The sequence below is a fragment of the Kineococcus sp. TRM81007 genome (assembly GCF_022669155.1).
Taxonomy (GTDB): Bacteria; Actinomycetota; Actinomycetes; order Actinomycetales; family Kineococcaceae; genus Kineococcus.
Genome location: NZ_JALBVB010000056.1, coordinates 469137 through 526651 on the forward strand (window position 1 = coordinate 469137; position 57515 = coordinate 526651).

Sequence of the window (57515 nt, forward strand, 5' to 3'; positions counted from 1 at the left end):
CCGGCCGTGCTCCGCGGGTCAGGCGCGGTGCGGAGCGGGCTCGTCCGTGCCCATGTCCTCCAGCTCGCGGCCCTTCGTCTCCGGCACCGCCTTGAGGACGAAGAAGAACGACAGCAGCGCGAACGCCGCGTAGACGCCGTACGAGAACGTCAGGCCGAGGTGCTCGGACATCGGCGGGAACGTCGTGGAGATCGTGAAGTTCGCCAGCCACTGCGCGGCGGCGGCCACCGCGAGGGCGGCGGCGCGGATGCGGTTGGGGAACATCTCGCCCAGCAGCACCCACACGATCGGGCCCCAGGTGGCGCCGAAGCCGATGACGAAGAGGTTGGCGGCGACGACGGCCACCGGGCCCCAGGCACCGGGCAGGCTGATGTCCTCGCCGGTGCCGACGGACTGCGAGAACGACACCGACATGACCGCGAGGGCGACGAACATGGTCGCGGAACCGGCGATGAGCAGCGGCTTGCGGCCGATCTTGTCGACGGTGGCGATGGCGATGAAGGTGACCACGACGTTGGTGACCGCGGTGATGGTGGAGGTCGTGAACGCGTCCTCGGACTCGAAGCCCACCGACCGCCACAGCGACGTGGAGTAGTAGAAGATCACGTTGATGCCGACCGCCTGCTGGAAGACGGAGAGCAGGATGCCGATCCACACGATGGGCTTCAGCCCGAGGCGCGGCCCGCGCAGGTCCCGCAGGCTGGGCTCGTCCTCGCGCTGCAGGCTGGTGCGGATCTCGCCCACCTTGCGCCGCACCGCTTCGGTGCTGCGCGTGCCGAGCACCTCGCGCAGCACCTCACCCGCCTTCTGGGTCTCGCCCTGGGCGACGAGGTAGCGCGGGGACTCGGGGATCTCCAGGGCGAGCAGGCCCCACACCAGCGCGGGCACGATCTCGACGAGGAACATCCAGCGCCAGGCCTCCCAGCCCAGCCAGGTGGTCTCCGCGGCGCCGCCTGCGGAGTTGGCGATGAACGCGTCGGTGAGCAGGGCGACGAAGATGCCCACCGTGATGGCCAGCTGCTGCAGCGAGCCGAGCCGGCCGCGGATGCGGGCGGGGGCGACCTCCGCGATGTAGGTGGGAGCGACGACCGAGGCCACGCCGACGCCGACGCCGCCGAGGGCGCGCCAGAGGATGAAGTCCCACACGCCGAAGGCGGAGGCGGAGCCGACGGCGCTGACGCCGAAGAGCACGGCGCCGATGATCATGACGATCTTGCGGCCGAACCGGTCGGCGAGGCCACCGGCGAACCAGGCGCCCAGGGCCGCGCCGAGCAGGGCGCAGGAGACCGCGAACCCGGACAGCGTCGCGCTGAGGCCGAACTGGCCCGTCACCGCGTCCACCGCCCCGTTGATGACGGCGGTGTCGAACCCGAACAGGAAGCCGCCGATGGCGGCCACCACCGAGATCAGCACCACCTTCGTCGTGGTGTTCGACTCCTCCTCGGCCTGCGGGTCTGGACCGGCGGTGGACATCCCGGTGCTCCTCGTGCTCGGTGGCGTCGCGGACGACGGGTGCTCCGGTCGCGGAGCCCGTGCCCGATGGTCCGCCCGTGATCCGTCCCGCGCACGCCGGGAGCCTGCCCGGGCCGCCCGCCGCGGCTCAGGCGTCCTCTCCGCGCGCGGTCGCCAGGTCGTGCGCTGCCATGTCGACGGCCTCCTCCGCGCGCCGGGCGGCGTCCACCAGCCCGGCCAGCGCCGAGCCGTCGGGCACGCCCGCCGAGCGTGAGGCGTACGCCTTCGACAGGGCCCGCGCCTCGGCGGCCAGCTCGGCCAGCACCGCCGCGGCCTCCTCGCGCGCGGAGCGCAGGACCTCCTCCTGCACCCGGGTGTCCTCTCGGTCCCTGCGCAGCGCCACGGCGCCCTCCCGTCGTCCTCGCGACCGGTGCCCCTCACCGGTGGGCCGCCATGGTGCCAGCCCCGGTCGGTAGGGTGCGGGCCGTGGCCACGCAGACCGACGTCCAGCGCACCCTCGTCCTCGTCAAGCCGGACGGTGTTCGACGCAACCTGACCGGGGAGGTGCTGCGCCGGATCGAGGCCAAGGGGTACTCGGTCGTGGCGCTGCAGATGCGCACCGCCGACCGCGAGCTGCTCGCCGGGCACTACGCCGAGCACGAGGGCAAGCCGTTCTACGAGCCGCTGGTGGAGTTCATGTCCTCAGGCCCGGTCGTGGCGGCCGTCGTCGAGGGGCACCGCGCCATCGAGGGCTTCCGCTCCCTGGCCGGCACCACCGACCCCACCACCGCCGCCCCCGGCACGATCCGCGGCGACCTGGGCCGCGACTGGGGCCTGAAGGTGCAGCAGAACCTCGTGCACGGCTCCGACTCGGAGGAGTCCGCCGCCCGCGAGATCGGGCTGTGGTTCCCCGGCGTGTGACGGGCCGGCACCGCCGGCGGCGGTGAGTTCCGCGGCGCGCGGCGGTCACCAGGAGCAGCAGGGCCCGCCGGGCCCGGACGACTGCGAAGGAGACCGACCGTGCGCATGATCTTCGTCAACCTCCCGGTGGGCGACCTGGGGGCCTCCGAGGCCTTCTTCGCCTCGCTCGGCTTCGCGAAGAACCCGGAGTTCAGCGACGACGGCACGAGCTGCGTCGTGATCGAGGAGAACGTCCTCGCCCTCCTGCACTCCCCGGAGAAGTGGAAGGGTTTCCTGCGCTCGGAGCCGGCGGCACCGGGCACCACCGAGGTGATGCTCGCGCTGTCGGCGTCCAACCGCGAGGAGTGCGACGACCTGCGCGCGAAGGCGCTGGCCAACGGCGGCTCCGAGTACGCGCCCGCGATGGACTTCGGCTGGATGTACGGGGTGAGCTTCCGCGACCCCGACGGGCACGTGTGGGAGCTGAGCTGGATGGACGTCGAGGCCGCCAAGCAGGCCGGCGCGGTCGGCGCCTGACCGTGAGCCCGCGGGCGGCCGGTCCCCGGCCGCCCGCGGGCTCACAGGAGCGCGCCGGCCAGCAGCACCAGCGGGATCGACCCGGCCCAGGCGGCCGTGGTCAGGCCCGACCAGCCCTTCAGCGCGGCGGTTCCCTCCAGGCCGGTGAACCGGGTCACCACCCAGAAGTACGAGTCGTTGAAGTAGCTGAACACCATCGACCCGGCGCAGCAGGCGATGGCCGCCGCCAGGGCGGACACCCCCAGGCCGCCGACGAGCGGTGCCGTCACGGACGCCGCCGTGATCATCGCGACCGTGCCCGACCCCTGCGCCAGGCGCACCAGCGTGGCCACGAGGAACGGCACCAGGACCCCCGGCAGCGCGAGGGACGCCACCGCGTCGGCCAGCGCCTGCCCGACGCCGGAGTCGCGCAGCACCTGGCCGAAACCCCCGCCGGCGCCGGTGATGAGGATGACCAGCCCGGCGGACGCGGCCGCGTCCGAGAGCCAGCCGGTGACCTGCCGGCGGCTCGTCCACCGCGGCAGCAGGCCGTACACGGCGATGACCAGGCCGACGATCAGCGCCACCACGGGGTGGCCGACGAACGAGAAGACCTGCGCGAGCGTCGACGGCTCGTACCCCTCGTCGCCCTGCAGGACCCCCTGCGCGTCGCGGTCCACCGCCGTGGTGACCGTGTTGGCCACGATGAGCACCAGCGGCACCAGCAGCGGCAGGGCACCGCGGAAGGCGCCCGGCCGGTGCGGGGTGGCGCCCGCCGGCGGATCGCCCAGCGCCGCGGCGGGGTCCGGTGCCTCCTCGCCCGGTCCGCCGGCCACCGCACCCGCCCCGGTCGCCGCACCCGCGCCGGCGTACACGGCCTCGCGCACCTGCGGTTGCACCTGGTCCTCCAGCTTCGGCCCCACCCACGCCGAGTACAGGACCACCACCGGCAGCAGCAGCACGGAGAGCACCAGGCCCGTCAGGATGAGCCCGCCGAGGTCGGCGCCCAGGATGCCCGCGACCCCGAGCGGGCCCGGGGTGGGCGGCACCAGGTGGTGCGTCAGCGTCATCCCGCAGCCCAGCGCCAGCGCCAGCGCCACGTACCCGCGGCGCTGGCGGCGCGCGATGGAGCGCGCCAGCGGGTTGAGGATGACGTACCCGGAGTCGCAGAACACCGGGATGGACACCACGGCCCCCGTGCCGCCGAGCGCCCACGCCTCCCGGTCCTTCCCCAGCGCGCGCACGAACGCGCGGGCCAGGGCGTCGGCCCCGCCGGAGACCTCCAGCACCTTGCCGACGGCCACGCCCAGACCGATGACGATCCCGATGGACGCCAGCGTGTTCCCGAAGCCGGTGACGAGGGAGTCCAGGGTGTCGCCGGGGGCCGACCCGGCGATGGAGCCGGTGACGAGGGCGGCGAGCAGCAGCGCGACGAAGGCGTCCAGCCGGGTGCGCAGGACGACGAGGACGATGACGGCGATGCCGGCGACGAGCGCGGCGAGCAGCTGGAGATCCACGGTGATCCTCCGGTGTCGGTGCGGGCGCGATCACCCGACGCGCACAGGGTGGCGCCGTCCGCCGCCCCTGTCGAGCGGTGCGGGCGCGGGCCCTCGCGTCTAGGGTTCCCGGCGTCGCCGTGACGACGCGGCGGCGCGCCGAGCGCCTGCGAGGAGAGCCCGATGGCCACCGAGTTCCCGACCGCCCGCACCGCCGTCGTGACCGGAGGGGGCTCGCCGCGCGGCATCGGGCGGGCCCTCGCGCACCGCCTGGCGCGCGGCGGCTGGTCCGTCGCCGTCCTCGACCTCGACGGCGCGGCCGCGCGCACCGTCGCCGCCGAGCTGGAGGGGACCGGGGTCGCAGCGCTCGGCGTGCAGGTCGACGTCGCCGACCCGGCGTCGGTGGAGGCGGCCGCCGCCGCGGTCGAGCGCGACCTGCCACCCGTGGTCGGGTTGGTGAACCTGGCGGGCATCAGCTCGCCGACACCGTTCCTGGACACCACGCCCGAGGAGTGGGACCGCGTCATGGCCGTCAACGCGCGCGGCACGTTCCTCGTCACGCAGCGGTTCGTGCGCGGGATGGTCGAGCGCGGCCTGGGGCGCGTGGTGAGCGCTTCGTCGGTCTCCGCGCAGCGCGGCGGCGGCACCTACTCCAAGGTCGCCTACAGCGCCTCGAAGGCGGCGATCATCGGCCTGACGCGGGCCCTGGCCCGGGAGGTGAGCCCGCTGGGCGTGACGGTGAACTGCGTCGCCCCGGGCCCGGTGGACACCGACATCATGGGCGGGCCGCTCACCGACGAGCGGCGGGCGGCGATGGCCGCCGACGGGATGGTGGGCCGGGTCGGGACCGTCGACGACGTCGCCGCGCTGGTGGAGTTCCTGCTCGGCCCGGACTCCGGGTACGTCACCGCCGCCACCTACGACGTCAACGGCGGCCTGCAGATCTCCTGAGGCGGGAGCGCGGCCCCGGCGCGCTCAAGCGCCGGCGCGGGAGGCGGTGTAGGCGGCCCAGGCGGTCTCGACGGCGGCCAGGGCCGTCTCGTCCTGCAGCGAGGTGACGTCCCCACCGCCCCGGCCGGCCGTCATGTCCGCCATCAGCCGGCGCATGATCTTCCCCGAGCGGGTCTTCGGCAGGTCCGGCACCACCACCACGTCGCGGGGCTTGGCGACCGGGCCGATCGCCGCCGCGACGTGCGCGCGCAGCTCCTCGGCCAGCGCCGCGTCGGACGCACCCGCCGCGTCGCCGCGGGTGATGACGAACGCGACGATCCGCTGCCCCGTCGTCCCGTCGGGTGCCCCGACCACCGCGGCCTCCGCCACCCGCGGGTGCGCGACGAGCGCGGACTCCAGCTCGATGCTGGACAGCCGGTGACCGGAGACGTTGAGGACGTCGTCGATGCGCCCGCCGATCCAGACGTAGCCGTCGGCGTCCTTCGTCGCGGCGTCACCGGCCAGGTACCAGCCCTGCTCGGCGTACGGCTCCCAGTAGGACTTCACGAACCGGTCGTGGTCGCGCCACACCGTGCGGGCCATGCCCGGCCAGGGGCGGGTGATGACGAGCACCCCCGTCTCGCCGGGCGCCGTCTCGCGGCCGGCGTCGTCGACGACGGTGGCGGCCAGCCCCGGCAGCGGCACCGTGCCCGAGCCGGGCTTCAGCGGCGTCACGCCCGGCAGGGGGGCGACGACCGCGGCACCGGTCTCCGACTGCCACCACGTGTCCACGATCGGGCAGCGCCCGCCGCCCACCTCGCGGTGCAGCCACAGCCACGCCTCGGGGTTGATCGCCTCGCCCACCGAGCCCAGCAGCCGCAGCGAGGACAGGTCGAAGCGCGCGGGCAGTTCCGGGCCGTGCTTCATGAACGTCCGCACCAGGGTGGGGGCGGTGTAGTAGGTCGTCACGCCGTACTTCTCGATGACCTCGAAGTGCCGGCCGGGGTGCGGCGTCAGCGGAGAACCCTCGTAGATCACCTGGGTGGTGCCGTTGGACAGCGGCCCGTACATCTCGTAGCTGTGCGCGGTCACCCACGCCAGGTCCGCCTGGCACCAGTAGACGTCGTCGTCCTTGACGTCGAACACCGCCCAGTGCGACCAGGAGGTGTGGGTGAGGTACCCGCCGCTGGTGTGCACCAAGCCCTTCGGCTTCCCGGTGGTGCCGGAGGTGTAGATGATGAACAGCGGGTTCTCGCTGTCGAAGCTCGGCGCGTCGTGCTCGGTGCTCTGCCGGTCCACGACGTCGTGCCACCACACGTCGCGGCCCGGCGTCCACGGCACGTCCGGCGTCAGGTCCCCGGTGCGACGCAGGACGAGCACGTGCTCGACGTGGTCCAGACCCTCGACGGCGGCGTCCGCGGCGCCCTTGACGGACACCGCCTGACCCCGGCGGAACTGCCCGTCGGTGCACACCAGCAGCTTCGCGCCGGTGTCCTCCACCCGGAACCTCAGCGCCTCGGCGGAGAAACCCCCGAACACCAGGCTGACGACGGCGCCGATGCGCGCGCACGCCATCGTCGTCACGATCGTCTCCGGCAGCACCGGCAGGTACAGGACGACCCGGTCGCCGTGGCCGACGCCCAGCTCCTGCAGCGCGTTCGCCGCCCGGCACACCTCGTCCTGCAGCTGCGCGTAGGTGATCGTGCGCGAATCGCCGGGCTCACCCTCCCAGTGCAGGGCGACCTTGTCCCCGCGCCCTGCGGCGACGTGCCGGTCCACGCAGTTCACCGCGACGTTCAGCTTCCCGCCGACGAACCACTGCGCGGTGGGAAGCGTGGAACCGTCGAACACGGTGTGCCACGGCTCGTCCCACTGCAGCCGCCCGGCCTGCTCGGCCCAGAACGCCTCCGGGTCCGCCGCGGCGCGCGCGTGCTCGTCCGCGCCCACGTTGGCCCGGGCGGCGAACTCGGGCGGCGGCGGGAAGACGAGGTCGTCTCCGGCGGTGGCGGGGACGGTGCTCATGCGGGCGGGTCCTCCCGGGGTCGTGGGTCCGGCCGTCAGCGTACCCAGCGGCCCGGGGACCCCCGCCCGCCCGCCGCGGGCCGCAGCCGCCGCCGGGGCTGTGGCGTAGGGTGCACCCACCATCCAGAGCGGCCGAGAGACCTGGCTCGACGACGCCGCAGCAACCCCCGCGTGGAGGGTGCTCACGCCAGGACCGATGGGGGAGGCACGGCATGAGCACCACCACGTCCGCCGCGGACGGCGGGGCGGCGTCCGAGGACGAACGCCGCGAGGCCGCCGCCTGGGCCACCTGGCAGGAGTCCCCGTGGGGGCGGCTGCGCTACCGGGTCCTGGCGGCGCTGCTGCGCGAGCGCTGCGCGCAGCTGGGCCCGGCGCCGCTGCGGGTGCTGGACGCGGGCGGCGGTGACGGGCGCGACGCGCTGCAGCTGGCCCTGGCCGGCCACGAGGTGACGGTGCTGGACACCTCCGCGGACGTGCTGGGGGCGGCGCGTGCCGCCGCGGTGGCCGCCGGGGTCGGCGACCGGGTGCGCACCGTGGCCGCGGGCCTGGAGGACCTCACCGCCCTGGCCGCGCTGACCCGGCACCGCGCCGGCGGTTCCGGGTCGTTCGACGTGGTGCTGTGCCACGACGTGCTGCAGCACCGCGGCAGCCTGGCGCAGGTGGGCGCCGACGTGGCGGTGCTGGTGTCCTCCCTGCGCCCCGGCGGGCTGCTCTCGCTGATGGCGCCGAACCCGGCGGCCGACGTCCTGGCCGCCGCGCTGCGCGACGGGCCGGCGCAGGCGTGGGTGCTGCTGGACGCCGAGCGCGGTGCGGACCCGGGCACCGGCCGCTCCGTGCTCCGCCTGGACCCCGCCGTCGTCGAGGCGGCCGTGGCGGACGCCGGCTGCGAGGTCGACGGGCGCGCCGGCCTGCTGACGGTGACGTCGCTGCTGGAGGAGGCGCAGCGCGCCGACGAGCGCGTCGTGGCGGACCTGGAGGAGCTGGAGGTGGAGCTCGGCCGCCGTGACGAGTTCCGCCGCACGGCGCGGTTCTGGCACCTGCTGGCCCGCCGGCGCTGACGGCCGCGGTCGGCAGCCCCGCGGTCGAGGGGTCAGGACGGGGTGGGGCGCTCGAACGGGTCGGCGCCCAGCTCGCCCTCCCACTCGTGGCGCAGCTCCCGGCCGCCGCTGCGCCAGCGGCGGGGCGTCGTCGTCGACAGCCAGTCCAGCGGCTCGATGCCGCCCGCCTCGCCGCCGTCCAGGGCCAGGCGCAGCGCGGCCGACAGGTCGGCGTCCACCGCGTCGCTGCGCGTGGCGGGGTCCACGGACACGAACAACGCCGTGCCCGAGCGGGCCACCAGGTCCAGGAAGCGCCGGTTGAGCGACCAGTCCGTGCCCGGTGTCGAGGGCACGCAGTCCGCGTCCAGCGCGAAGAAGGTCCCGTGCTGGGCGAGGCGGAACGCCAGGGTGTTCACCCCCACCCGGCGGGTGCGGTCCCAGTCCCTCCCCGAGGTGTCGTCCCCGGTGCGCTGGGCGTGCACCAGCCCGGCGGCCAGGTGCCCGACGGTGTTGCAGCCCAGCACGACCGCGCCACCGGCTGCTCCGCGCAGGCGCGCGCAGAAACCCGTGAGGGCCTCGGCCGTGGTGAGCGAGCCGTCGTGCAGCGACCAGCCGTCGGCGGCGGGCGAGGCGCCCATCGACGGCCCCCAGCGACCCAGCACGTCGTAGGTGGAGAAGTCGTGCTTGAGCAGCTCGAAGCCCCAGCCGGTCAGGCGGGCCGCGTCCTCGGCGACGAGGTCCAGCACCGCCGGGTGCGAGGGGTCCAGCGCCCGGCCGCCGTCGCGCGGGGCCAGCACCCCGGCGCCGGGTTCGTCGCGGCGCAGCAGGGGGCGGAACCAGATCCCCGGCCGCGCACCCTCCTCGCGCACCGCCGCGGCGAGTTCCGCCATCGCGGGGAACCCCGCGGGCCGCCCGGCGTCCCACGGGCCACCGGAGGCGGCCAGCCCGTCCGCGGTACCGCCGGGGCTCCAGCCGTCGTCGACCACCGCGTACGGGCGCACCGGGTGCTCGCCGGCCAGTTCGGCGACGGTCCGCGCGTCGCGCACCACGGCCGCGGCGTCGAACCCCCGGCCGTAGGCGTAGTACCAGTTGTTCGCACCCACCAGCGGTGCCGCGGGGAGCTCGGGGTCCGGGCACTGCAGCCGCGCCAGCGCGCGCTGCACCGCGAACGGGGGACCGCCGCGCACCGACCGCACGACCGCCGCGGTCAGCACGCGGTCCCCGGGCCGCACCGCTGAGCCGCCGCAGCGCAGGTCCAGCCACAGCCCGACCCCGGTGCCGTCCAGCGTCCAGGACGCGAACGCCGCGCCGCGCACCTGCACGCCCAGGCCGGTCGTGCCGCCCAGCCGGTCGTGCACGAGCACCGTCCACGGCAGCGGCCGCCCGGGTTCCAGCCCGCGCCACGCCAGGTCGCCGTAGGAGCGCTCCCACGCGTCGCCGAGCACGAGGGAACCCTCCGGGACCGTCCTGCGCCAGCGCAGCAGGACCCGGCTCACCCGCTCCGCGGCCACCTCGACCCGCAGCCCCGCCCCGTCGGGGACCGTGCGCACCCGCACGCCGGCGCGCTCCGGCGCGCACCAGCCGTCGGCCGGGTCCACCTGCGCGCGCACCAGGTCCGGTGGCGGGACCGCCTCCTCGGCGGGCTCGCCCGCCCCGGTCACCGGTGGTGCCCCAGGACGAACGTGCGGATCGCGGTGACCGCCGCGCCGCGCGCCCACTCGGGGAAACCCGTGTGCTGCACGTCGACGTCCAGCTCGGAGGCGTGCGGGTGGCGGTGCGCGCGGATCCCCGCCCGCAGCGCCTCGGCACCGACCTCCGCCAACCCGGCGTTCTCCCCGGAGACCAGCACCTTGCGCGGCATCGTCAGGTTCCCGATCGCCGCCAGCAGGACGCCCAGCGCGCGGGCGGAGTCGTCGACCACCCGCCGCGCCAGCGGCTCGCCGGCCGCGGCGAGGCCCAGGACCTCGTCGAACGCGACCGGGCGGCGCAGGGCCAGCCCGGCGCGGACCTCGACGGCCTCCCGGGTGAGCATCGCCTCCGCGCAGCCGGTGTGCCCGTCCGGGCAGAGGGGACCGGTGGGGTCCAGCGGGAAGTGCCCCAGCAGGCCCACCCCGGCGTCCGGGTGGTCCAGCACCTCGTCGTGCACGACGAGCCCGTACCCCACGCCCGTGCCGACCACCACGACCGCGAAGTGGTCGCAGCGCCGGGCCGTGCCGAACCACTGCTCCGCGCGGGTCAGCGAGAGCACGTCGTTGTCGACGACCACCGGCAGGCCCAGCTCCGCCTCCAGGGCCCGCCCGAACGGCACGGACTCCCACCCCAGGTACCGGGCCGAGAGCACCTCCCCGTCCCGGGCGACCCGCCCGCCCAGGCCGACGCCGACGGCACGCACCCCCGGGCGGCCGGGGCCGGCGCAGGCCGCCAGGGAACGCACCAGCTCACCGACGACGGCGACGCAGGCGGCGGGGGAGCGGTCCGGCAGCGGCGCCTGGAGCTCCGCCACGACGCGGGCCCGCAAGGTCGTCAGCACGGCGTAGGCGGTGTCGGCGGTGAGCTTGACCCCGACGAAGTGGTGGCCGTCCTCCTCCACGTCCAGCGGGCGGGTCGGCCGCCCGGAGACCGGGTCGCACACCCCGGTGGTCTCCACCAGCAGGCCGGAGTCCAGCAGGGGCCGGGACAGCCGGGTCAGGCTGCCGGGGGACAGCTCCAGACGGCGGGCCAGTTCGCTGCGCGGCAGCGGGCCGTCGAGCAGGACCTCCAGGGCGATGCTGTGGGCGGGCCCGGTCAGCGGGGTCCAGGCCGCACCCGGCCGGGCCGGGGCCGTCAGGCTCACGGGGCCTCCTCGGTGAGGGTCGTCCACCCGGTGACGGGTGCGGGCCTGCACGGTAGCCGAGTTCCGTCGCGAAACCCTGATTCTGCTCCCTCCGGTGATCCGCCGGTGCATTCTCGCTCCACGTCACCGTTGACGCTCGGGAGAGTTCTGCCGTACAACTCTTCCACCGCACGACCCCGACCACGACGACGTGATCCCCGGAGACGCCGTGACCCTGCTCCAGCGCGAGACCCCCACCCGCACCCGGCCCGCCGGCCCCGGGGAGGTGCTCCACCTGCGGGCGGCCGGAGTCAGCGCCGTCCTGTGCACCCACGCCGGCCAGCTCCCCTCGGTCGTGCACTGGGGTGCCGACCTCGGCGACCTCACCCCCTCCGGCCTCGCCGACCTCGCCGCCGCCGGGGCCACGGCCCGCGCCAACAACGCCGTCGACGACGAGCGCCCCCTGGCGCTGCTGCCCGAGCAGGCCCAGGGCTGGAGCGGCACCCCCGGCCTCGCCGGTCACCGCGACGGCACCGCGTGGACCACCCGGTTCGTCCCCACCGCGGTCGAGGTCACCGACGACGGACCGCGCGGCGGGCGCGTCGACGTGCGCGCCACCGACCCCGCCGCCGCGCTCGAGCTGCACCTGGAGCTCGAGCTGCTGCCCTCCGGACTGCTGCGCCACCGCGCGCACCTGACGAACACCGGTGAGGGCGCCTACGAGGTCGCCGCCCTCGCCCTCGCCCTGCCCGTGCCGCCCGTGGCGACCGAGCTGCTCGACATGGCGGGCCGCTGGGGCAAGGAACGGGTGCCGCAACGGCTCCCCCTCGTCGTCGGCACGCACGCCCGCGAGAACCGCCGCGGCCGCACCGGCCCCGACGCCCCCCTCGTCCTGGCGGCCGGCACGGCGGGGTTCGGCTTCCGCGCCGGCGAGGTGTGGGCCCAGCACGTCGCCTTCAGCGGCAACCACCGCGCTCTCGCCGAGCGCCAGCACACCGGCACCGCCGTACTGGCCGGCGGCGAACTGCTGCTGCCCGGCGAGGTGCGCCTGGCCACGGGGGAGGGGTACAGCACCCCGTGGGTGTACGCGGCCCACTCGGAGCACGGCCTGGACGGGGTCGCCGCCCGCTTCCACACCCACCTGCGCTCGCGGCCGCACCACCCCGCGAACCCGCGCCCGGTCATCGTCAACACCTGGGAGGCCGTCTACTTCGACCACGACCTCGGCCGGCTCACCGAACTGGCCCGCGCCGCCGCCGAGGTCGGCGCCGAGCGGTACGTGCTCGACGACGGCTGGTTCCGCCACCGCCGCGACGACACCGCCGGGCTGGGCGACTGGTACGTCGACGAGGACGTCTGGCCCGACGGGCTCACCCCGCTCATCGACGTCGTCACCGGTCTCGGCATGCAGTTCGGGCTGTGGGTGGAACCGGAGATGGTCAACCCCGACTCCGACCTGGCCCGCGCCCACCCGGACTGGATCCTGCGCCCCGGCGAGGACGTGCTGCCCCCGGCGTCGCGCCAGCAGCAGGTCCTGGACCTCGGCAATCCCGAGGCGTACGCGCACCTGCTGGGGCGCCTGGACGCCCTGCTCACCGAGAACGACATCGCGTACCTGAAGTGGGACCACAACCGCGACCTGCTGGAAGCCGGTTCCGGGCCCGGCCGCCGGCCCGGTGTGCACGCCCAGACCCTCGCCGCGTACCGGCTCATGGACGAGCTGCGCGAGCGCCACCCCGGCGTGGAGATCGAGTCCTGCTCCTCCGGCGGCCTGCGCGTGGACCTGGAGGTCCTGGAGCACACCGACCGCGTGTGGGGCAGCGACTGCATCGACCCCCTGGAGCGGCAGCAGATCCAGCGGTGGACCACCCAGCTGCTCGCGCCGGAGCTCGTCGGATCGCACGTGGGCGCGTCCCCCTCGCACACCACGCACCGCAGCAGCGACCTGTCCTTCCGCGCCGGCACCGCGCTGTTCGCGTCCTTCGGCATCGAGACCGACCTGACGCGGATGGACCCCGCCGAGCGCGCGGAGCTCACCCGGTGGGTCGCCCTCTACAAGGAGCTGCGCCCCCTGCTGCACAGCGGGACCGTCGTGCGCGCCGACCCGCACGACGAGTCGTCCGCCGTGCACGGCGTCGTGGCCGCCGACGGCGGCGACGGCCTGTTCGCGGTGGTGCAGCTGAGCACCCCCGACACCAGCGTGCCCGGGCGGGTCCGCCTGCCCGGCCTCGACCCGGACGCGACCTACCACGTCGCACCCCAGCCGCCGGGCGACACCCCGGCCGTGCAGGGCGGCGACGTCCTGCCGTGGACCGCGGGAGGCGGCGTGAGGATGAGCGGCCGGGCGCTGGCCGCCGTGGGTGTCACGACCTGCGCCCTGCAACCGCAGCAGCTCCTCCTCCTGCGCACCCGGAAGGTCTGACGCCATGGCGCTCACGAGCAGAGCCGCTCGTACCCGCAGCTCGATCCGGCCCAGCCTGCAGGTCCACGGCTACCGCCCGGACAGCAACGGGACCCGCCGGGAACGCCTCACGGCCCTGGCGTTCATCCTGCCGGCGCTGCTGGGGTTCAGCGTCTTCTACTTCTGGCCCACCCTGCGGGGCTTCTACTACAGCTTCACCGACTTCGACGTCTTCAACCGCCCCACCTGGGTGGGTCTGGACAACTACGCCGCGCTCCTGGACGACCCCACGTTCTGGAACGCGATGAAGGTGACGGTGCAGTACGTCGTCATCAACATCGGCACGCAGACCGTCCTGGCGCTGCTGCTGGCCGTCCTGCTGCACCGGCTGACCCGCTCGGTCCTCGTCCGCAGCGTCATCGTGCTGCCGTACCTCATCTCCAACGTCGTCGTCGCCCTGGTCTTCTACTGGATGCTGGACGCCCAGATCGGGATCACCAACCAGTTCCTCGGCTGGATCGGCCTGGACGCGATCCCGTTCTTCGGCAGCCAGGACTGGGCCATCCCGACGATCGCCCTGGTCAACACCTGGCGGCACCTGGGGTACACGGCGCTGCTGATCTTCGCCGGTCTGCTGATGATCCCGGACCACGTGTACGAGGCCGGACGGGTGGACGGCGCCTCGGAGTGGAAGATGTTCTGGCGCATCACGCTGCCGCTGCTGCGGCCGATCCTCGCCCTCGTGCTCGTCATCACGGTCGTCGGCTCGTTCCAAGCCTTCGACACCGTCGCCGTCACCACCGCCGGCGGCCCGGCCGACGCCACGAAGGTCATCCAGTACTACATCTTCGACCTGGCCTTCCAGCGCTACCAGTTCGGGTACGCCTCGGCCGTCTCGGTCGTCCTGTTCCTCATCCTCGCGTCCGTCGCCTTCGTCCAGCTGCGGCTGATGCGGGCGAACGAGTCCGACGTCGCCTGAGCGCGACCCGAAGCGGAAGACCCCCAGGAGGCGATGTGGCCACCGCAGTGACGACGTTCGACGAGGCCGCCGCGGCCTCCAGGTCCAGCAGAGCACGCCGGGGGCGGCCCGGAGCCGGGCGGGTCCTGGCCTGGACCGCCCTGGTCCTCATCGTGCTCGTGACCCTCTTCCCGTTCTACTGGATGCTGCGCACCGCGTTCTCCAACGGTGCGTACCTCGCCACCCAGCCGTCGAACCTGCTGCCCGTCGAGCCGACGCTCGGCGCCTTCGAGCGTGTCCTCGGGCTGGCGAGCACCGAGGAGGCCCAGGCCCAGGCCGGCTCCGGTGCCTCGGTGAACATCGGCCGCTACCTTCTGAACTCCGTGGTCGTGGCCACCCTGATCACCGCCGGGCAGGTGTTCTTCGGCGCGCTGGCGGCGTACGCCTTCTCCCGGCTGCGCTGGCCCGGCCGGGACGCGGTGTTCTTCGTCTTCCTCACCGCCCTGATGGTCCCGCCGATCTTCACGCAGCTGCCGAACTTCCTGCTCATGCGGGACCTCGGCATCCTCAACACCTACGCCGCGATCGTCCTGCCGTTCTTCTTCATGACGCCCTTCGCCGTCTTCTTCCTGCGGCAGTTCTTCCTCGGCATCCCGCACGAGGTGGAGGAGGCGGCACGGCTCGACGGCGCCGGTGCCGTGCGCAGGTTCTTCACCGTGATCCTGCCCATGGCGTCCGGGCCGCTGGTGACCTTGACGATCCTGCAGTACATCCAGGCGTGGGGCGAGTACTTCTGGCCGCTGCTCGTCGCCAGCGACCCCGACGTCCGCGTGCTCACCGTCGGTCTGGGTGTCTTCCGCGCCCAGACGCCGCAGGGATCGCCCGACTGGGCGGGGCTGATGGCCGCCACGCTGCTCGCGGCCCTGCCGATCATCGTCCTGTTCGCGATCTTCAGCCGGAAGGTCGTCAACTCCATCGGCTTCTCCGGCATCAAGTGAGGCACCCCGTGATGCACCTCGTGACGCACTCCGCCCCCCGCCGCCGTTCCCGTGCCCGTCGCGCCGTCGCGGCCGCGGGCGCCGCGCTGCTGCTGACCGCCTGCGGCTCCTACGGGGTCGACCCCGGCGCCGACGCCGACACCGGGACCGTCACCTACTGGCTGTGGGAGTCCGCGCAGCTGCCCGCCTACCAGCAGTGCGCCGACGACTTCGAGGCGCAGCACCCCGACATCGACATCCAGATCGAGCAGTTCGGGTGGGACGACTACTGGAACAAGCTGTTCACCGGCTTCGTCGCCAACTCCGCCCCGGACGTCTTCGCCAACCACACCTCCCGGTACGGCGAGTTCGCCGAGCGCGGGCTGATCGTCCCCATCGACGAGTACGTCGACCGGGACCGCATCGACCTGTCGAAGTACGTGACCGGCACCACCGACCTGTGGGTCGGCCCCGACGGGAAGCGCTACGGGCTGCCCAAGGACTTCGACACCATCGGGATCTTCTACAACGAGGGGATGACCGAGGAGGCGGGCGTCACGCGCGAGCAGATGGAGAACCTCACCTGGAACCCCCAGGACGGCGGTACCTACGAGGACGTCATCGCCCACCTCACCGTCGACGAGAACGGCGTGCGCGGCGACGAGCCCGGTTTCGACAAGGACAACGTGCGCACCTACGGGCTGGGTCTGGGCAGTGCGGGAGCTCCCTTCGGGCAGGTCGAGTGGTCCTACCTGGCCATGACCACCGGCTGGTGGTACATGGACGCCGAGGCGTGGGGCACGGAGTTCCACTACGACGACCCCCGGTTCCAGCAGACCTACGCGTGGTGGCGCGGCCTGATCGAGAAGGGGTACATGCCTCCGCTGGCCTTCACCGAGGGCGGTGCACCCGACCAGCAGGTGCAGGCGGGCCGGTACGCCATGGTCACCGAGGGGTCGTGGCAGACCGCCAACTTCGGCGCGCTGGAGGGCGTCGACCTGGCGCTGGCACCCACCCCCGTGGGGCCGGAGGGGCACCGTGCCGCCATGCAGAACTCCCTGGCCGACTCCATCTCCACCTCCTCGCAGGTCAAGGGGGCCGCCTGGGAGTGGGCCTCCTACCTGGGGTCGGTCCAGTGCCAGTCCGTCGTCGCCGAGGCCGGGGTCGTCATGCCGGCGATCGCCAGCACCGTCGACACCGCGAAGGAAGCCCTCGGGCGCACCGGGTTCGACATCAGCGCCTTCACCGACCAGATCGACGCCGGCACGACGTTCCCCTACCCGGCCGTCCTGAAGGCCGCCGAGGTCCAGAGCATCACGAGCTCGGTGATGGAGAACGTCATGGCCTTCAACGCCGAACCCGACGCGCTGACGCCCATGAACGAGCAGCTCAACGCCCTGTTCGAGTGAGGCCACCCCCCGGGGCCGTCCGTGCGGCGCGGTAGGCCCCGGGGGAGCACCCGCACGCGCGGGTGAAGCAGGCGTACAGGCTGCTCTGCGAACCGAAGCCGGCCGCGTGCGCGACCGCGGCCGTCGTCATCGAGGTCGTCACCAGCAGCCGCTGCGCCTCCGCCACCCGGTGCCGCGTCAGCTGCTCGCCCAGGGAGACCCCCACCGCGCGGCGGAACAGGGTGGTCGCGTAGTTCGGGTTCAGGTTCGCGGCCCGGGCCACGTGCGTGGCGGAGACCGGCTCCCGGAAGTGCTCGGCGATCCAGCTCGCCATCCGGGCGACCGGGCGCAGGTCCGCCCGCGGCAGCGCACCGGTCCCCGCCCCCGCGGCGCCACCCGCCGCTGCCACGATCCTCAGCACGAGCGCGTGCGCCTCCAGCAGCAGCGCCGCGGAGGTCGTCCCGCCGGGTGTCGCCAGGTCCCGTTCCCAGGTGCCGAACAGCCCCGGCACGTGCGCCCCGACCCGGTCGGTGGGGACCACCAGGGTGCGCTGCGCGAGCACCTCGGCGGTGAACGCCTCCGGCAGCGACCAGCTGAGCACCGTGGACAGCGGTACGTGGATCCACGCCACGTCGCTGGGGGGCAACGGGTCCCGCTCCAGCAGCCGGTGCGGCGCCGCGGCCCAGAACAGTGCCGTGCTGCCCGCCTCGACGACCGTGCGCCCCCCGCCGGACAGGTACTCCAGCCGTCCCTCGAGCACGACGTTGACCTCCACGTCGTCGTGCCGGTGGAACTCGCGCATGGGTGGCGCGGGCCCGCGGTGCACCCACAGCACGGACTCCTCGACCTTCGCCTCCGGGCGCACCCGGGCCAGCCTAGGTGCTGAGGATCCTGGAAGGTCAGGACGGCTCGCCGGAGGCGCCCGGCGGCGGCGCCCACCTAGCGTCGACGGCATGAGCCAGACGACGAGCCCGACGGCGAGCCCGGCGACGGTCCCCGCGCGCTCTCCCAAGATCACCATCATCGGCGCCGGGGGGCACGTCTTCCCCTTCCGGCTCGTCGGGGACGTCCTCAGCTTCCCCGCGCTGCGCTCGGCCCACCTGTGCCTGATGGACGTCGACCCCGCCAAGCTGGGTCCCGTCGCCGACGCCACCCGCAAGCTCGTCGCCCACCACGGCCTGGGTGCGCGGGTGGAGGAGACGACCGACCGGCGCGCCGCCCTGGCCGGCGCCGACGTCGTCATCATCACCTTCCAGGTCGGCGGGGTGGAGGCCTACCGCCACGACGTGGAGATCCCTCGGCGCTACGGCGTCGACCAGACGGTCGGCGACACCCTCGGCCCCGGCGGCGTCTTCCGCTTCCTGCGCTCGGTGCCGGCCTACGACGCCATCGCCGCCGACGCCCTCGAGGTCTGCCCGGACGCGGTCTTCGTCAACTACGCCAACCCCATGGCGATGGCGACGGCGTACCTGAACGCCAAGGGCCTGCGCACCGTCGGGCTGTGCCACAGCGTGCAGGGCACCACCCGCATGCTGGCCCGCACCCTGGGCGTGCCCTACGAGGAGGTCGACTACCTCTGCGCCGGCATCAACCACCAGGCGTGGGTCCTGCGCTTCCGCCGGCGCGGCGGGGAGGACCTCTACCCCCGGCTGCGCGAGGTCATGGCCGAGAAGCACGTCGTCGGGCGCGCCGCCGGCGGCCTGGCGGGCGACCGCGGCGACCACAGCGGTGCCGCCGACGACGCCAGCGTCTACGAGGGCGGCAACGAGCAGGTGCGCACCACGCTCATGAACGCCTTCGGGTACTTCGAGACGGAGTCCAGCCACCACGCCTCCGAGTACGTGCCGTACTTCCGCAAGGACCCGGCCGCCGTCGAGCGCTACGTGCCGCAGCGGTGGGACTACTACGAGATCTGCGCCGCCCACGACGACCGGGGCGACCTGGACGCGCAGCTGGCCCGCCTGCAGGAGGAGCTCACCCCCAGCGTCGAGTACGGCGCCAGCATCGTGAACTCCGTGGTCACCGGCGTGCCCTCCGTCGTCTACGGCAACGTCCCCAACGCCACCGGCCTGATCACCAACCTGCCGTCCGACGCGTGCGTGGAGGTCCCCTGCCTGGTCGACGCCGGCGGTGTCCAGCCCACGGCCGTCGGTGCCCTGCCCCCGCAGCTCGCCGCGCTAAACCGCACCAACGTCAACGTGCAGACCCTCGCCGTCCAGGCGGCCCTGACCGGCGAGCGCGAGCACGTCTTCCACGCCGTCGCGCTGGACCCCCTCACCGGTGCGCTCCTCACCCTGGAGCAGGTGCGGGCCATGACCGAGGAGCTCGTCGAGGCCCACCGCGACCTCCTGCCGCCGGCCCTGGTCGGGTGAGGAGCCGCGCGCCGGCGCCGCAGCGCGCCGGCGCGCTGCGACGCGGCTGACGGGGCCGGTCGGCGCGGCTGTGAGAGACTGCGGACGGTCGGACGTTCCCCACACCGGGCGATCGACCCGCTGACGAGACCGCCGCCCGGAGCGCGGCGTCCGGGCAGCGCCGCGGTCCAGTGGAAGGGCCCCGCAGGCGCCCCGGTGCCCGTTCCGGTCGGAGGACCGCCAGCGGCACGAGCGGATCGCCGCCCCCGAGCGCGGCCCCCGCCCGTGCACCGAGGACTTCCGCCGGGTGCGGGCCACCCCGCCCGGCGATCCCTTCGAGGACGCCCCGGGGCGGCCACGGGTTCACCGGTGAGTGGCCGCCGCGAGGCGGGCTGGAGAGCCCGTGACGACCACACCTGAAGAGAACGAGCAGCACGCGACGCAGCCGGCGTCGAACGGCGGCACCACCCGGCCCCGGCGCCGCAGGGCGGCCAGCCGCCCCGCCGGGCCCCCGGTCCGCGTCGAGCCCCCGGTGGAGGCCGCCACCGAGCAGCCGAGCGCCACCGAGCAGCCGAGCGGCGAGACCGCCGTCGACCGGGCCGCGCCGGCCTCGACCGCCCCCGAGGCGGTGGAGCCCGCGAGCAGGGTCGACGAGGCTCGTGGGGAGAGTGCCGAGGAGGCTCCCGCCACGGCCCCCCGGCGCCGAGCGCGCCGCGCCACGCGCCGCAGCGGCAGCCCGGTCGCCGAGCAGCCGGTGGGGGAGCCGGTCGAGCAGCCGGTCGAGCAGCCGGTGGGGGAGGTCGCCGGTGCGGCCGTCGAGCAGACCGTCGCCACGGCGCCGGGCGGCGCGGACCCGGACCCGGAGCCGGCGCCGACCCGGCGCCGCCGGGCCACCCGGGCCACCCGGTCCCGCGCGGCCGCGGCCGCCGAGCAGCCCGTCGAGCAGCCCGTCGAGCAGCCCGTCGAGCAGCCCGTCGAGCAGCCCGTCGAGCAGCCCGTCGAGCAGCCCGTCGAGCAGCCCGTCGAGCAGCCCGTCGAGCAGCCCGTCGTGGTGGTGACCGCTGAGCAGGAGGCCCAGCCCGACCCGCAGGACCTCATGGACGACCCCGTCCTGCTGCGTGCCGCCGGCCTGGCCCGCGCCCGCAGCGACGCCGAGCGCGCCGCCGACGCGGCCGCCCGTGCGACCGCCGTCTTCTTCCAGGCGCCCGCCGTCGAGGAGGCGCCCCGCCGCAGCCGCCGGGCGTCCGCGCCCGCAGGGCCCCCGCGCCCCGCTGACGACCGCGCAGCCGAGGACGAGGGTGCCCTCGAGCCCCCGACCACCGCCCCCGAGGCGGAGGAGGCCGAGGAGGCCGAGGAGGCCCAGCGTGCCGGGGACGTGGGCGACGTCGAGGACGCCCGTGGCGCCGAGGACGTGGACGACGCCGGCACGGACGACGAGGGCGCCGGTCGCAAGCGCCGTCGCCGTGGTGGCCGGGGTCGCCGCGGCCGCTCCCGCGAGGACGCCGAGCGTCCCGAGGGTGAGGACGAGGCCGTCGACGACGGCTCGGACGACCGCCCGGGCGACCGCTCCGGTGGCGCCCGTGACGACGCGGCGGAGGACAGCGGGGACGCGGAGGACTCCGAGGACGCCGACGAGGACGACGGCCGGGACACCGGCGCGGACGAGTCCTCCGGCTCCTCCCGCCGCCGCCGCCGTCGCCGTCGCCGCAGCAGCGGCGCCGAGGGCGACGAGCCGTCGGCGGACGACCCGCCGAACACCGTGGTGCGGGTGCGCGAGCCGAGGCGCGGCCGCGGCACCGGCACCGGCGAGGACGAGATCACCGCGCTGAAGGGCTCCACCCGCCTGGAGGCGAAGAAGCAGCGCCGCCGTGAGGGGCGCGAGCAGGGCCGCAAGCGCGCGATCCTCACCGAGGCGGAGTTCCTGGCCCGGCGCGAGAGCGTCGAGCGGGTCATGGTGGTGCGCGAGAAGGACGGCGTCACCCAGATCGGCGTGCTCGAGGACGGCATCCTCGTCGAGCACTACGGCGCCCGGAAGGCGCAGACCACGATGGTCGGCAACGTCTACCTCGGCCGCGTGCAGAACGTGCTGCCGAGCATGGAGGCGGCGTTCGTCGACGTCGGCAAGGGGCGCAACGCCGTCCTGTACGCCGGTGAGGTCAACTGGGACGCCGCGGGGCTCGAGGGCCAGCCGCGGCGCATCGAGGCCGCGCTGAAGTCCGGCGACCCCGTCCTCGCGCAGGTCACCAAGGACCCCGTCGGCCACAAGGGGGCCCGGCTCACCAGCCAGGTCTCCCTGCCCGGCCGCTACCTGGTCTACGTCCCGCGCGGCTCCATGACCGGCATCTCCCGCAAGCTGCCCGACACCGAGCGCTCGCGGCTGAAGAAGGTCCTCAAGAAGGTCGTGCCCGAGGGCGCCGGCGTCATCGTGCGGACGGCCGCCGAGGGCGTGGCCGAGGAGGAGCTGGCCGCGGACGTGCAGCGCCTGCAGGCCACGTGGGAGGCGATCCAGGCCAAGGCCTCCTCCAAGAACGCCCCCGTGCTGCTGCACGGCGAGCCGGACCTGACGGTGCGGGTCGTGCGGGACGTCTTCAACGAGGACTTCTCCAAGCTCGTCGTCTCCGGCGACGAGGCGTGGTCGACGGTGCACGGCTACGTCAGCGACGTCGCCCCCGACCTGGCCGGGCGGCTGGAGCGGTGGGAAGGCGAGGACGACGTCTTCGCCGCGCACCGCGTCGACGAGCAGCTGCAGAAGGCGCTCGGGCGCAAGGTGTGGCTCCCCTCGGGCGGCTCGCTGGTCATCGACCCCACCGAGGCCATGCACGTCATCGACGTCAACACCGGCAAGTTCACCGGCTCCGGCGGCACGCTGGAGGAGACGGTCACCCGCAACAACCTCGAGGCGGCCGAGGAGATCGTGCGCCAGCTGCGGCTGCGCGACATCGGCGGGATCATCGTCATCGACTTCATCGACATGGTCCTGGAGTCCAACCGGGACCTGGTGCTGCGCCGGCTGGTGGAGTGCCTGGGCCGCGACCGCACCAAGCACCAGGTCGCCGAGGTGACCTCGCTGGGCCTGGTCCAGATGACCCGCAAGCGCACCGGGCAGGGCCTGGCCGCCGTGCTGGAGGAGCTGGAGACCGCGACCGCCGACAGCGGCTCCGGCGGCGGGGGCTCGAACGGCTCCGGCGGCAACGGGCCGGACAACGGGTCCGGTGGGGGCAACGGCTCCGGCAACGGCTCCGGCGGCAGGTCCCGGGGCCGGCGGGGCCGCGGCGCCAAGGAGGGGCGCGCCGAGCAGGAGAGCCCCGCGCAGCCCGTCCCGGACGAGGAGCCGGGGCCCGCCAAGGACCCGGCCGTGCTCGCCGCCATCGCGGCGGTCGCGGCGGCCGGCCGCAGGGACGCGTCCGCCGTGGCCGTCGAGGCCGTCGAGGCTGCCCGCGAGGTCCTCGCCGACGCGCCCGGTGGCGTGGTGGACCCCTCCGAGGGAGGGGCCGAGCCGATCCCCGCGGAGGGGTGAGGCGAGTCGTTTTGACCCCCGGGGGCGGCGTTCCGTACGCTTGACCCTTGGTGCGCCATCGTGCGCGAGCCCTGGTCCGCCGTCCGGTGGGCCGGTGGCGTTCCAGTTCGTGACGAGAGAAACGGGTTCGTTGTGGTCTACGCCATCGTCCGCGCCGGCGGCCGGCAGGAGAAGGTCTCGGTCGGCGACGTGCTGACCATCGACCGGGTCGCCGTCCCCAGCGGTCAGACCCTGCAGCTGCAGCCGCTGCTCCTCGTCGACGGGGAGACCGTCACCCACGACGCCTCCGCGCTGTCGGGGGTCAAGGTCGTCGCCGAGGTGATCGAAGGGGCCCGCGGTCCCAAGATCACCATCCTGAAGTACAAGAACAAGACCGGGTACCGCAAGCGCCAGGGGCACCGCTCCAAGCTGACCCGTGTCAAGATCACCAGCATCGGGGAGTGACGTCAGCTCATGGCACACAAGAAGGGCGCGAGCTCCTCGCGCAACGGTCGTGACTCCGCAGCGCAGCGCCTCGGCGTGAAGCGCTTCGGCGGCCAGGTCGTCGGCGCCGGCGAGATCATCGTGCGTCAGCGCGGCACCCACTGGCACCCCGGTGCCGGCGTGGGCCGCGGTGGCGACGACACGCTGTTCGCGCTGGTCCCGGGCGCCGTCGAGTTCGGCACCCGCCGCGGCCGCAAGGTCGTCAACGTCGTCGCGGGCGAGTGACGACGCACCAGCAGTGACACGGAGGGGCGGGCCGGGCATCCGGTCCGCCCCTCCGTGCGTCGCACCCAACGGGCAGCGCACCTCGCGCCCCGCCCCGCCCCGCCCGCCGCACGGCCGCCGGGGTCCAGCAGTCCCCACAGAGCCGGAGAGCCACATGTCGTCCGCCACGTCCCCCACGTTCGTGGACCGGGTCGTCCTGCACGTCGCGGGCGGTGACGGCGGCAACGGCTGCGCGTCGGTGCACCGCGAGAAGTTCAAGCCCCTCGGCGGTCCCGACGGCGGCAACGGCGGCCGCGGCGGTGACGTCGTCCTCGAGGTCGACCCCCAGGTGACGACCCTGCTGGACCTGCACCGCCGCCCGCACCGCAGCGCCCCCGACGGCCGCTTCGGCATGGGCAGCAACCGCAGCGGGGCCGAGGGCGAGGACCTCGTCATCGGCGTGCCCGACGGCACGATCGTGCGCTCCGCGAAGGGCGAGCTGCTGGCCGACATGGTCGGCGTCGGCACCCGCTTCGTGGTCGCCGCCGGCGGCCGCGGCGGCCTGGGCAACGCGGCGCTGGCCTCCCCGCGCCGCAAGGCCCCCGGCTTCGCCCTGCTCGGCGAGCCCGGTGACTCCCGCGACGTCGTGCTGGAGCTGAAGACGCTCGCCGACATCGCGCTCGTCGGCTTCCCCAGCGCCGGCAAGTCCAGCCTCGTGGCGGCGCTGTCGGCGGCCCGCCCGAAGATCGCCGACTACCCGTTCACCACGCTCGTGCCGAACCTCGGCGTCGTGGAGGCCGGCGAGACCCGCTTCACCGTCGCCGACGTGCCCGGCCTCATCCCCGGCGCCAGCGAGGGCCGGGGCCTCGGCCTGGACTTCCTGCGCCACGTCGAGCGCTGCGTCGCGCTCGTGCACGTCCTCGACGGCGCGAACCTGGAGGCGGACCGCGACCCGGTCGGCGACCTGGAGGCCATCGAGAAGGAGCTGGCCGCCTACCGCGTCGACGACGGCACCGTGCCCCTGCAGGACCGGCCGCGGCTGATCGTGGTGAACAAGGCGGACGTGCCCGACGCGCGGGACATGGCCGAGATCGTGCGCGCCGACCTGGAGAGCCGCGGAGCCCCCGTCTTCGTCGTCTCCGCGGTCTCGCACGCCGGGCTGCGGGAGCTGAAGTTCGCCATGGCCCAGGTCGTCGAGGCCGCTCGCGCCGCCGCCCCGGCAGCGGTGCCCACCCGGGTCGTGATCACCCCGGCGGCCGTGGACGAGGCCGGCTTCACCGTCACCCGCGAGGAGTACGGCGACGAGGTCACCGGCGGCGTCCGCTACCGGGTCCGCGGCCAGAAGCCGCGCCGCTGGGTGCGCCAGACCGACTTCACCAACGACGAAGCCGTCGGTTACCTGGCCGACCGCCTCGCCCGCCTGGGCGTGGAGGACGAGCTGTTCAAGGCCGGTGCGGTCCCCGGCGCCGAGGTCGTCATCGGCGACGAGGACGACGCCGTCGTCTTCGACTGGGAACCCACGATGCTCTCCGGCGCCGAGGTCCTCGGCCAGCGCGGCAGCGACCTGCGCCTGGAGGACCACTCCCGCCCCACCCGCGCCGCCAAGCGCGAGCAGGAGCGCGAGCGCCGCGCCGCGAAGGCGGCCGCGCGCGGCGAGCTGGAGGCCGAGCGCCGCGCCGGCCACTGGACCGCCGACGACTCCACCGACGACTCCACCGACGTGGCTGCCGACGCGGCCGCCGACGTGGAGGGCGAGGACGACGCCTCGGACGGGGCAGCCCGCAGGTGAGCGACCACGACGGCGGCACGGGCGGGCGCGAGGCGTTGCGGCGCGCCCGCCGGGTCGTCGTCAAGGTCGGCTCCTCCTCGCTGACCACCGCGGCCGGCGGGCTGGACGCCGCGCGCCTGGACGCCCTCGTGGACGTGCTCGCGCAGCGCCGCACCGCCGGCGGCGAGGTCGTGCTCGTCTCCTCCGGCGCCATCGCCGCCGCCCTGGCCCCCCTGGGCATGCCCAAGCGGCCCCGCGACCTGGCCAGCCAGCAGGCCGCCGCCAGCGTCGGGCAGGGGCTGCTGCTGGCGGAGTACACGCGCGCCTTCGCGCACGCCGGTCTGACCGTCGGTCAGGTCCTGCTGACCGCCGAGGACGTGGCGGGGCGCACCCGCTACGGCAACGCCCAGCGGACCCTGGAGCGGCTGCTGGCCCTCGGGGTGGTGCCGGTCGTCAACGAGAACGACACCGTCGCCACCCACGAGATCCGCTTCGGCGACAACGACCGCCTCGCCGCGCTCGTCGCGCACCTCGTGCGCGCCGACGCCCTCGTCCTGCTCAGCGACGTCGACGCCCTGTACGACGCACCGCCGTCGCTGCCCGGGTCGCGCCGGCTCGGGCTGGTGCGCGGCCCGGAGGACCTCGCCGGGGTCACCGTCGGCTCCGCCGGGGCGGCTGGCGTGGGCACCGGCGGCATGGCCACGAAGGTCGAGGCGGCGAGCATCGCCGTGGCCGCGGGGGTGCCGGCGCTGGTGACCTCCGCGGCGCTGGCCCGCGAGGCGCTCGCCGGTGAGGACGTCGGCACCTGGTTCGCCGTCCCGCCCGCGCGCACGTCCCGCCGCGGCACCCGGCAGCTGTGGCTGGCCCACGCCGCCAGCCCCGCCGGACGCCTCGTCCTCGACGAGGGCGCGGTGCGCGCCGTGCGCGAGCGGCGCTCCTCGCTGCTGCCCGCCGGCGTGCTCGGCCTCAGCGGCCGCTTCCGCGCGGGTGATCCGGTGGACCTCGTCGACGGAAACGGCCGCGCGCTGGCGCGCGGGCTGGTGAACTACTCCTCGGAGGAGCTGCCGGACATGCTCGGCCGCTCGACGCGCGAGCTGGCCCGGCAGTGGGGGCCGGCGTACGAGCGCGAGGTGGTCCACCGCGACCACCTGGTGCTCCTGGGACGTCCGTGAGGTGCGCGCAGCGAGGAGCCGGAGTTGGGTGAGCCGCCGTTGTCGCTGTGGTCGGTGACGCTCACGCTGGCCGGGGCGCAGGTGGACGTCGGCGAGCTGCGCGCCGCCCTGGACCGCCTGGTGGGCCAGCACCCGTTCCTGTCGAGCATCCGCTACAGCGACAGCCGTGCCGAGGTGCGCTACTGGGACGAGGCCCGCGACGTCGACGACGCCGCCGCGATGGCCGTGCGGCTGTGGCCGGACCACCGCACCAGCGCCGGGTTGCCGGCCTGGGACGTGGTGGGCGTGGAGGTGGTGGACAAGGCCACCGTGGAGCACCGGGCGGCCCAGCGGCAGCGGGGCCTGCTGCGCGTGCCGCGCCGCTCGCGCCCGGCGCGCCCGGGACCGGAGCTGCTGGGGGACGTCGCCCCCTGGTGAGCGGCGGGCGCCTGCCGGCACCCGCCCCGCCGTAGGCTGGGGCCATGACCGCTCTGGCCGAGACCACCACCGGGAGCAGCGACGTCACCGAGGCGGTCCTGGGGACCTGCCGCCGGGCGAAGGTGGCCTCGCGGCCGCTGCGGCTGGCCACGCGCGCGGCCAAGGACGCCGCGCTGCTGGCCGTGGCCGACGCCCTGGAGGCCGCCACCGCCCGGATCGTGGCCGCGAACGCGGAGGACCTCGAGCGCGGGCGAGCGGCCGGCACCTCCGAGCACCTGCTGGACCGGCTGGCGCTGGACGCCGGCCGCGTCGCCGCCCTGGCCGCGGCGGTGCGCGAGGTCGCGGCCCTGCCGGACCCGGTGGGGGAGGTGGTGCGCGGTTCCACGCTGCCCAACGGGCTGCGTCTGCGCGAGCTGCGGGTGCCGATGGGCGTGCTGGGCGTGGTGTACGAGGCCCGCCCGAACGTCACCGTGGACGTGGCGGTGCTGGCGCTCAAGAGCGGCAACGCCGTGGTGCTGCGCGGCGGGTCGGCGGCGATCAGCACCAACACCGTCCTCGTGGACGTGGTGCGCGCCGCGCTGGAGGCCTCGGGCCTGCCGGCGGACGCGGTGCAGGGCATCGACGAGCACGGCCGCGACGGCGTGGGGGTGCTGCTGACGGCGCGCGGGCTGGTGGACCTGCTGGTGCCGCGCGGCGGCGCCGAGCTGATCCAGCGGGTGGTGCGCGAGGCCACCGTGCCGGTCATCGAGACGGGCGTGGGCAACTGCCACGTCTACGTGGACGCCTCCGCCGACCTCGCGCAGGCCGTCGAGGTCGTGCTGAACGCCAAGACGTCGCGCCCCAGCGTGTGCAACGCCGCCGAGACGGTGCTGGTGCACTCGGCGCTGGCGGCCGACTTCCTCCCGACGCTGCTGCGCGCGCTGACCGGCGCGGGCGTGCGGCTGCACGCCGACGAGCGCGCCCTGGCGGCTGCGCGGGCGGCCGGGGTGGCCGCCGAGCCGGTCACCGACACCGACTGGGCCGCGGAGTACCACGGCCTGGAGATCGCCGTGGGCGTCGTGGACTCGGTGGAGGCGGCGGTGGACCACATCGGCCGCTGGTCCTCCGCGCACACCGAGGCGGTCATGGCCACCGACGTGCGCGTGAGCGACTACTTCTGCGCCGCGGTGGACTCCGCGGTCGTGGCCGTCAACGCCTCCACCCGCTTCACCGACGGCGGGGAGTTCGGCCTGGGCGCCGAGGTCGGCATCTCCACCCAGAAGCTGCACGCCCGCGGACCCATGGGGCTGGCGGAGCTGACCACCACGACCTGGCAGGTGCTCGGCGACGGGCACGTGCGCGCCTGACGCTCAGCCGCCCGCCTCGTCGACGCCGTCCTCCAGCGTGTCGACGGCGACGAGGTAGGCCGGCCGGCCCTGCAGCTGCACGTACAGCCGGCCGACGTACTCGCCGAGCACGCCCAGGCACAGCAGCTGCAGCGTGCCCGCGCCCGCGACCACCACGAGGGTGGAGGTCCACCCCGGCACGGTGGAGCCCGCGGCGAAGGACACCAGCGCGTACACCAGCAGCAGCGAGGTGAGGGCGGCGCCGCCCAGCCCGAAGATGCTCGCCAGCCGCAGCGGGGCGGTCGAGGACCCGGTGATGGCGTCCAGCGACAGCCGCACCATGCGGCGCAGCGGGTACTTCGTGCGCCCGGCGCCGCGGGCGGCGCGCGCGTACGGCACGCTCGCGGCGCGGAAGCCCAGCTCCGGCACCACCAGGCGCAGGACGCGGTGCTGCTCGGGCAGCTGCAGCACGGTGTCGACGACGGTGCGGCTCGTGTAGCGGAAGTCGCCGGCCTGCGACGGGGCGGTGCCGCCCAGCGCCCGCACCAGCCGGTAGAACGCCGCCGCCGTCAGGCGCTTGAAGCGCCCGTCCACCGAGCGGTCGCTGCGCACCGCGTAGACGACCTCGACGGGACCCCCCGGGTCTGCCGGGTCCCCGGAGGCGGCGGCCAGGAGGTCCGGCAGCAGCTCCGGGGGGTCCTGCAGGTCGGCGTCCATGGTGACCACGCCGCGGCGGCCGCGGGCGCGGGCCAGCCCGGCCGACAGCGCCGCCTGGTGCCCGGAGCCGGCGCGCAGCCGCACGACGCGCAGCTGCGGCCACGCGCGCCGCGCCCGCGCCAGCACCACCGGCGTGGCGTCGGTGCTGCCGTCGTCGACGACGAGCACCTCGTACCCGGCGAGGCCGCCGGTCACGAGGCCGTCGAGCACGGGCCGCAGCCGCGCCACCAGCTCGGGCAGCACCTCGGCCTCGTCGCGCGCCGGCACGACGACGGTCAGGTCGGGGTCGGCGGCACGGGTGGGCGGGGCGGGCACGCCGCGATCCTGCCGCACCTCCGGGCGGCGGCGCCGGGACGGGGCGTGCGAGACTGGGCCCAGCACCGCACGGACTCCGGAGGACACCCCATGCTGAACGCCCTGGCCGCCGCCCAGACCGCCGAGGAGTCGCACGGCTGGGAGGGCCACCTGCCGATGGCGCCCATCGCCTTCGCGATCGTCGCGGCCTGCATCATGCTGGCGATGCTGCTGGTGGCGTGGGCCTTCCGCAGCGTGGGCACCCGCCACTGAGCGCCGGGCAGGAGCGCCGCCCGCGCCTGGGCGTGATGGGCGGCACCTTCGACCCGATCCACCACGGTCACCTGGTCGCCGCCAGCGAGGTCGCGGCCCGGTTCGACCTCGACGAGGTCGTCTTCGTGCCGACGGGCCGGCCGTGGCAGAAGTCGCGCGGGGACATCGCCCCGGCGGAGCACCGCTACCTGATGACGGTCATCGCCACGGCCTCGAACCCGCGGTTCACCGTCTCGCGCATCGACGTCGAGCGCGAGGGGTTCACGTACACGATCGACACGCTCCGCGAGCTGCACCAGCTGCGCCCGGACGCGGACCTGTTCTTCATCACGGGTGCCGACGCCCTGGCGCAGATCCTGCAGTGGAAGGACGTCGCCGAGCTGTGGTCGCTGGCCCACTTCGTGGGTGTCAGCAGGCCGGGCCACGCCCTCAGCGACGACGGCCTGCCGCTGGACGGGGTGAGCCTGCTGGAGGTGCCGGCCCTGTCCATCTCCTCCACGGACTGCCGCCGGCGCGTCGCCGAGGGGCTGCCGGTCTGGTACCTCGTGCCCGACGGCGTCGTGCAGCACATCACCAAGCACGGCCTGTACCGCGACGGCGGGGGAGACGTGCGCCCGGGCGTGGGACAATCGGGGGAGAAGACCTGATCGTCCCCGGGCCACCGGCCCGGACCACCCGAGGAGCCCCGTGCCCGCATCCGAGCGAGCCCTCGAGCTGGTGACGGCCGCCGCTGCTGCGGCCGTCGACAAGCTCGCCACCGACGTCACCGCCCTGGACGTGTCCGACCAGCTGTTCATCACCGACGCCTTCCTGCTGGCCTCGGCCCCGAACGAGCGGCAGGTGCGGGCGATCGCCGAGGCGGTCGAGGAGAAGCTGCTGCCGCTGCGCGCCAAGCCGGTGCGCCGCGAGGGTGAGCGCGAGGGCCGCTGGGTGCTGCTGGACTTCATCGACGTCGTCGTGCACGTCCAGCACGCCGAGGAGCGCGAGTACTACGCGCTGGAGCGGCTCTGGAAGGACTGCCCCGTCATCGAGGTGCCCACCGCGGCGGCCGTCCCCGGAGACGCGCAGGGGTGAGCGCCGCCACCGTCGTGCTGTGGCGGCACGGCCGCACCCGCTCCAACGCGGAGAACCGCTTCCAGGGGCAGCTCGACGTCCCGCTGGACGAGGTGGGGCGCGCCCAGGCCGCGGCCTCGGCCGCGCACCTGGCGCCGCTGGTGGCGGCCGGTGCGACGACCCTGGTGGCCTCCGACCTCAGCCGCGCGCTGGACACCGCCCGCGCGCTGAGCGCCCTGACGGGCCTGGAGCCGCGGCTGGACCCCGCGCTGCGGGAGGTGCACGCGGGGCGGTGGCAGGGGCTGCTGCACTCGGAGATCACCGCCTCGTGGCCGGAGGACTACGCCGTCTGGCGCGGCGGCGGGGGAGACGTGCGCGCCGGTGACGGGGAGAGCCGCGCCGAGGTCGCCGCGCGCACCGCGGGGGCCGTGGAGCGGCACGCGGCCGGCGTCCCCGACGGGGGCACCCTCGTCGTCGCCTCGCACGGCGCCGCGCTCAAGGGGGCCCTGCTGCGGCTGCTGGGCCTGGAGCTGTCCGCCTGGTCGGCGTTCGCGGGCTTCCGCAACGCGCACTGGGCGGTGCTGGCGCGCGGCCGGCACGGGTGGGTGCTCGGTGAGTACAACGCCGGCCCGCCCGGGGCGGGCGAGGGCGCCGAGGGCTGAGGCCTGCAGCCGCCCGGCAGGGTGTGGTCACGACCGCTCCCGAGGATGCGGTAGAGTTCTTCTCGTTGCCGCGGGGGAAACCCGGGGGAACGAGCAAGGGGCTGTGGCGCAGCTGGTAGCGCACCTCCATGGCATGGAGGGGGTCAGGGGTTCGAGTCCCCTCAGCTCCACAGGGTGAAGGCCCCGGACGAGAGTCCGGGGCCTTCGTCGTGTCCGGGCGGTCAGGCTCGCGTCCGGTCGGCCAGCGCGCGGACCACCGCGACCTCGGCGGCTCGCAGCGGGGAGCCGGTCACGCCCGGGCCGGTCCGCGCAGCTGGGCGACACCCGCGCCGGTCCCCGGAGTGCCCCTCAGGAGCGCGGAGGGGGAGACCACCCGAGCGCGGGGGCGACGTGGCGGACGACGGTCTCGAGCAGGTGCAGGTTGTACTCCACGCCCAGGGCGTTGGGGACGGTCAGCAGCAGGGTGTCCGCCTCCCGCACTGCCGCGTCCTTCGCGAGGTCCTCGGCGACGCGGTCCGGTTCGCCGACGTAGCTCTTGCCGAAGCGCGCCAGGCCCGGCTCGCCGAGGGAACCGACCTGGTCGGTGCTGCCGACCTCGCCGCCGAAGTACGCCCGGTCCTCGTCGGTGACCAGGGGCATCACGCTGCGGCTGACGGACACCCGCGGCTCACCCGGGTGGCCCGCCTGCGACCACGCCTGCCGGAAGAGCGCGATCTGCTCGGCCTGCAGCTCGTCGAACGGGACGCCGGTGTCCTCGGTGAGCAGGGTGGAGCTCATGAGGTTCATGCCCTGCTCACCGGCCCAGCGGGCGGTGGCACGGGTGCCCGAGCCCCACCAGACGCGCTGGGACAACCCCGGGGCCTGGGGCTGCACCGGCAGCGGCACGGAGCGTCCCGTCATCCGCGGGTCGGAGAGCGCCACGCCCTCGCCGGCGATCGCGCGGCGGAAGAGCGCGGTGTGCCGGCGGGCCATGTCCGCGCCGCTCTCGCCCTCGGCGGGCACGTGCCCGAACGCGGCCGGCCCGTCCAGGGCCGGTTCGGGTGAACCCCGGCTGACACCCAGCTGCAGGCGCCCGCCGGAGAGCAGGTCCACCTGCGCGGCCTCCTCGGCCATGTACAGGGGGTTCTCGTAGCGCATGTCGATCACGCCGGTGCCGAGCTCGATGCGGGACGTGCGCGCGGCCACCGCCGCCAGGACGGGGAACGGCGCCGCCTGCTGGCGGGCGAAGTGGTGCACCCGCACGTAGGCGCCGTCGACGCCGAGCTCCTCGGCGCCGACGGCCAGCTCGACGGTCTGCAGGAGGGCGTCGCGCGCCGTGCGGGCCCGCGAGCCGGCCACGGGCTGGTGGTGGCCGAAGGTGAGGAACCCGATGCGCTTCACGACACGTTGAACGCGCAACGACCACCGGGTGTTCCACCCCGCGCCGGGCAGGATGGGTGCGTGACAGAGCAGCGCCAGAGCCCGCCCCGCCCCGCCCTGTCCCTGGAGCTGCGCGAGCGCGTCTCCAAGGACACCCGCCTGTGCATCTCGCTGTCGGGCCGGCCCAGCGACCTCGGCACCCGCTTCCACAACTTCCTGTACGCCGAGCTGGGCCTGGACTTCGTGTACAAGGCGTCCACCACCGGCGACGTCGCCGCCGCGGTCGCCGGCATCCGCGCCCTGGGGATCCGCGGCTGCGGGGTGTCGATGCCCTTCAAGGAGGCCGTCATCCCCCTCGTCGACGAGCTGACGGCCTCCGCCGCCGCGATCGACTCGGTGAACACGATCGTCAACGACGACGGCCACCTCGTGGCGCACAACACCGACTACCTCGCCGTGGTGAACCTGCTCGCCGCCCACGGCGTGCGGCCGGACGGCCCGGCCGTGGTGCTCGGCAGCGGCGGCATGGCCAAGGCGTGCCTGGCGGCGCTGCGCGACGGCGGCTTCGCCGACCTGACCGTCGTGGCCCGCAACGAGCAGGCCGGCCCGGCCCTCGCCGGCGCCTACGGGGCCCGGTGGGTGCCGGAGGCGTCGGACCTGCGCCCGGCGCTGCTGGTCAACGCCACCCCCGTCGGCATGACCGGCGGCGAGGACGCCGACCGGCTGCCCGCCCCGCGCGAGGTGGTGGCCGCCGCGGCCGCCGTCGTGGAGGTCGTCGCGGTGCCCGCGGAGACGCCCCTGGTGCGCCTGGCCCGCGAGCTCGGCGCCGAGGTCGTCACCGGTACCGAGATCGCGGCGGTGCAGGCCGCCGAGCAGTTCGCCCTCTACACGGGGGTGCGGCCCACGGACGAGCAGGTGCGCCGGGCCGGGGAGTTCTCCCGCGCCCGCTGACCCCGTCCGCGCCCGGCATCACCCGCACGCCGCATCCAGTCCACGCCCGCGACGGCCGACACAGTCGCCGTGAGCGTCCAGCGACCGCGCCCCGCCGCGCCCCCGGTCCCGCCCGAGCGCCGTCGGCACCTGCTGGTGGCCGGTGTCCCGGCCGCGGGCGTCCTGGGCGTGGTCCTGGCCGGTCTGCTGCCGGTGCGGGTCGCGGCGGTCGCCGCGGGAGCCGTGGTCGCCGCGGTCTGCCTGCTGGTCCTGGCGCGGGCGCTGCTGGTGGCCCTGCGCTCGCGCGCGGAGTCGGAGGAGTCCCTGGTGCGCCTGCACGCCGAGCTGCACGCGGCGCGCGACGAGAGCGTCAAGGACCCCCTCACCGACCTGCTCAACCGCCGTGGGCTGCTGCTGCTCGGGCACCAGGTCATCGAGTCCGCGCGCCGCTCCGGCGGGGCGGTGCACGCCTGCGTCGTGGAGGTCACGCCCGCGGTGGTGCTGGGGGTGCCGGCCGGGCACCCGGGCCGGGCGGGTGAGCAGCGCGCCGACGACTGGCGCGCCGTCGCCGCGTCCCTGCGCGGGGCCACCCGCACCACCGACGTGGTCGCGCGGGAGGACGAGGGCCGCTTCCTGGTGCTGGGGCCGGGCGCCGGCCTGCACGCCCAGGAGCTGGAGCGCCGGGTGCGGGTGGGCCTGGCCCAGCAGCGGCTGGGCGGGGGCACCGGCGACGGGGAGGCCTCGCCGCGGCTGTCCGTCGAGGTGGGCGCCGCGGTCCTCGCGCCGTGGGACGACGGCGGGGTGGGTGACCTGCTGGTGCGTGCCGAGCAGTCCCTGGCGCAGCGGCGCGCCCTGCGCCGCAGCGTGCCGCAGCACGGCTGGGGCCGGCGGCGCGGGGACCGGCGCACCGGGGGCGGCACGGGCAGCGGCGCCCCGGGGGGCGGCGCCGGCGCCGGCGGCACCGAGCGCCCGGGGGGCTGAGGTCACGCGCTAGGCTGGTGGCGTGCGGACCCGCCGACTCCTCGCCGGACCGCGCTGAGCGGCTGCGGACGCAGCGCCGGCGCGGTGACCCCTCCTGAGCGAGGGGTTTTCCCATGTCGGGGGCGGGACCGGGCGCACGCGGCCCACCAGGAGGACGAGATGACGCAGACCGAGGCGGGGACCGGCGTCCCCGCGGCCCACGAGCCCGAACGGGACGGCGAGCGCTACGACGCGCACGCCCTGCAGGAGAAGTGGCTGCCGGTCTGGGACGAGCTCAAGCCCTTCCGCAGCGGCGAGCCGGGCGACACCCGGCCCAAGAAGTACGTGCTCGACATGTTCCCGTACCCCTCCGGCGACCTGCACATGGGTCACGCCGAGGCGTACGCGCTGGGCGACGTCATCGCGCGGTACTGGCTGCAGCGCGGCTTCGACGTCATGCACCCCATCGGCTGGGACGCCTTCGGCCTGCCGGCGGAGAACGCGGCCATCAAGCGCGGCCTGGACCCGCGGGCGTGGACGTACGACAACATCGCCCAGCAGCGGGCGTCGATGCGCCGCTACGCGTGCTCCTTCGACTGGGACCGCGTGCTGCACACCTCCGACCCCGAGTACTACAAGTGGAACCAGTGGCTGTTCCTGAAGCTGTACGAGCGGGGCCTGGCCTACCGCAAGGACTCCCTGGTCAACTGGGACCCGGTGGACCAGACGGTGCTGGCCAACGAGCAGGTGATGCCCGACGGCACGTCCGAGCGCTCCGGCGCCAAGGTCGTCAAGAAGAAGCTGACCCAGTGGTACTTCCGCATCACGGAGTACGCGGACCGCCTGCTGGACGACCTGGACACCCTCGAGGGCACGTGGCCCTCGAAGGTCATCAGCATGCAGCGCAACTGGATCGGCCGTTCCAGCGGCGCCGAGGTCGAGTTCGCCATCGAGGGCCGCGAGCAGCCGGTGACCGTGTACACCACGCGCCCGGACACGCTGCACGGCGCGACGTTCATGGTGGTCGCGGCCGACTCCGACCTGGCGGAGGAGCTGGCCGCCGACGCCGAGCCGGCCGTTCGCGCCGCGTTCGAGGAGTACCGCACGCAGGTGCAGGAGACCTCCGAGATCGACCGGCTGGCCACCGACCGGGAGAAGACCGGCGTGCCGCTGGGGCGGTTCGCGGTCAACCCCGTCAACGGTGAGCGGCTGCCGATCTGGGCCGCCGACTACGTGCTGGCCGACTACGGCACCGGCGCCATCATGGCCGTGCCCGCCCACGACCAGCGCGACCTGGACTTCGCCCGCGCCTTCGGCCTGCCGGTGCGCGTGGTCGTGGACGTGCGCGACGCCGAGGGGAACGCGCTGCCCGACCCCGCGGAGTCGGGCACCGCGACCGCCGGCGACGGCGTGCTGGTCAACTCCGGCGAGCTGGACGGCCTGGACAAGGCCGCCGGCGTCGCGAAGGCGATCGAGCTGCTCCAGGCGGCCGGCAAGGGCCGCGCCGCGAAGAACTACCGGCTGCGCGACTGGCTGATCTCCCGCCAGCGCTACTGGGGAACCCCCATCCCGATCGTCCACACGGACAGCGGCGAGGTCCCCGTCCCCGAGGACCAGCTGCCGGTGCTGCTGCCGCCGAGCGAGGGGCTGAACCTGACCCCGAAGGGCACCTCCCCGCTGGGGGCCGCCGAGGACTGGGTGAACGTGCCCAGCCCGGTCGACGGCACGCCCGCCCGGCGCGACCCGGACACGATGGACACGTTCGTCGACTCGTCCTGGTACTTCCTGCGGTTCGTCTCCCCGGAGGACGACACCCAGCCGTTCGACCGAGACCTCATCGCGCAGTGGGGCCCGATCGACCAGTACGTCGGCGGCGTGACCCACGCGATCCTGCACCTGCTGTACGCGCGGTTCATCACCAAGGTGCTGCACGACATGGGGTACCTGCCGTTCGACGAGCCGTTCGCCCGGCTGCTGAACCAGGGCATGGTCCTCATGGAGGGCTCGGCGATGAGCAAGTCCAAGGGCAACATCGTGCGCCTGTCCGACCAGCTGGACGAGCACGGCGTGGACGCGGTGCGCCTGACGATGTCGTTCGCGGGCCCGCCCGAGGACGACATCGACTGGGCCGACGTGTCCCCGTCGGGGTCGGCGAAGTTCCTGGGCCGCGCGTGGCGGCTGGCGCGCGACGTCACCTCCGAGCGCGGTGCCGACCCGACGGCCGGTGACGCGGCCCTGCGGGCGGTGACGCACCGCTCGGTGCACGAGATCACCCAGCACGTCGAGGCGTACCGGTTCAACGTGGCCGTCGCCCGTCTCATGGAGCTGGTCAACGCCACCCGCAAGGCGATCGACTCCGCCGACGTCGGCCCGGCCGACCCGGCGGTGCGCGAGGCGACCGAGGCGGTGGCGGTGGTCCTGAGCCTGTTCGCGCCGTACGCGGCGGAGGACATGTGGTCGCTGCTGGGGCACGAGCCGGCCGTGGCGCGCGCCGGCTGGCCGGTCGTCGACGAGTCGCTGCTGGTGCAGGAGACGGTGACGTGCGTGGTGCAGGTCAAGGGCAAGGTCCGTGACCGCCTGGAGGTCGCTCCCGACATCACCGAGGACGCGCTGCGCGAGCTGGCGCTGGCGAGCGAGAAGGTGCAGGCGGCGATCGGCGGCGCCGAGCTGCGCACCGTCGTGGTGCGCGCCCCGAAGCTGGTGAACATCGTCCCGGGGCCGGGCGTCAGGCCTGCGCGGCCTTCGCCTCCCAGCCGGGCAGGTCCTCCTCGGCGATCGGGTAGCCGGGGAACCGGGTCAGCCGCACCAGCGGGATCGCGCGCATCATCTGCCCGCTGTGCGGGTCGTCGAGCATCGCCGTCCACTGGCCCTCGCCCAGAGCCTCGCGGACCAGCGGGCCGGTGACGGGGTGCTGCAGCCACGCGTCGACGGGGGACTCGCCCGTCAGCGGGACCGTGACGTCGTCGCCGTCGAGGGTCACCACCTCGGTCAGGCGCACGTCGCGCGAGGACGCCCCGACGCGGACCTGGAACTCGCCGCCCTCGACGACCCAGCGGCCGGCGGCGGTGTGCCAGAACGCGAACGCGCGCCGGTCCAGCGCGATGGTGGCGGTGCCGCTCTCACCGGGGGCGAGGGTGAGGCGGGCGAACCCCTTCAGCTCCTGCTCGGGCCGGTACGCGCTGGTGACCGGGTCGCTGACGTAGACCTGGACGGTCTCGGTGCCCGCGACGTCGCCGGTGTTGGTGACGGTCACGGTGACCTCCGCGCCGTTCCCGTCCGGGCGCACCGACAGGTTCGAGTAGGCGAACGTCGTGTAGGACAGGCCGTGCCCGAACGGGTACGCGACCGGCAGGGCGTGCGCGTCGTACCAGCGGTAGCCGATGAGCAGGCCCTCGCCGTAGCGCACGTGGCCGTGCTCGCCGGGGAAGTTCCCGACGGTCGGGTTGTCGTGGTGGCTGACGGGGATCGTCTCGGCGAGGCGGCCGGAGGGGTTCACCGCACCCGTGAGCAGGTCGGCGACGGCCCCGCCGCCGGCCTGGCCCAGCAGCCAGGTCTCCAGCAGCGCCGGCACCTGCTGCTGCCACGGCTCGACCGTCACCGCGGAACCGTTGGAGAGCACGACGACGACCTTCGCGTTCGCCGCGGCGACGCGCCGCAGCAGTTCGACCTGGGCGGCGGGCAGGTCCATGTGATCGCGGTCGTAGCCCTCGGACTCGTAGCGCGGCGGCAGGCCGAGGAACACCACGGCGACCTCGGCGGCCGCCGCCGCGGCGACGGCCTCGTCGGCCAGCGCGGCGTCGAGGTCCTCGGAGTCCGGGTCGTAGCCGGCGGCGAAGACGACGTCGCGGGAACCCTCGAACACGGTCCGCAGGGCGGTGAGCGCGTCGTCGAGGCGGGTGGGGTTGACCTGCGAGGAACCGGCTCCCTGGTAGCGGGGGGTGCGGGCGAACTCGCCGATCACCGCGACGGTGCCCCCGGCCGGTGCCAACGGCAGCAGGGGAGCGCCGTCCACGGGCTCGTTCCGCAGCAGCACCGCGCTGGCGGTGGCGGCCTCGCGGGCCAGTGCGTGGTGCGCGTCGACGTCCACGGTGCCGGGCTCGGCCAGGGCCGGGGCCGCCTTCTCGAGCAGTTCCAGCACGCGGCGCGCGGCGAGGTCGACGTCGGCCTCGGACAGCGTGCCGGCGGCGACCGCGTCGAGGATCCGCCGCGTGCCGCTGCCGCCGGAGGACGGCATCTCCAGGTCCAGGCCGGCGCGCACGCCGTCCTCGCGCACGTTCACCGCGCCCCAGTCGGAGACGACCAGGCCCTCGAAACCCCACTCCTCGCGCAGCACCCGCGTCAGCAGCCACGGGTCCTCGGAGGCGTACACGCCGTTGATCCGGTTGTACGAGCACATGACGGTCCACGGCTGGGCGGTGCGCACGACCCGCTCGAAGGCCGTCAGGTAGATCTCGCGCAGCGTGCGCTCGTCCACGTCGGCGGAGACGGTCATGCGCTCCGTCTCCTGGTTGTTGGCCGCGAAGTGCTTCAGGGAGGTGCCCACGCCCTGGCTCTGCACGCCGTCGACCATCGCGGCGGCCAGGTCACCGGCGAGCACCGGGTCCTCGGAGAAGTACTCGAAGTTGCGCCCGCACAGCGGGGTGCGCTTCATGTTCACGCCCGGGCCCAGCAGGACGGCGACCCGCTCGGCGCGGGTCTCGCGGCCCAGGGCCTCGCCGACGCGACGCAGCAGGGAGGTGTCCCAGGAGGAGGCCAGCCCGGCGGCTGGCGGGAAGCAGGTCGCCGGGACGCTGGCGTTCAGCCCGAGGTGGTCGGCGCCCTCGGCCTGCTTGCGCAGGCCGTGCGGGCCGTCGGTGACCATCACGGCCGGGACGCCGAGGCGCTCGACGGGCTGGGTGTGCCAGAAGTCGGAGCCGTCGAGCAGCGACGCCTTCTCCTCGAGGGTGAGCTGGGCGAGGAGCTCGGGGACGCGGGAGCCGGCCGGGGCCGGGGTGGGGACGGCGTTGTCGGTCATGCGGCGCACCGTACCCCCAAAACCGACCAGGTGGTAGGCATTGGGTTGGTGAGCTGGTAGACACTCCCCGTGCAGCGCAGCGGGGCGGGGACCGGGGACGACGCGGGGCGCGGTGCGCGCGCCGACGGGTACGCCAAGGGGCGCGAGCGGCGTCGGCTGATCCTGGACGAAGCCGTGCGCCTGTTCGGCGAGTCCGGCTACCGCGCCGCCTCGCTGCGCGAGCTGGCTGCGCGCTGCGGCCTCTCGCACGCCGGGCTGCTGCACCACGTCGGCAGCAAGCAGGCCCTGCTGCTGGCGGTCCTGGAGCACCGCGACGCCCTCGACGCCGCCGAGTTCGCGCTCGTCGAGCGCAGCGGGGCGGACCGGCTGCACGCCCTCGTGGAGGTGGCGTGCCGCAACGCCGCCCGCCCCGGCATCGTCGAGCTGTTCACGGTCCTCTCCGCCGAGGCGACCGCCCCCGGCCACCCCGCCCGCGCCTTCTTCGCGGAGCGGTACGCGTGCACCGTGGAGCAGGTGCGCTCGGCGTTCGCGGACTGCGCGCACCCCGACCCCGCCTCCGCCGCCCGCCGCCTCGTGGCGGTCATGGACGGGCTGCAGGTGCAGTGGCTGCTGGACCGGGACGGCCTCGACATGGCTGTCCAGGTCGAGCAGCACCTGGCGGCCGAGCTCGCGCGCGTTCCCCAGGCGGGCACCGGCGACCGCGGTCCACAGCCCGGCGGCTGACCCGCTGCCCACCGGGGTGCGCGCACCTAGCGTCCCCGCGTGCCCCCGCCCCCGCTGTCCGACCGCGTCGCCGCGGCCCGCGCCCGCGCCCTGGCGCAGCGCCAGCTGCGCACCCCGGCCGGGCCGCCGGGGCGCGGCGGTCCCGGCGCGGGGTTGCCCGCGTTGCTGGGCGAGGCGCTGCAGCGCGTGGAGGACCGGGTGCCGCCGGGGGTGCGGGCGCTGCGCTGGCGCGTGGGGCCGCGCGCCGCCGCCGGGGTGGTGCTCGTGGTCGCCCTGCTGGCCGCCGGCCTGGGAGCCCTCGCCTGGGCCACCTGGCCGGGCGGGGCGCCCGCGACGGCCCCCGGGCAGGTCGTGCCCACCCGCACCGGCGCCCCCGCTCCCTCCACCCCCTCCAGCGGCGCCACCGGGGCGGCGGCCCCCGCGACGCCGGCGGGTGCGTCGGCGGCCACGCCCGCCACGACGGCCGTCGCGACGTCCACCGGCACCGTCGTCGTCCACGTCGCCGGCCGGGTCCTCCAGCCCGGTCTGGTGACCCTGCCCGCCGGCAGCCGCGTCGCCGACGCGCTGGGCGCGGCCGGCGGTGCCGCGCCCGAGGCCGACCTCGCCGCGCTCAACCTCGCCCGCCCTCTCACCGACGGCGAGCAGGTCCTCGTCCCCGCCCCCGGGGAGGTCGCCGTGCCCGCCCCCGCGGCGCCGCCCCCGCAGGCCGGGGCCGCGGCGGGAGCGGTGCCCGCAGCGGTGGTGGACCTCAACACCGCCACCGCGGAGCAGCTCGACGCCCTGCCCGGCATCGGTGAGGTCCTCGCCGGGCGGATCGTCGCCTGGCGGCAGGACAACGGCCGCTTCACCTCCGTGGAGGAGCTGGGGGAGGTGCCGGGGATCGGCCCCAAGCTGCTCGACGGCGTCCGCGACCTCGTGCGCGCGTGAGCACCGCGCCGCCCACCCCCACCGACGTGCCGCGGCCGCCGGTGCCGCTGGACCTGCGGCTGGTCGCGGCCGCGCTGGCCGGGTGGGGCGCGGCCGCGTGGGCCCCCACCGCCGGGCCGTCCGCCCGCGCCGCGCTCGTCGTCGCCGCCGTCGTGCTCCTGCTCGCCCTGACCGCCCTCGCGCTGCGCCGGCGCGGCGCCCGGCTCGCGCTCGTGGCCACCGCGCTCGTCGCCGTGCTGGCGTCGGTGGTGGTGCAGCAGGCGCGCGCCACCACCGGCGACCTGCCCCGGTGGGCCGAGCGCCGGGCGGTCGCCGAGGTCGTCGCCGAGGTCCGCTCCGACCCGCGTCCCCTCGGCGCGGTGCGCTCGGGGGCGCCCGAGCGCGTCGTGGCCGACGTGCACCTGACCGAGGTGCTGGTGCGCGGTCGGCGCCTGGAGGTGGCCGCCCCGGCGGCGGTGTTCGCCGACGCCGGCGGCTGGAGCGCGCCCGTCGGCGCCACGGTGCGGCTGACGGCCCGCCTCGCGCCGGCGGAGACGGGGGAGCGGGCCGTGGTGCTGCTGCACGCGCGCGCTCCCGCCCGCGCGGCCGCCCCGGCGGGGGCCGTGCACCGCGCCGCCGAGCACCTGCGGGCCGGGTTGCGGGCGGCCTGCGCCGGGCTGCCCGCCGACGCGCGCGGGCTGCTGCCCGGCCTGGTCGCCGGCGACACCTCCGCCCTGCCGGCCGACCTGGAGGCCGACATGCGAGCGGTCGGCCTGAGCCACCTCACGGCCGTCAGCGGCTCCAACACCACCCTCGTCGTGGGCGCCCTCGTGCTGGCGGCCTCCTGGCTGGGTCTGGGGCGGCGCCTGCGCCTGGTCGCCGCCGGTGCCGGCCTGGCCGGTTTCGTGGTGCTGGCCCGCCCCGAGCCCAGCGTGCTGCGCGCCGCCGTCATGGGCGCGGTGGGCCTGACCGGCCTGCTCGCGGGCCGGCCGGTGCGCGGGGTGCCCGTGCTCGCGGGGGCGGTGCTGGTGCTGCTGGTGGCCGATCCGTGGCTGGCGCGCGAGGTGGGGTTCGTGCTCTCGGTGCTCGCGACCGCGGGGTTGCTGCTGCTGGCCCGGCCGTGGGCGGCGCGCCTGCAGGACGCCGGGGTGCCGCGCGCGCTGGCCCACGCCCTGGCCGTGCCGGCGGCGGCGCAGGCGGTGTGCGGCCCGGTCGTCGTCCTGCTGACCCCGTCGGTGCACCCGCTGTCCCTGCCGGTCAACGTCCTGACGGCGCCGGCGGTCGCCCCCGCGACGGTGCTCGGGCTGCTGGTGACCCTCGTCGCGGTGGTGTGGCCGTCGGGGGCGGCCGTGCTCGTGCAGCCGGCCGGGTGGGCGGTGGGGTGGATCGCGCTCTTGGCCCGTCGCGCGGCGGACGTGCCCGCGGCGGTGCCCGTGCCCGCCGGGGCGGCCGGTGCCGTGGTCGTCGCCCTGGGCACGCTGCTGCTGCTCCTCGTCGTCGCTGCGCTGCTGCGCGGCCGGAGGGCCGGGCCGTCGCGCCGGCGGTGGCTCGCCGCAGCTGCGGCGCTGGCGCTGTGCGCCGCGGTGCTGGTGCGCTGCGCCCCCCGCTGGGGCGGTCCCGCCGGGCCGTGGCCCGCGCCGGACTGGCTGGTCGTCGGCTGCGACGTGGGGCAGGGCGACGCGGTGGTGCTGCGCTCCGGACCGCGCTCGGCGGTGCTGGTGGACGCCGGTCCCGACCCCGAGCTCGTCGACGGCTGCCTGGAGCGCCTGGACGTGCGGCGGCTGGACGCGGTGGTCCTGACCCACCCGCACGCCGACCACGTCGACGGCCTGCCCGGCGCCGTGCGCGACCGGGAGGTGGGGCAGGTGCTCGTCCCCCCGCTCACCGTGGCGCCGGCCTCGGAACGGGTGGCCCGCACCGCCGCGGCCGCCGGTGCACCGGTGCGGGTCGCCGCCGCGGGTTCGGCCGGCACCGCCGGGCAGGTGAGCTGGACGGTGCTCGCCCCCGGCCCCGTCGCCGCCGCGACGGTGGACCCGGACTCCTCCCGGGTCAACGACGCCAGCCTCGTGCTCCTCGCCGAGGTCGCCGGCGTGCGCGTGCTGCTGACCGGGGACCTGGAGCCGGACGGCCAGCGCCGGCTGCTGCGCACGGCCGCCACCTGGCCCGGCGGGACGGTCGTGGACGTCGTCAAGGTCGCCCACCACGGTTCGCCACGGCAGGAACCGGACCTGTACGCCGCGCTGCGCCCGCGCGTGGCGCTGATCGAGGTGGGGGCCGTGAACGACTACGGCCACCCCGCCGCGCAGACGCTCGGCGTCCTCGACGCGCTGGGCGCCCGCACCCTGCGCACCGACCGCGACGGCGATGTCGCCGTCGCGGGCACCGCCGAGCGGCTGCGCACCCTCGGGCGCGGGTCCGACCCGCGCCAGGCCGAGCGCCGCGCCCGCCACTCCACCGGGTGACGCCACCGGGTGACGCCACCGGGTGACGCCACCGGGTGACGCCGGCAGGTGACGCCGCCGGGGAGTGTGGGCGGCGGGTGGCAGGCTGTCGGCCGTGCCCAGCAGGACCACCCCCGCGCGCGCCGCGAAGAAGGCCGCGTCCCCGTCGCCGCACGACGTCGAGCCCGCGCCCGTCGTGCTGCTCACCGGTTCCGAGGACCACCTGGCGGACCGGGCGCTGACGGCGCTGCTGTCGCGGTTGCGCGAGCGCGACCCGTCCTTCGAGCGCACCGACGTCGCCGCCGCCGGCTACCAGAAGGGGCAGCTGGCGACCTGGACCTCCCCGTCGCTGTTCGGTGAGCAGTCCCTCGTCCTCGTCGAGGGCGTGGACGCCGCCACCGACGCGTTCGTGGAGGACGTGCTGGAGTACCTGGCGGCGCCCGCCGAGCACGTGGTGCTCGTGCTGCGCCACCGCGGCGGCAACCGCGCCCGCAAGGTGCTCGACGCCGGCCGCGCCGCGCCGGGCGCGGTGGAGGTGCCGTGCCAGCCGCTGAAGCGCGACCAGGAGAAGGTGGACCTGCTGCTGGGCGACGCCCGCCGCGCGCGCCGGCGCATCGACGTGGAGGCCGCCCGCGCCCTGGTCGCGGCGCTGGGCGGCGACCTCGGTGAGCTGTCCGCCGGCCTGGACCAGCTGCTCAACGACACCGAGGGCACCGTCACCGAGGCCGACGTGCACCGCTACCACTCCGGCCGCCGCGAGGCCACGGGCTTCGAGGTCGCGGACGCGGCGATCGCCGGGGACGCCGGCCGGGCGCTGGCGCTGGTGCGGCACGCGGAGGCCACCGGGGTGCCGCCGGTCGTGGTGGTCGCGGCGCTGGCCTCGCGCCTGCGGCAGCTGGCGAAGGTCGCCGCCACCCGTGGCCGCGGTGCCGACGTCGCGCGCGACCTGGGCATGGCGCCGTGGCTGGTGGACAAGGTGCGCAGGGAGGTGCAGGGGATGTCCGCGGAGCGGATGGCCGAGGCGATCCTCGCGGTCGCCGCGGCCGACCACGCCGTCAAGGGCGGCGGGCTGGACGGCGCGTTCGCCCTGGAGCGCGCCGTCCAGGTCACCGCGGCGGCCCGGGAGCGCTGAACCGGCCGTCGGCGTGGCCGTGCGCGCCGGCCCGGGACGGCGAAGGGCCGGCCCCCTGGGGGACCGGCCCTTCGTGGTGAGCTGGTGCTCAGGCGGCGGTGCCGACCTTCGCGGCGGCCTTCGCGATGGCCGACTTGCGGTTCGCGGCCTGGTTCTTGTGGATCACGCCCTTGCTGACGGCCTTGTCCAGCTTGCGGCTGGCGTGCTTCAGCGCGGCGGCGGTCTTCTCGGCGTCACCGGCGGTGGCGGCCTCGCGGAGGGCGCGGACGGCGGTGCGCAGCTCCGACTTCACGGCCTTGTTGCGCAGGCGCGCCTTCTCGGCGGTGAGGATGCGCTTCTTCTGGGACTTGATGTTCGCCACGGGGCGTCCGTCTCCTTGCGATCGAGCTGTTCGGTGTCAGAGGGCGGCCGGGACACCTGGACTCCGGCGTGGGGGACCGGGGGTGAGGGTGACCGTCCGTGACCTCCGCACGAGGAGGCGAAGGCGTCGTCCAGGGTAGCAGGGGAGGGGGGAGCGCCCGGACGGTGCGTTCCGCCGCTGCGGTCAGGGCGCGCGGGGGGGCTGGCCCGCCGCGGCCTGCAGGGCACCTGCGGCCCGGACGACGCGGAACCACGCGACGAGGGACACGACGAGGCCGGCGAACCCGAGCAGGTGCAGCAGCCCGGTGGCCGACGCCTCGCCCGGGTCGAGCGGCGCGGTGGCCCGCCGGGCCGCCGCGCTGACGGCGAACTGCCCGACCAGCCACCCCGCCCACCACGGGGCCAGAGGGGGGCGCCGGACCCGGTCCCGGTGGGGCGTCGCCGCGGCGGCCGACGCGTCCAGGGCGTCCCGGACCACCTGGTAGGGGAACCAGAACGAGACCACCGGGACGAACCACCCCGCCCAGGCCCACACCGGGTTGCGCGCGTGGTGGTGGCTGGGGGCCAGCAGTTCCGAGTTGCGCCGCACCCGCGTCAGCCAGAGGCAGGTGACGACGAAGGCGGCCAGCCACACGAGGCTCGTCAGGGCCGTGAGGACGTCGTACGGCGTGAGCGGGGCGCCCGGGGTGTGCCCGAACCCCGCGAGCGCGGTGATCCCCTCGCCGGCGGTGACGGCCACCGCCAGCGCGAGCGCGGCCGTGCCCAGGCCCTGGACGGGCCGCAGGTGGGGTGGGCCGGCCGGTGGGTGCGCGGGGGCGGGGTGCTGCGCCGAGCGGTCCGGGTCCTCGCCGGACGCCGGCTGCGCGGGTGGTGGTCCGGTCACCGTTCCTCCTCGACTCGGGGATCACCACGCTAGGTGATCGACGGTCGACGGTGATGGAGGGCGCGTGCTGTCAGACGTGGTTGACGCCAGCCCTCTTGTCAGCCCAGGCTGACGCCGTGGACCTGGAACGGGTGGAAGCCGCAGCCGGTGCCGCCGATTCCCGCGAAGGGCTGCGCACGGCGCTGGCGCTGCGCCGGCTGGCCGAGCGCCTGGAGGCGCTGCACGTGGCCCGGGCGCGCGAGCAGGGGATGTCGTGGGCGGAGATCGCCGTGGAGCTGCAGGTGACGCGCCAGACGGTCCACAAGAAGCACGGCCGCACGAGCGGGCCGGGGCGCTGGGACACCGGACAGGACACCGGCCCGGGTGCGGGGCGGGACGACGAGAGGTGACGCGGGTGCTGATCTACGACGACTCCTTCGGGGCGGTGATGGCCGCCAGCCAGCGGGAGGCCACGGAACTGGGGGCCGACGCCTACGGGTCGGAGCACGTGCTGCTGGGCCTGCTGGGCGCGGCCGGTCCGCTGACCGAGCAGGTGCAGCGCGCCGAACCGGCGCTGACCGCGGGGGCGGTGCGTGCCGCCGTCCAGCGCGGCGCCGACGACGCCGTGCACCTGCAGCGGCTCGGCGTCGACGCGGAGCAGCTCCTCGCGCCGGCCCCCGGCGAGACGCCCTCCCGGCAGCACCCGACGCCGCGCAACCGCCACACCCCCGAGTGGCAGCGGGCGCTCGCCTCGGCGTCGGTGAAGCTGGACCGGCTGCAGAAGTCCGGCGCGCTGCCGCGTCAGCGGAAGGTGACCTCGGCGGTGCTGTGGCTGGCGGTGCTGGAGCCGGGCACCCGGGCGTACCGGCTGCTGGCGGCGGTGGACGTGGACGCCGAGCGGGTGCGCGACGCGGTGCTGGGCGCTCTCGCCGGTGCCGGTGCGGCGGCGCCTCCCTGGCCCGAGCAGGCGCGGGCGGGGTTGCTGACCCGGCTGGTGCAGCGCGCCCTCGCCCGTGTGAACACCGCCGGCTGAACGCGCGCCCCGACCGGGGCGGAGCCTGCCTGCGCCGGCTGCCCGTCTGCGCTGGCGGCCCGCCCGTGCGTGCGGCATCGTCCGACGCCGCGACAGACGGATCACCGACGCACCGACCGGGAGCCCCCGTGCACCACCTCCACGACACCTACGCCGTCCTCGGCGTGGCCGGCGTCGTGCTCGCCCTGGCCAGCCGCCGCGTGCGCCGCTGGCCGGTCAGCGAGCCGCTCGTGGCCCTCCTGCTCGGCGTCGCCCTCGGCCCCCTCCTGCTGGGGGTGGTGGACCTGCCCGCGCACGAGCGCGACCTGCTCCTGCTGGAGGGCTCGCGCCTGCTGCTGGCGTGGTCCGTGATGGCGGCGGCGCTGCGCTTCCCCGCCCGCGACCTGCGCCCGCTGGTGCGCCCGACGGTGCTGCTGCTCGTCGTGGTGATGCCCCTGGCGGCCGTGCTGGGCGGTGCGTCGGCGCTGCTGGTCGGCCTGCCGGTGGCGGCGGCGTTCCTGGTGGGGGCGGTGCTGTGCCCGACCGACCCGGTGCTGGCCGCCTCCGTGGTCTCCGGCGACCTCGCGGAGAAGACCCTGCCGGCCCGGCTGCGGCAGGTGCTGACGCTGGAGAGCGGCGCCAACGACGGTCTCGCGCTGCCGCTGGTGGCGCTCGCGCTGGCGGCGGTGCTGCCGCAGGAGACGCTCGGCGGGGCCGTGGCGGGCCTGCTGCAGGAGGTGCTGGTGGGCGCGGTCGTGGGGCTCGCGGCCGGCTGGCTGGCCGGCAGGGGGCTGCACCTGGCCTCCGCCCGGGAGGACCTCGGGAACGGCCCGCGGCTGGTGTTCACGCTGCTGCTGGCCGTGGCGGTCCTCGGGGTCGCGCGCGTGCTGGGCGGCGACGGGGTGCTGGCCGCGTTCGTCGCGGGGCTGGCGTACAACCGCCTGGTTCCCGACAGCGACCGCAGCCCGCAGGACGCCGTCGACGAGGCCGTCAACCGCTACGCGGTGCTGCCGCTGTTCCTGGTGCTGGGGGCGGTGCTGCCGTGGTCGGGGTGGGTGGACCTGGGGCCGGGCGCGATCGCGTTCGCGGTGCTCGTGCTGCTGGTGCGCCGGCTGCCGGTGGTGCTGGCCGCGGCCCGGCCGCTGGGGTTGCGAGGGCGGGACGCGGTCTTCGCCGGCTGGTTCGGCCCGATGGGCGTCAGCGCCGTGTTCTACCTGGCGCACAGCCTGCACCGAGGGGTCGACGACCCGCGGGTCTTCGCGGCGGGCACGCTGGCCATCGCCGTCAGCGTCGTGGCGTTCGGGGTGAGCGCGTCCCCGCTGACCCGGCTGTACGGCGACCGGGCGCGCTGAGGCCCGCGCGCGGCGCCGCCTGCGGCACCGCGTGCGACGATGGGGGCCCACGACCGTGCCGACGAGAGGTGCCCCCCGCCCGTGTCCCCGATGGCCGCGAACGCCCCGGCTCCCTCCTCCACGCCGCCGGAGCTGCTGCGCAACTTCTGCATCATCGCCCACATCGACCACGGCAAGTCGACGCTGGCGGACCGCATGCTGCAGCTGACGGGCGTCGTGGACGAGCGCGCCATGCGGGCGCAGTACCTGGACCGCATGGACATCGAGCGCGAGCGCGGCATCACCATCAAGTCGCAGGCCGTGCGCATGCCGTGGGGCATCGACGGCACCGACTACGCCCTGAACATGATCGACACCCCCGGGCACGTGGACTTCACCTACGAGGTGTCCCGCTCGCTGGCGGCGTGCGAGGGCGCGGTGCTGCTCGTCGACGCCGCGCAGGGCATCGAGGCGCAGACCCTGGCGAACCTCTACCTCGCCATGGAGAACGACCTGACGATCATCCCGGTGCTGAACAAGATCGACCTGCCGGCGGCGCAGCCGGAGAAGTTCGCCGAGGAGCTCGCCGGTCTCATCGGGTGCCAGCCGGAGGACTGCCTGCGGGTGTCGGGCAAGACCGGTGCCGGTGTGCCGGTGCTGCTGGACGAGATCGTCAAGCAGATCCCGCCGCCGGTGGGCGACCCGGACGCCCCCGCCCGGGCGATGATCTTCGACTCGGTCTACGACACCTACCGCGGTGTCGTGACCTACGTCCGCGTCATCGACGGGAAGCTGTCCCCGCGCGAGCGCATCGCGATGATGTCGACGAAGGCCACCCACGAACTGCTCGAGATCGGGGTCTCCTCGCCCGAGCCGACCCCGTCGCAGGGGCTGGGGGTCGGTGAGGTCGGCTACCTCATCACCGGGGTGAAGGACGTCCGGCAGTCCAAGGTCGGTGACACCGTCACCAACGCTGCGAAGCCGTCGGCGGAGGCCCTCGGCGGCTACCGCGACCCCAAGCCGATGGTGTTCTCCGGGTTGTACCCGATCGACGGGTCCGACTACCCGGTGCTGCGCGAGGCGCTGGACAAGCTCAAGCTCAACGACGCCGCCCTGGTCTACGAACCGGAGACGTCGGCGGCGCTGGGGTTCGGTTTCCGCATCGGCTTCCTCGGCCTGCTGCACCTGGAGATCGTGCGTGAGCGGCTGGAGCGGGAGTTCAACCTCGACCTCATCTCCACCGCCCCCAGCGTCGTCTACGAGGTGACGATGGAGGACCGGAAGGTCATCACCGTCACCAACCCCTCGGAGTTCCCCGGCGGCAAGGTGGCCGAGATCCGCGAGCCCGTCGTGAAGGCGACCGTCCTGGCGCCCAGCGAGTTCATCGGCGCGGTCATGGAACTGTGCCAGCAGCGCCGTGGCGACCTGCAGGGCATGGACTACCTGTCCGAGGACCGGGTGGAGATGCGCTACCGGTTGCCGCTGGCGGAGATCGTCTTCGACTTCTTCGACCAGCTGAAGTCGCGCACCCGCGGGTACGCCTCCCTGGACTACGACGTCGACGGCGACCAGGTCGCCGACCTCGTGAAGGTCGACGTCCTGCTCCAGGGCGAGCAGGTCGACGCCTTCAGCGCGATCGTGCACAAGGACAAGGCGTACGCCTACGGCGTGATGATGGCCGGCAAGCTCAAGGAGCTCATCCCGCGCCAGCAGTTCGAGGTGCCGATCCAGGCGGCGGTGGGCGCGCGCATCATCGCCCGCGAGAACGTCCGCGCCATCCGCAAGGACGTCCTGGCCAAGTGCTACGGCGGTGACATCACCCGCAAGCGCAAGCTGCTGGAGAAGCAGAAGGAGGGCAAGAAGCGCATGAAGATGGTGGGACGCGTCGAGGTCCCCCAGGAGGCGTTCATCGCCGCGCTGTCCTCCGACGCCGCCGGCGACAAGGCCAAGGAGAAGGCGAAGAAGTAGGCCGCCCGGAGCCCGCGGGCCGGCGCGGAGCCCGCAGGCCCCGCGCCGGCCGGTGGCCCGCCTAGCGGTCCCCGGCTGCGGCCCCGGCGCGCTCCACGACCCGCAGCACCGCGTCGGCGAGGACGTCGGGGCGGTCGACGGGCACGAAGTGGTTCGCGTCGGGCACCGGCGTGAACCGCGCACCGGGGATCTCGCGCGCCAGGCGCTCGCCGTAGCGGGGCTTCATCTGCCCGTCGAGCAGGCCCCAGACGACCTCCACGGGCATCGCCAGGCGCGGCAGGAACGGCGCGACGGTCTGCGTGTAGACGGAGTCCGCGGAGCGCAGGTGCCGGGCCAGGCGCCGCCCGCCGCCCGGCTCCAGCCAGGGGGCGACGAAGCGGTCCACGGCGTCACCGGCGCGGTCCTGGTGGGCGAACAGCGGTCGCAGCGAGGTGCGCAGCACCTTCTCCAGCGCGGGCGCGGGCAGGCGCTCCAGGACCGGCCACGCCAGCTTCAGGGCCTTGATGCCGGGCACGGGCCAGCCGTCGTAGCAGACGCCGTCGGCGATGACGGCGCCCGCGACCCGCTGCGGGTTGGTCGTCGCCAGGATCTGCGTGACGCCGCCGCCGAGGTCGTGACCGGCCACGACGGCGCGCTCCTCACCCAGGGCGTCGAGCAGGTCGACGAGCGCGGAGGCCTGCGAGGCGATGTCCACCCCCGTGCCCTCGGGGGCGGCGGAGCCGCCGTAGCCGAGCATGTCCACGGCCACCACGCGCGCGTGCTCGTGCAGGCGCGGCACCACGTCCCACCACAGGGTGTGGTTGGTGGGGATGCCGTGCACGAGCAGCACGAGGGGGCCGGAGTCCCCGGCGCGCCACAGGTGCCGCGGGCGCCCGGCGACGTCGATGGTCTCAGTTCGTCCGACGGGGTGGTCCACGCCCCCAGGGTGCCGAGACCGGCGCGCCGCGGCACCTCGAGACCCGTCCGGTGCGCGTCGGCGGGACGTCAACCCTCGAAACCCGCGCTGGCCGTCACGGTGCCCGGCGGCACCTCGGTGAAGCCGCCGTCGCGCACGTCGACGCGCTCACCGGCGCCCAGCACCGGTGCCCCCGTCAGCACCCGGACGCCGAGGCCGCCCAGCGCCCACGGCGCGGTCAGCGCGGCGGGCAGCAGCTCCCACGCCAGCTGCGCGGCGTGCCCCACCTGCGCGGCGGCCTTGCCGGTGCTCATCCGCACGCCGGGGTGCAGCCGGATCGTCAGCAGGCCGGGGGCGGTGGGCGGGGTGGGGGAGTCGTCGGGGTCGGTCAGGTCCAGCCCGCCGACCTGCAGGGGAGCCAGCAGCGGCGGGACGTCGTCGCGCGGGTGCGGGGCGAAGGCGCGCACCACGGCGTCGCCGCTGCGCGCCTCCACGTGCGGCAGCTGCGCGGTGCGCTCCCACCGCACCCCGCGCGCCCGGCGGGTGATCTTGCGGATGCGCTGCCCGCGCCAGGCGGCCACGGCGTCGTGGAACTCCCCGCCCGGGACGGTGGTGCGCTCGTCCGTCAGCAGCAGCACCACCGCGCGCGCCGCCGCGACGAGCACGTCGGTGTGCGCCGGCGCCGGGTCGCGCTCGACGCGGGCGACGAGCGAGAGCGACCACGGCTCGTCCTCGCCGGGCAGGGTCCACGGGGTGTTCTCCGGCTGCGCCACGACCGGCACGCTACCGGCGCGTCACCGGGTTCAGGCCGTGCGCCGACGCCGCGCGGTGACCAGCTCGAACACGGCGTAGGCGGCCAGGCCCAGCGCCACGACCGTCAGCATCACCGTGCCGTACGGCTGCGAGGCGATCTCGTGGAACGCCGCGTCCAGGCCCCGCGCCCTCGCGGTGTCGCCACGGGCGGAGAGCACCACCAGCACGCCGAGCACCCCGAACGCGACGCCGCGCGCCACCCAGCCCGCGACGCCCAGCGCCGTCAGGGCCGGCGACAGCGTGCCCTCCACCTTGTCCTCGAACTTCTTCATCAGCCCGCGCACCGCCAGGCCGACGCCGACACCGGCGATGACCAGGCCGACCACCACGACGAGCACCGCACCGCCCGGGGCCTCCAGCACCCGCTGGGTGAGCGTCTGCTGCTGCTGCCCGGACGAGGAGCCGCCGCCGAACAGGAACCGCGCGCTGGACACGCCCAGCGCCGCGGCGACCACGGCCTTGACGACGGCCTTGACGCGCTTCGCGGCTCCGTCGGCGGCCACCGCGGCGAAGACCTGCCAGACGACCATCGCCGCGAAGCCCAGCGTCAGCAGCGCCAGCAGCACCTGGCCGAACGGCTGAGCCGCGATGCGGGACATCGCGCCGGAGGTGTCGGCGCTGGTGGGCGCGGTGCCGAACGCGATCTGCAGCGCCAGCCACGCCACCAGCAGGTACACGACCCCCTCGGCGACGACGCCCGCGCGGCCGACCCGCTTCACGGTGGTCTCGTGGCGCTCGGCGAAGCGCTCCCCCTGGCGGGCGGTCTCCTTGACGTCGTTCCCGGACATGCGCACATGGTGGGACCGCGCACGTCGCCCCGCACCCCGGCGGGGCGGGGGCGGTGCTCCGTCGGGGTGACACTGGGGGGGTGCCCAGCTCCCTGCCCGACGGCGAGACCGTCCCCACCGACGGCTCCCTGCCGTCCGCCGCCCTCGCGGGCGCCGCGGAGCGCACCTTCGGGGTGTACCTGCACGTGCCGTTCTGCGCCGTGCGCTGCGGCTACTGCGACTTCAACACCTACACCGCCACCGAGCTGGGCGGTGGCGGTTCGCAGGCCGCCTACGCCGGTACCGCCGCCGCCGAGGTCGCCCTCGCCGCCCGCGTCCTGGGCCCGGCCGCGCGCCCCGCCTCCACGGTGTTCTTCGGCGGCGGCACGCCCACGCTGCTGCCCGCCGCGGACCTGGCCGCGATGCTCGGCGCGGTGCGCGAGCGCTTCGGCCTGGAACCGGGCGCGGAGGTGACCACCGAGGCCAACCCGGACTCCGTCACCCCCGAGGCGCTGGCGGTGCTGGCGGCGGCCGGGTTCACCCGCGTCTCCTTCGGCGTGCAGTCCGCGGTGCCGCACGTGCTGGCGGTGCTGGACCGCACCCACGACCCGCGCCGCGTGCCCGACGCGGTGCGCTGGGCGCGCGAGGCCGGTCTCGACGTCAGCCTGGACCTCATCTACGGCACGCCGGGGGAGTCCGCGGACGACCTGCGCCGCAGCCTGGACGAGGCGCTGGCGTGCGAGCCGGACCACGTCTCGGCGTACGCGCTCATCGTCGAGGAGGGCACCCGGCTGGCCGCCCGCATCCGCCGCGGCGAGGTGCCGGCGCCCGAGGACGACGACGAGGCCGAGAAGTACGAGATCGTCGACGACGCGCTCGGCGCCGCGGGGTTCTCCTGGTACGAGGTGAGCAACTGGGCGCGGAAGGCCGAGCACGCCTGCCGGCACAACCTCGCCTACTGGCGCGGCGGCGACTGGTGGGGGATCGGCCCCGGCGCGCACAGCCACGTCGGCGGGGTGCGCTGGTGGAACGTCAAGCACCCCACCGCCTACGCGGGTCGCCTGGGGCGCGGCGAGAGCCCCGCCCACGCCCGCGAGGTGCTCTCCGGCGAGGACCGGCGCACCGAGGACGTGCTGCTGCGCTCGCGGCTGGCGGAGGGGTTCGACCCGGCGTGGTGGGGGGCGGTCGCGGTGGCGGCGGTGCCGGGGCTGCTGGCCGACGGGCTGGTCGAGCCCCTCGGTGACGGGCGGTGGGCGCTGACGCGGCGCGGCCGGCTGCTGGCCGACGCCGTGGTGCGCGCCCTGCTCGGCTGAACCCCTGCCCCGCCCCCCGGGTGGGCTAGGTTCGCGACGTGCGCCTGGGAGTGAACCTCGGTTACCTGACCGGCGGTGACGCGGCAGCGGCGGCCGCGGACACCCTGGCGCTGGTGCGCGCGGCGGAGGACGCCGGTTGCGACAGCGCGTGGGTCGCCGAGGCGTACGGCTCCGACGCCGTCAGCGTCCTGGGCTGGCTGGCGGCGCAGACCTCGCGCATCGCGCTGGGCTCGGCGGTCCTGCAGGTGCCCGCCCGCGCGCCCGCGGCCACCGCGATGGCCGCCGCCACCCTCGACGTCCTCTCCGGAGGCAGGTTCCGCCTCGGCCTGGGCGTCTCGGGTCCTCAGGTCTCGGAGGGCTGGTACGGGCAGCGGTTCGCCGCGCCGCTGGCGCGCACCCGCGAGCACGTCGCGGTCGTCCGCGAGGTCCTGGCGCGCCGGGTGGTGCGCCACGAGGGCGAGCACGTGCGGCTGCCGCTGCCGGACGGGCCGGGGGTGCCGCTGCGGCTGATGCTGCCCGAGCCCCGGCCGGACCTGCCGATCTACCTGGCCGCCGTCGGGCCGCGCAACGTCGAGCTCGCCGGGGAGGTCGCCGACGGGTGGCTGCCGGTGTTCCTGGCCCCCGAGTCGTGCGGGGAGCAGTTCGCGCAGCTGGCCGCCGGCCGGGCGCGGCGCGCCGAACCGCCGGTGGGGGAGTTCGACGTGTGCGCCTCGGTGCCGGTGCTCGTCACCGACGCCACCGGCGAGGAGCGGCTGGCGGCCGAGGCGCCGGTGCGCCGGCACGTCGCCCTGTACCTGGGCGGGATGGGGTCGCGCTCGCAGAACTTCTACGCCTCCCTCGCCCGCCGCCTGGGGTTCTCCGACGCCGTCGACGAGGTGCAGGAGAGGTTCCTGGCCGGCGACCACCGCGCGGCCGCCGCCGCCGTGCCGGCCGGTTTCCTGGAGGCCACCTGCCTCGTGGGGCCGGCGGCGGGCCTGCGCGCGCGCCTGGACGACTACGCGCGCGCCGGCGTCACCACCCTGGCCCTGGTGCCGCAGGCGCCCGTGCTCGCCGACCGGGTGGCGGCGGTGCGGGCGCTGGCGGCCTGAGCGCTCAGCGCACCAGGCGCAGGGTCAGCGGGTAGCGGTAGGCGCGGCCGGAGTTCGCCGCGACGGCGGCCAGGACCCCGAAGACGGACGCCCCGACGACCAGCAGCACGGGCAGGGCGAACAGGGGGGCGGCCAGCCCCAGCGTCACGACGGTCAGCACGGTGGCGGCCGCGCTGAGGGCGAGGACGTAGATCAGCAGCGAGATGCTCGCGTTGAGCGCCTCGGCGGCGTGCTCGCGCACGAACCGGCTGCGGTCCTTGAAGACGAGGAAGACCACCAGGGGGGCGATCACCGGCAGGCTGATCCACACGAGCAGCGTGCCCACGTGGGCGAGCACGCTCCAGGTGCGCTCGTCCTGCACGGACACCGGCGGCTTCTGCTGCCACTGCGGCGGCCGGCCGGGACCCTGCTGGTGCGGCCACTGCTGACCGTGCTGCTGCGCCGCCTCCTGCTCGGGCTGCCAGCCCGGGCGCCACCCGGGCGTCCAGCCGGGCTGCTGCTCCCCGCCGGCGCCGGGGGCGTGCGGGTCCTTCGTGAAGTCCGGGCGGGGCGGCTGGTGCGGGTCGCTCACGGTGGCCTCCTGGGGCGTCGCCGGGGTTCGGGTTCGCGTCGATCCTCCCGCGCGGGCGGGCCGGGTGTCGTCCCCCCGCGGGGTGGTCCCGGGTGCGACGAGGGGAGGAGGCGGGCGCCTCAGCGGTCCGCCGCGTCCGCGGTCACGAAGTCCACCAGCTCCTCCACCCGGCCCAGCAGCGCCGGTTCCAGGTCGGCGTAGCTGCGCACGGTGCCCAGGATCCGCTTCCACCCGTGCGCGACGTCGGCCTGCGTGGCGTGCGGCCAGCCCAGCTCCGCGAGGATCCCGTGCTTCCAGGAGGTGCCGCGCGGGACCACCGGCCAGCGCTCCCACCCGAGGCGCTGGGGCCGCACCGCCTGCCACACGTCGACGAACGGGTGCCCGACCACCAGGACGTGGGGGTTCGCCCCCACCTGCGCCACGATCCGCGACTCCTTCGACCCGGGCACGAGGTGGTCGACGAGCACCCCGATGCGCCGGCCCGGGCGCGGGCCGAAGGAGCGCACCGCGGCGTCGAGGTCGTCGACGCCGTCGAGCATCTCCACGACGACGCCCTCGACCCGCAGGTCGTCGCCCCAGACCTTCTCCACCAGCTCGGCGTCGTGGCGCCCCTCGACGAGGATCCGGGAGGCGCGCGCGGTGCGGGCGCTCGCGCCGGCCACCGCGACCGAGCCGCTGGCGGTGCGGGCGGGGCCGGTGGGCGCGGCCGCGGCGCGCGGGGGCACCAGCTTCACCGGCTGCCCGTCCACCCAGAAGCCGGGGCCCAGCGGGAAGGTGCGGGTGCGGCCCTTCGCGTCCTCCAGGACGACCACGTGCACGCCGCCGCTCTTCTCCACGCGCACCACCGCGCCCACCCAGCCGGTCTCCACGTCCTCGACGACGAGTCCGCGCGCGGCGGGTTCCTCGCGGTGCGTCGGCCGCTGCGGGTGCGGGTTCGCGGACAGCACGTCGGTGCCGTAGCGGTCGCTGGACGGGTGCCTGGGGCTCACCCGCGGCACGCTAACGACCGGTGCGGGCGGCGCGGTGGAGGCGCGCTCGGCGTAGACTTGGCACTCGGGTTCGGCGAGTGCCAGGCAGTGGACGAGTGCCAGGCAGTGGAGGGGACGGAGGTGGGTGTGAGCGACGACCGCAGGCTCGCGGTGCTGCGCGCCATCGTGGAGGACTACGTCTCGACCCACGAGCCCGTGGGGTCCCGGGCGCTGGTGGAGCGCCACCGCCTCGGCGTGTCACCCGCGACGATCCGCAACGACATGGCGGTGCTGGAGGAGGAGGGGTACATCGCCCAGCCGCACACCAGCGCCGGGCGCATCCCCACCGACAAGGGCTACCGCCTGTTCGTGGACCGCCTCGCCAACCTCAAGCCCATGTCGCCCGCCGAGCGGCGCGCCATCCAGGCCTTCCTCGACGGCGCCGTCGACCTCGACGACGTCGTGGACCGCACGGTGCGGCTGCTGGCGCAGATCACCCGCCAGGCCGCCGTCGTGCAGTACCCGTCCCTCTCGCGCGCCGCGGTGCGGCACGTGGAGGTCGTGCCGGTCGGCGGGCGCAGCGCGCTGCTGGTGCTCATCACGGACACCGGCCGCGTGGAGCAGCGCGTCGTGCAGGTGCGCTCCGCCGGGGACCTGGACGCGCTGCCCGAGCAGCTGGCCGCGCTGCGCGACCGCGTCAACGCCGCCGTGGCCGGCAAGCGGCTGAAGCAGGCCCGCGAGGAGCTGACGGCCGTCGTCCAGGCCAGCGAGCCGGGCCAGACGGCGGTGGCCGCGGAGGTCGTCGCCGCCCTCGGCGAGTGCCTGACCGCGGGGCTGGAGGAACGCGTGGTGATCGCCGGCACCGCCAACCTCGTGCGCTCCGGCGCCGACCTCTCCGCCAGCCTGGGCAGCGTGCTGGAAGCGCTGGAGGAGCACGTGGTGCTGCTGCGGCTGGTGCAGGAGATGGCCGAGGAGGG

Annotated in this window: 50 protein-coding genes, 1 tRNA gene, 1 pseudogene and 1 riboswitch (1 of these 53 only partly in view); of the genes and pseudogenes, 35 read left to right on the top strand and 17 right to left on the bottom strand. The window is 75.5% G+C overall.

From position 1 onward, the window contains the following. Positions 1 to 18 precede the first annotated feature (18 nt). On the bottom strand, positions 19 to 1473 hold the full coding sequence (locus MN205_RS16370) for a sugar porter family MFS transporter (RefSeq protein ID WP_242129195.1): 1455 nt from the start codon (positions 1471 to 1473) through the stop codon (positions 19 to 21). A 127-nt stretch (positions 1474 to 1600) separates the two neighbouring features. Then, the gene (locus MN205_RS16375; RefSeq protein ID WP_242129196.1) at positions 1601 to 1822 is read right to left on the bottom strand and encodes a hypothetical protein; all 222 of its coding nucleotides are present in this window, start codon (positions 1820 to 1822) and stop codon (positions 1601 to 1603) included. Positions 1823 to 1938: 116 nt separating this feature from the next. Here MN205_RS16375 and ndk point away from each other — a divergent pair, with 116 nt between their 5' ends. Together ndk and MN205_RS16385 are read left to right on the top strand one after the other, a co-directional pair. After that, positions 1939 to 2373: a nucleoside-diphosphate kinase gene (ndk, locus tag MN205_RS16380; RefSeq protein ID WP_242129198.1), complete on the top strand. Its 435-nt coding sequence runs from the start codon at positions 1939 to 1941 to the stop codon at positions 2371 to 2373. Positions 2374 to 2472: 99 nt separating this feature from the next. Then, positions 2473 to 2889 carry a VOC family protein gene (locus MN205_RS16385; RefSeq protein ID WP_374115945.1) on the top strand — a complete coding sequence of 139 codons (417 nt, stop codon included), beginning with the start codon at positions 2473 to 2475 and terminating at the stop codon, positions 2887 to 2889. 41 nt (positions 2890 to 2930) lie between these two features. Here the strand turns inward: MN205_RS16385 and MN205_RS16390 are convergent, their stop codons facing one another. After that, complete coding sequence (locus MN205_RS16390; RefSeq protein WP_242129200.1) at positions 2931 to 4385, bottom strand: GntP family permease; 1455 nt, start codon at positions 4383 to 4385, stop codon at positions 2931 to 2933. Between the two features lie 162 nt (positions 4386 to 4547). Between MN205_RS16390 and MN205_RS16395 the strand changes: the two genes are divergently transcribed. After that, entirely contained in the window at positions 4548 to 5315 is a 768-nt protein-coding gene (locus MN205_RS16395; RefSeq protein WP_242129203.1) for an SDR family NAD(P)-dependent oxidoreductase, read from the top strand. A 24-nt stretch (positions 5316 to 5339) separates the two neighbouring features. On the opposite strand, the gene acs is transcribed toward MN205_RS16395, so the two are convergent. Beyond that, positions 5340 to 7316 (bottom strand): acetate--CoA ligase, encoded by a 1977-nt coding sequence (gene acs / locus MN205_RS16400; RefSeq protein WP_242129205.1) that lies wholly within the window; start codon positions 7314 to 7316, stop codon positions 5340 to 5342. A gap of 116 nt (positions 7317 to 7432) precedes the next feature. After that, positions 7433 to 7519, top strand: a riboswitch (SAM riboswitch). Positions 7520 to 7528: 9 nt separating this feature from the next. Here acs and MN205_RS16405 point away from each other — a divergent pair. Continuing rightward, complete coding sequence (locus tag MN205_RS16405; RefSeq protein WP_242129208.1) at positions 7529 to 8374, top strand: bifunctional 2-polyprenyl-6-hydroxyphenol methylase/3-demethylubiquinol 3-O-methyltransferase UbiG; 846 nt, start codon at positions 7529 to 7531, stop codon at positions 8372 to 8374. Between the two features lie 32 nt (positions 8375 to 8406). Here MN205_RS16405 and MN205_RS16410 read toward each other — a convergent pair whose 3' ends face one another. Both MN205_RS16410 and MN205_RS16415 read right to left on the bottom strand, forming a co-directional pair. Next, complete coding sequence (locus MN205_RS16410) at positions 8407 to 10014, bottom strand: hypothetical protein (RefSeq protein WP_242129210.1); 1608 nt, start codon at positions 10012 to 10014, stop codon at positions 8407 to 8409. Next, positions 10011 to 11186, bottom strand: coding sequence for an ROK family transcriptional regulator (locus MN205_RS16415; protein WP_242129212.1), 1176 nt, complete (start codon positions 11184 to 11186; stop codon positions 10011 to 10013). Before MN205_RS16415 ends, MN205_RS16410 begins: the two co-directional genes overlap by 4 nt. Before the next feature lie 190 nt (positions 11187 to 11376). On the opposite strand from MN205_RS16415, the gene MN205_RS16420 reads away from it, so the two are divergent. From MN205_RS16420 to MN205_RS16435, 4 genes are read left to right on the top strand one after another with little or no spacing between them, the layout of a single operon-like run. Further along, the gene (locus MN205_RS16420) at positions 11377 to 13587 is read left to right on the top strand and encodes an alpha-galactosidase (protein WP_242129214.1); all 2211 of its coding nucleotides are present in this window, start codon (positions 11377 to 11379) and stop codon (positions 13585 to 13587) included. Between the two features lie 4 nt (positions 13588 to 13591). Then, positions 13592 to 14545 carry a carbohydrate ABC transporter permease gene (locus MN205_RS16425; protein WP_242129216.1) on the top strand — a complete coding sequence of 318 codons (954 nt, stop codon included), beginning with the start codon at positions 13592 to 13594 and terminating at the stop codon, positions 14543 to 14545. Between the two features lie 35 nt (positions 14546 to 14580). Then, positions 14581 to 15522, top strand: a complete 942-nt coding sequence (locus MN205_RS16430; RefSeq protein ID WP_242129218.1) for a carbohydrate ABC transporter permease — start codon at positions 14581 to 14583, stop codon at positions 15520 to 15522. A gap of 11 nt (positions 15523 to 15533) precedes the next feature. Further along, positions 15534 to 16910 carry an ABC transporter substrate-binding protein gene (locus MN205_RS16435; protein ID WP_242129220.1) on the top strand — a complete coding sequence of 459 codons (1377 nt, stop codon included), beginning with the start codon at positions 15534 to 15536 and terminating at the stop codon, positions 16908 to 16910. Here MN205_RS16435 and MN205_RS16440 read toward each other — a convergent pair. Beyond that, positions 16891 to 17754 carry a helix-turn-helix domain-containing protein gene (locus MN205_RS16440; RefSeq protein WP_242129222.1) on the bottom strand — a complete coding sequence of 288 codons (864 nt, stop codon included), beginning with the start codon at positions 17752 to 17754 and terminating at the stop codon, positions 16891 to 16893. The genes MN205_RS16435 and MN205_RS16440 overlap by 20 nt on opposite strands. Positions 17755 to 17842: 88 nt before the next feature. On the opposite strand from MN205_RS16440, the gene MN205_RS16445 reads away from it, so the two are divergent. From MN205_RS16445 to MN205_RS16480, 8 genes are all read left to right on the top strand, one after another. Then, positions 17843 to 19261 carry an alpha-glucosidase/alpha-galactosidase gene (locus MN205_RS16445; RefSeq protein WP_242129225.1) on the top strand — a complete coding sequence of 473 codons (1419 nt, stop codon included), beginning with the start codon at positions 17843 to 17845 and terminating at the stop codon, positions 19259 to 19261. A gap of 382 nt (positions 19262 to 19643) precedes the next feature. Continuing rightward, a complete protein-coding gene (locus tag MN205_RS22030; protein WP_242129227.1) occupies positions 19644 to 22757 on the top strand; it encodes an Rne/Rng family ribonuclease in 3114 nt (1037 codons plus the stop codon). A gap of 132 nt (positions 22758 to 22889) precedes the next feature. Then, complete coding sequence (gene rplU / locus MN205_RS16455; RefSeq protein WP_242129229.1) at positions 22890 to 23201, top strand: 50S ribosomal protein L21; 312 nt, start codon at positions 22890 to 22892, stop codon at positions 23199 to 23201. Positions 23202 to 23210: 9 nt separating this feature from the next. Continuing rightward, positions 23211 to 23465 (top strand): 50S ribosomal protein L27, encoded by a 255-nt coding sequence (gene rpmA / locus MN205_RS16460; RefSeq protein ID WP_242129231.1) that lies wholly within the window; start codon positions 23211 to 23213, stop codon positions 23463 to 23465. Positions 23466 to 23619: 154 nt separating this feature from the next. Continuing rightward, positions 23620 to 25233 (top strand): GTPase ObgE, encoded by a 1614-nt coding sequence (gene obgE, locus MN205_RS16465; RefSeq protein ID WP_242129233.1) that lies wholly within the window; start codon positions 23620 to 23622, stop codon positions 25231 to 25233. Next, positions 25230 to 26384 (top strand): glutamate 5-kinase, encoded by a 1155-nt coding sequence (proB, locus tag MN205_RS16470; protein ID WP_242129236.1) that lies wholly within the window; start codon positions 25230 to 25232, stop codon positions 26382 to 26384. Before obgE ends, proB begins: the two co-directional genes overlap by 4 nt. Before the next feature lie 24 nt (positions 26385 to 26408). Next, on the top strand, positions 26409 to 26801 hold the full coding sequence (locus MN205_RS16475; RefSeq protein ID WP_242129237.1) for a hypothetical protein: 393 nt from the start codon (positions 26409 to 26411) through the stop codon (positions 26799 to 26801). Between the two features lie 44 nt (positions 26802 to 26845). Continuing rightward, positions 26846 to 28147, top strand: coding sequence for a glutamate-5-semialdehyde dehydrogenase (locus tag MN205_RS16480; RefSeq protein WP_242129240.1), 1302 nt, complete (start codon positions 26846 to 26848; stop codon positions 28145 to 28147). 3 nt (positions 28148 to 28150) lie between these two features. Here the strand turns inward: MN205_RS16480 and MN205_RS16485 are convergent, their stop codons facing one another. Next, positions 28151 to 29158 carry a glycosyltransferase family 2 protein gene (locus MN205_RS16485; protein WP_242129242.1) on the bottom strand — a complete coding sequence of 336 codons (1008 nt, stop codon included), beginning with the start codon at positions 29156 to 29158 and terminating at the stop codon, positions 28151 to 28153. Between the two features lie 90 nt (positions 29159 to 29248). On the opposite strand from MN205_RS16485, the gene MN205_RS16490 reads away from it, so the two are divergent. The 5 genes from MN205_RS16490 to MN205_RS16510 all read left to right on the top strand — a co-directional run bounded on the left by MN205_RS16490 (position 29249) and on the right by MN205_RS16510 (position 31295). Beyond that, entirely contained in the window at positions 29249 to 29410 is a 162-nt protein-coding gene (locus MN205_RS16490) for a hypothetical protein (RefSeq protein WP_242129245.1), read from the top strand. Next, positions 29407 to 30057 (top strand): nicotinate-nucleotide adenylyltransferase, encoded by a 651-nt coding sequence (gene nadD, locus MN205_RS16495; RefSeq protein ID WP_255820398.1) that lies wholly within the window; start codon positions 29407 to 29409, stop codon positions 30055 to 30057. The genes MN205_RS16490 and nadD overlap by 4 nt, the downstream gene beginning before the upstream one ends. Before the next feature lie 40 nt (positions 30058 to 30097). After that, positions 30098 to 30484, top strand: coding sequence for a ribosome silencing factor (gene rsfS, locus MN205_RS16500; protein WP_242129249.1), 387 nt, complete (start codon positions 30098 to 30100; stop codon positions 30482 to 30484). Beyond that, positions 30481 to 31125 carry a histidine phosphatase family protein gene (locus MN205_RS16505; protein WP_242129250.1) on the top strand — a complete coding sequence of 215 codons (645 nt, stop codon included), beginning with the start codon at positions 30481 to 30483 and terminating at the stop codon, positions 31123 to 31125. The genes rsfS and MN205_RS16505 overlap by 4 nt, the downstream gene beginning before the upstream one ends. Positions 31126 to 31222: 97 nt before the next feature. After that, a tRNA-Ala gene (locus MN205_RS16510) sits at positions 31223 to 31295 on the top strand. 178 nt (positions 31296 to 31473) lie between these two features. Here MN205_RS16510 and MN205_RS16515 read toward each other — a convergent pair. After that, on the bottom strand, positions 31474 to 32505 hold the full coding sequence (locus tag MN205_RS16515; protein ID WP_242129252.1) for an LLM class flavin-dependent oxidoreductase: 1032 nt from the start codon (positions 32503 to 32505) through the stop codon (positions 31474 to 31476). A gap of 60 nt (positions 32506 to 32565) precedes the next feature. Here MN205_RS16515 and MN205_RS16520 point away from each other — a divergent pair, with 60 nt between their 5' ends. The 3 genes and pseudogenes from MN205_RS16520 to leuS all read left to right on the top strand — a co-directional run. After that, a complete protein-coding gene (locus MN205_RS16520) occupies positions 32566 to 33435 on the top strand; it encodes a shikimate 5-dehydrogenase (protein ID WP_242129254.1) in 870 nt (289 codons plus the stop codon). A gap of 69 nt (positions 33436 to 33504) precedes the next feature. After that, complete coding sequence (locus MN205_RS16525) at positions 33505 to 34395, top strand: hypothetical protein (protein WP_242129256.1); 891 nt, start codon at positions 33505 to 33507, stop codon at positions 34393 to 34395. 159 nt (positions 34396 to 34554) lie between these two features. Beyond that, positions 34555 to 37095, top strand: a pseudogene (gene leuS / locus MN205_RS16530) (leucine--tRNA ligase); the annotation flags it as partial. Between the two features lie 4 nt (positions 37096 to 37099). Here the strand turns inward: leuS and MN205_RS16535 are convergent. Beyond that, a complete protein-coding gene (locus MN205_RS16535; RefSeq protein WP_242738818.1) occupies positions 37100 to 39388 on the bottom strand; it encodes a glycoside hydrolase family 3 C-terminal domain-containing protein in 2289 nt (762 codons plus the stop codon). A 69-nt stretch (positions 39389 to 39457) separates the two neighbouring features. Here MN205_RS16535 and MN205_RS16540 point away from each other — a divergent pair, with 69 nt between their 5' ends. The 4 genes from MN205_RS16540 to holA all read left to right on the top strand — a co-directional run bounded on the left by MN205_RS16540 (position 39458) and on the right by holA (position 44590). Next, entirely contained in the window at positions 39458 to 40111 is a 654-nt protein-coding gene (locus MN205_RS16540) for a TetR/AcrR family transcriptional regulator (protein WP_242129260.1), read from the top strand. A gap of 39 nt (positions 40112 to 40150) precedes the next feature. Next, on the top strand, positions 40151 to 41038 hold the full coding sequence (locus MN205_RS16545) for a ComEA family DNA-binding protein (RefSeq protein ID WP_242129263.1): 888 nt from the start codon (positions 40151 to 40153) through the stop codon (positions 41036 to 41038). Beyond that, on the top strand, positions 41035 to 43479 hold the full coding sequence (locus MN205_RS16550) for a ComEC/Rec2 family competence protein (protein WP_242129265.1): 2445 nt from the start codon (positions 41035 to 41037) through the stop codon (positions 43477 to 43479). Before MN205_RS16545 ends, MN205_RS16550 begins: the two co-directional genes overlap by 4 nt. 94 nt (positions 43480 to 43573) lie before the next feature. Continuing rightward, the gene (gene holA / locus MN205_RS16555; protein ID WP_242129268.1) at positions 43574 to 44590 is read left to right on the top strand and encodes a DNA polymerase III subunit delta; all 1017 of its coding nucleotides are present in this window, start codon (positions 43574 to 43576) and stop codon (positions 44588 to 44590) included. An 88-nt stretch (positions 44591 to 44678) separates the two neighbouring features. Here the strand turns inward: holA and rpsT are convergent, their stop codons facing one another. Continuing rightward, the gene (gene rpsT / locus MN205_RS16560; RefSeq protein ID WP_242129269.1) at positions 44679 to 44951 is read right to left on the bottom strand and encodes a 30S ribosomal protein S20; all 273 of its coding nucleotides are present in this window, start codon (positions 44949 to 44951) and stop codon (positions 44679 to 44681) included. Positions 44952 to 45134: 183 nt separating this feature from the next. After that, positions 45135 to 45833: a DUF4328 domain-containing protein gene (locus tag MN205_RS16565; RefSeq protein WP_242129270.1), complete on the bottom strand. Its 699-nt coding sequence runs from the start codon at positions 45831 to 45833 to the stop codon at positions 45135 to 45137. A 116-nt stretch (positions 45834 to 45949) separates the two neighbouring features. On the opposite strand from MN205_RS16565, the gene MN205_RS16570 reads away from it, so the two are divergent. The 4 genes from MN205_RS16570 to lepA all read left to right on the top strand — a co-directional run bounded on the left by MN205_RS16570 (position 45950) and on the right by lepA (position 50123). After that, on the top strand, positions 45950 to 46222 hold the full coding sequence (locus MN205_RS16570) for a helix-turn-helix domain-containing protein (RefSeq protein WP_242129272.1): 273 nt from the start codon (positions 45950 to 45952) through the stop codon (positions 46220 to 46222). Between the two features lie 5 nt (positions 46223 to 46227). Further along, positions 46228 to 46845, top strand: coding sequence for a Clp protease N-terminal domain-containing protein (locus MN205_RS16575; protein ID WP_242129274.1), 618 nt, complete (start codon positions 46228 to 46230; stop codon positions 46843 to 46845). Between the two features lie 128 nt (positions 46846 to 46973). After that, complete coding sequence (locus MN205_RS16580; RefSeq protein ID WP_242129276.1) at positions 46974 to 48176, top strand: cation:proton antiporter; 1203 nt, start codon at positions 46974 to 46976, stop codon at positions 48174 to 48176. Between the two features lie 90 nt (positions 48177 to 48266). Then, positions 48267 to 50123, top strand: coding sequence for a translation elongation factor 4 (lepA, locus tag MN205_RS16585; protein ID WP_242129500.1), 1857 nt, complete (start codon positions 48267 to 48269; stop codon positions 50121 to 50123). A 61-nt stretch (positions 50124 to 50184) separates the two neighbouring features. Here the strand turns inward: lepA and MN205_RS16590 are convergent, their stop codons facing one another. From MN205_RS16590 to MN205_RS16600, 3 genes are all read right to left on the bottom strand, one after another. Further along, positions 50185 to 51039 (bottom strand): alpha/beta fold hydrolase, encoded by an 855-nt coding sequence (locus tag MN205_RS16590; protein ID WP_242129278.1) that lies wholly within the window; start codon positions 51037 to 51039, stop codon positions 50185 to 50187. Positions 51040 to 51107: 68 nt separating this feature from the next. Beyond that, the gene (locus MN205_RS16595) at positions 51108 to 51791 is read right to left on the bottom strand and encodes a hypothetical protein (protein ID WP_242129280.1); all 684 of its coding nucleotides are present in this window, start codon (positions 51789 to 51791) and stop codon (positions 51108 to 51110) included. 30 nt (positions 51792 to 51821) lie between these two features. Continuing rightward, positions 51822 to 52619 carry a DUF1206 domain-containing protein gene (locus MN205_RS16600; RefSeq protein ID WP_242129282.1) on the bottom strand — a complete coding sequence of 266 codons (798 nt, stop codon included), beginning with the start codon at positions 52617 to 52619 and terminating at the stop codon, positions 51822 to 51824. Between the two features lie 80 nt (positions 52620 to 52699). Between MN205_RS16600 and hemW the strand changes: the two genes are divergently transcribed. After that, the gene (gene hemW, locus MN205_RS16605) at positions 52700 to 53911 is read left to right on the top strand and encodes a radical SAM family heme chaperone HemW (RefSeq protein WP_242129284.1); all 1212 of its coding nucleotides are present in this window, start codon (positions 52700 to 52702) and stop codon (positions 53909 to 53911) included. Positions 53912 to 53949: 38 nt separating this feature from the next. Then, on the top strand, positions 53950 to 54999 hold the full coding sequence (locus MN205_RS16610; RefSeq protein ID WP_242129287.1) for an LLM class F420-dependent oxidoreductase: 1050 nt from the start codon (positions 53950 to 53952) through the stop codon (positions 54997 to 54999). A 4-nt stretch (positions 55000 to 55003) separates the two neighbouring features. On the opposite strand, the gene MN205_RS16615 is transcribed toward MN205_RS16610, so the two are convergent. Further along, positions 55004 to 55570: a DUF4870 domain-containing protein gene (locus tag MN205_RS16615; RefSeq protein ID WP_242129289.1), complete on the bottom strand. Its 567-nt coding sequence runs from the start codon at positions 55568 to 55570 to the stop codon at positions 55004 to 55006. A 119-nt stretch (positions 55571 to 55689) separates the two neighbouring features. Beyond that, positions 55690 to 56559 carry a DUF3097 domain-containing protein gene (locus MN205_RS16620; protein ID WP_242129291.1) on the bottom strand — a complete coding sequence of 290 codons (870 nt, stop codon included), beginning with the start codon at positions 56557 to 56559 and terminating at the stop codon, positions 55690 to 55692. A 126-nt stretch (positions 56560 to 56685) separates the two neighbouring features. Here MN205_RS16620 and hrcA point away from each other — a divergent pair, with 126 nt between their 5' ends. After that, on the top strand, positions 56686 to 57515 hold the 5' portion of the coding sequence (gene hrcA, locus MN205_RS16625) for a heat-inducible transcriptional repressor HrcA (RefSeq protein WP_242129293.1). It continues 211 nt past the right edge of the window; only the first 830 of its 1041 coding nucleotides appear in the window; its start codon is at positions 56686 to 56688; its stop codon lies beyond the right edge, outside the window.

What these genes read in the sequence shown, in the direction of transcription:
- MN205_RS16395 (WP_242129203.1), top strand. Translation starts at nt 4,548, where the DNA reads ATGGCCACCGAGTTCCCGACCGCCCGCACCGCCGTCGTGACCGGAGGG.
- obgE (WP_242129233.1), top strand. Translation starts at nt 23,620, where the DNA reads ATGTCGTCCGCCACGTCCCCCACGTTCGTGGACCGGGTCGTCCTGCAC.
- MN205_RS16490 (WP_242129245.1), top strand. Translation starts at nt 29,249, where the DNA reads ATGCTGAACGCCCTGGCCGCCGCCCAGACCGCCGAGGAGTCGCACGGC.
- lepA (WP_242129500.1), top strand. Translation starts at nt 48,267, where the DNA reads ATGGCCGCGAACGCCCCGGCTCCCTCCTCCACGCCGCCGGAGCTGCTG.
- rpmA (WP_242129231.1), top strand. Translation starts at nt 23,211, where the DNA reads ATGGCACACAAGAAGGGCGCGAGCTCCTCGCGCAACGGTCGTGACTCC.
- MN205_RS16425 (WP_242129216.1), top strand. Translation starts at nt 13,592, where the DNA reads ATGGCGCTCACGAGCAGAGCCGCTCGTACCCGCAGCTCGATCCGGCCC.
- MN205_RS16480 (WP_242129240.1), top strand. Translation starts at nt 26,846, where the DNA reads ATGACCGCTCTGGCCGAGACCACCACCGGGAGCAGCGACGTCACCGAG.
- MN205_RS16370 (WP_242129195.1), bottom strand. Translation starts at nt 1,473, where the DNA reads ATGTCCACCGCCGGTCCAGACCCGCAGGCCGAGGAGGAGTCGAACACC.
- MN205_RS16535 (WP_242738818.1), bottom strand. Translation starts at nt 39,388, where the DNA reads ATGACCGACAACGCCGTCCCCACCCCGGCCCCGGCCGGCTCCCGCGTC.
- MN205_RS16445 (WP_242129225.1), top strand. Translation starts at nt 17,843, where the DNA reads ATGAGCCAGACGACGAGCCCGACGGCGAGCCCGGCGACGGTCCCCGCG.
- acs (WP_242129205.1), bottom strand. Translation starts at nt 7,316, where the DNA reads ATGAGCACCGTCCCCGCCACCGCCGGAGACGACCTCGTCTTCCCGCCG.
- MN205_RS16405 (WP_242129208.1), top strand. Translation starts at nt 7,529, where the DNA reads ATGAGCACCACCACGTCCGCCGCGGACGGCGGGGCGGCGTCCGAGGAC.
- MN205_RS16435 (WP_242129220.1), top strand. Translation starts at nt 15,534, where the DNA reads ATGCACCTCGTGACGCACTCCGCCCCCCGCCGCCGTTCCCGTGCCCGT.
- MN205_RS16600 (WP_242129282.1), bottom strand. Translation starts at nt 52,619, where the DNA reads ATGTCCGGGAACGACGTCAAGGAGACCGCCCGCCAGGGGGAGCGCTTC.